This window comes from Pseudoalteromonas sp. 2CM36K, from assembly GCF_023161865.1.
GTDB classification, from domain to species: domain Bacteria; phylum Pseudomonadota; class Gammaproteobacteria; order Enterobacterales; family Alteromonadaceae; genus Pseudoalteromonas; species Pseudoalteromonas tetraodonis.
The window spans coordinates 1-51024 of sequence record NZ_JALNTK010000028.1; the positions used below are offsets into that span (position 1 = coordinate 1).

General features: G+C 39.7%; 50 protein-coding genes, 1 tRNA gene and 2 pseudogenes. 23 read left to right on the plus strand and 30 right to left on the minus strand.

Annotated elements, in window-relative coordinates:
• Window positions 1-172: 172 nt before the first annotated feature.
• The 5 genes and pseudogenes from MTN97_RS15685 to MTN97_RS15705 all read right to left on the minus strand — a co-directional run bounded on the left by MTN97_RS15685 (window position 173) and on the right by MTN97_RS15705 (window position 7413).
• A complete protein-coding gene (locus MTN97_RS15685) occupies window positions 173-1054 on the minus strand; it encodes a GGDEF domain-containing protein (RefSeq protein ID WP_248474838.1) in 882 nt (293 codons plus the stop codon).
• Window positions 1055-1511: 457 nt separating this feature from the next.
• Window positions 1512-3758: a bifunctional diguanylate cyclase/phosphodiesterase gene (locus MTN97_RS15690; RefSeq protein WP_248474839.1), complete on the minus strand. Its 2247-nt coding sequence runs from the start codon at window positions 3756-3758 to the stop codon at window positions 1512-1514.
• A 125-nt stretch (window positions 3759-3883) separates the two neighbouring features.
• Complete coding sequence (locus MTN97_RS15695) at window positions 3884-5086, minus strand: IS256 family transposase (RefSeq protein ID WP_248474840.1); 1203 nt, start codon at window positions 5084-5086, stop codon at window positions 3884-3886.
• A 382-nt stretch (window positions 5087-5468) separates the two neighbouring features.
• Window positions 5469-5763 (minus strand): annotated as a pseudogene (locus MTN97_RS15700) (DDE-type integrase/transposase/recombinase); the annotation flags it as partial.
• A gap of 1392 nt (window positions 5764-7155) precedes the next feature.
• A complete protein-coding gene (locus tag MTN97_RS15705; RefSeq protein ID WP_248474841.1) occupies window positions 7156-7413 on the minus strand; it encodes a helix-turn-helix domain-containing protein in 258 nt (85 codons plus the stop codon).
• Window positions 7414-7569: 156 nt separating this feature from the next.
• Here MTN97_RS15705 and MTN97_RS15710 point away from each other — a divergent pair, with 156 nt between their 5' ends.
• Complete coding sequence (locus MTN97_RS15710; RefSeq protein ID WP_248474842.1) at window positions 7570-8154, plus strand: hypothetical protein; 585 nt, start codon at window positions 7570-7572, stop codon at window positions 8152-8154.
• A complete protein-coding gene (locus tag MTN97_RS15715; RefSeq protein ID WP_248474843.1) occupies window positions 8148-9536 on the plus strand; it encodes a DEAD/DEAH box helicase in 1389 nt (462 codons plus the stop codon). The genes MTN97_RS15710 and MTN97_RS15715 overlap by 7 nt, the downstream gene beginning before the upstream one ends.
• A 241-nt stretch (window positions 9537-9777) precedes the next feature.
• Here MTN97_RS15715 and MTN97_RS15720 read toward each other — a convergent pair.
• The 7 genes and pseudogenes from MTN97_RS15720 to prlC all read right to left on the minus strand — a co-directional run bounded on the left by MTN97_RS15720 (window position 9778) and on the right by prlC (window position 18331).
• Window positions 9778-10157, minus strand: a pseudogene (locus MTN97_RS15720) (VOC family protein).
• Between the two features lie 92 nt (window positions 10158-10249).
• The gene (locus tag MTN97_RS15725; RefSeq protein WP_222713444.1) at window positions 10250-11095 is read right to left on the minus strand and encodes a serine protease; all 846 of its coding nucleotides are present in this window, start codon (window positions 11093-11095) and stop codon (window positions 10250-10252) included.
• 407 nt (window positions 11096-11502) lie between these two features.
• Window positions 11503-12504 (minus strand): TniB family NTP-binding protein, encoded by a 1002-nt coding sequence (locus MTN97_RS15730; RefSeq protein ID WP_222713445.1) that lies wholly within the window; start codon window positions 12502-12504, stop codon window positions 11503-11505.
• On the minus strand, window positions 12501-14342 hold the full coding sequence (locus MTN97_RS15735) for a Mu transposase C-terminal domain-containing protein (RefSeq protein WP_222713446.1): 1842 nt from the start codon (window positions 14340-14342) through the stop codon (window positions 12501-12503). Before MTN97_RS15735 ends, MTN97_RS15730 begins: the two co-directional genes overlap by 4 nt.
• A complete protein-coding gene (locus tag MTN97_RS15740; protein WP_248474844.1) occupies window positions 14335-15006 on the minus strand; it encodes a hypothetical protein in 672 nt (223 codons plus the stop codon). Before MTN97_RS15740 ends, MTN97_RS15735 begins: the two co-directional genes overlap by 8 nt.
• Window positions 15007-15230: 224 nt before the next feature.
• Window positions 15231-15986: a class I SAM-dependent methyltransferase gene (locus MTN97_RS15745; protein WP_248474845.1), complete on the minus strand. Its 756-nt coding sequence runs from the start codon at window positions 15984-15986 to the stop codon at window positions 15231-15233.
• A gap of 293 nt (window positions 15987-16279) precedes the next feature.
• Window positions 16280-18331, minus strand: coding sequence for an oligopeptidase A (gene prlC / locus MTN97_RS15750; RefSeq protein WP_248474846.1), 2052 nt, complete (start codon window positions 18329-18331; stop codon window positions 16280-16282).
• Between the two features lie 248 nt (window positions 18332-18579).
• Here prlC and gorA point away from each other — a divergent pair, with 248 nt between their 5' ends.
• Entirely contained in the window at window positions 18580-19941 is a 1362-nt protein-coding gene (gene gorA, locus MTN97_RS15755) for a glutathione-disulfide reductase (protein WP_036981238.1), read from the plus strand.
• 742 nt (window positions 19942-20683) lie between these two features.
• Here gorA and zapE read toward each other — a convergent pair.
• Complete coding sequence (gene zapE, locus MTN97_RS15760; RefSeq protein ID WP_010390581.1) at window positions 20684-21772, minus strand: cell division protein ZapE; 1089 nt, start codon at window positions 21770-21772, stop codon at window positions 20684-20686.
• 133 nt (window positions 21773-21905) lie between these two features.
• On the opposite strand from zapE, the gene MTN97_RS15765 reads away from it, so the two are divergent.
• The 3 genes from MTN97_RS15765 to MTN97_RS15775 all read left to right on the plus strand — a co-directional run bounded on the left by MTN97_RS15765 (window position 21906) and on the right by MTN97_RS15775 (window position 24994).
• Complete coding sequence (locus tag MTN97_RS15765) at window positions 21906-22340, plus strand: YhcB family protein (RefSeq protein ID WP_248474847.1); 435 nt, start codon at window positions 21906-21908, stop codon at window positions 22338-22340.
• Window positions 22341-22471: 131 nt separating this feature from the next.
• A complete protein-coding gene (locus MTN97_RS15770) occupies window positions 22472-23824 on the plus strand; it encodes a Do family serine endopeptidase (RefSeq protein WP_008465125.1) in 1353 nt (450 codons plus the stop codon).
• An 87-nt stretch (window positions 23825-23911) separates the two neighbouring features.
• A complete protein-coding gene (locus MTN97_RS15775; RefSeq protein ID WP_013463993.1) occupies window positions 23912-24994 on the plus strand; it encodes a trypsin-like peptidase domain-containing protein in 1083 nt (360 codons plus the stop codon).
• A 273-nt stretch (window positions 24995-25267) separates the two neighbouring features.
• Here the strand turns inward: MTN97_RS15775 and murA are convergent, their stop codons facing one another.
• Genes murA through MTN97_RS15810 form a run of 7 tightly spaced genes read right to left on the minus strand, consistent with a single transcriptional unit; the run spans window position 25268 to window position 29934 of the window.
• Entirely contained in the window at window positions 25268-26527 is a 1260-nt protein-coding gene (gene murA, locus MTN97_RS15780) for a UDP-N-acetylglucosamine 1-carboxyvinyltransferase (protein WP_008465122.1), read from the minus strand.
• 14 nt (window positions 26528-26541) lie between these two features.
• The gene (locus MTN97_RS15785; RefSeq protein ID WP_007378312.1) at window positions 26542-26799 is read right to left on the minus strand and encodes a BolA family protein; all 258 of its coding nucleotides are present in this window, start codon (window positions 26797-26799) and stop codon (window positions 26542-26544) included.
• A 5-nt stretch (window positions 26800-26804) separates the two neighbouring features.
• The gene (locus MTN97_RS15790; RefSeq protein ID WP_008465119.1) at window positions 26805-27098 is read right to left on the minus strand and encodes a lipid asymmetry maintenance protein MlaB; all 294 of its coding nucleotides are present in this window, start codon (window positions 27096-27098) and stop codon (window positions 26805-26807) included.
• Window positions 27091-27771 (minus strand): phospholipid-binding protein MlaC, encoded by a 681-nt coding sequence (locus MTN97_RS15795; protein WP_069438866.1) that lies wholly within the window; start codon window positions 27769-27771, stop codon window positions 27091-27093. The genes MTN97_RS15790 and MTN97_RS15795 overlap by 8 nt, the downstream gene beginning before the upstream one ends.
• A gap of 5 nt (window positions 27772-27776) precedes the next feature.
• Entirely contained in the window at window positions 27777-28325 is a 549-nt protein-coding gene (gene mlaD, locus MTN97_RS15800) for an outer membrane lipid asymmetry maintenance protein MlaD (protein WP_013463990.1), read from the minus strand.
• Window positions 28326-28339: 14 nt separating this feature from the next.
• Entirely contained in the window at window positions 28340-29119 is a 780-nt protein-coding gene (gene mlaE, locus MTN97_RS15805; protein WP_013463989.1) for a lipid asymmetry maintenance ABC transporter permease subunit MlaE, read from the minus strand.
• Entirely contained in the window at window positions 29119-29934 is an 816-nt protein-coding gene (locus MTN97_RS15810) for an ATP-binding cassette domain-containing protein (RefSeq protein ID WP_214553190.1), read from the minus strand. Before MTN97_RS15810 ends, mlaE begins: the two co-directional genes overlap by 1 nt.
• 266 nt (window positions 29935-30200) lie before the next feature.
• Here MTN97_RS15810 and MTN97_RS15815 point away from each other — a divergent pair, with 266 nt between their 5' ends.
• From MTN97_RS15815 to mgtE, 12 genes are all read left to right on the plus strand, one after another.
• Complete coding sequence (locus MTN97_RS15815) at window positions 30201-31169, plus strand: calcium/sodium antiporter (protein WP_033104260.1); 969 nt, start codon at window positions 30201-30203, stop codon at window positions 31167-31169.
• 3 nt (window positions 31170-31172) lie between these two features.
• Window positions 31173-32144 (plus strand): KpsF/GutQ family sugar-phosphate isomerase, encoded by a 972-nt coding sequence (locus MTN97_RS15820; RefSeq protein ID WP_036981225.1) that lies wholly within the window; start codon window positions 31173-31175, stop codon window positions 32142-32144.
• Window positions 32145-32696: a 3-deoxy-manno-octulosonate-8-phosphatase KdsC gene (gene kdsC / locus MTN97_RS15825; protein WP_036981223.1), complete on the plus strand. Its 552-nt coding sequence runs from the start codon at window positions 32145-32147 to the stop codon at window positions 32694-32696.
• The gene (gene lptC, locus MTN97_RS15830; RefSeq protein WP_036981221.1) at window positions 32693-33247 is read left to right on the plus strand and encodes an LPS export ABC transporter periplasmic protein LptC; all 555 of its coding nucleotides are present in this window, start codon (window positions 32693-32695) and stop codon (window positions 33245-33247) included. The genes kdsC and lptC overlap by 4 nt, the downstream gene beginning before the upstream one ends.
• Window positions 33237-33776 (plus strand): lipopolysaccharide transport periplasmic protein LptA, encoded by a 540-nt coding sequence (gene lptA, locus MTN97_RS15835; RefSeq protein WP_016900279.1) that lies wholly within the window; start codon window positions 33237-33239, stop codon window positions 33774-33776. Before lptC ends, lptA begins: the two co-directional genes overlap by 11 nt.
• Window positions 33773-34498, plus strand: a complete 726-nt coding sequence (gene lptB, locus MTN97_RS15840) for an LPS export ABC transporter ATP-binding protein (RefSeq protein ID WP_013463982.1) — start codon at window positions 33773-33775, stop codon at window positions 34496-34498. Before lptA ends, lptB begins: the two co-directional genes overlap by 4 nt.
• A gap of 333 nt (window positions 34499-34831) precedes the next feature.
• Window positions 34832-36331, plus strand: coding sequence for an RNA polymerase factor sigma-54 (locus MTN97_RS15845; RefSeq protein ID WP_036981216.1), 1500 nt, complete (start codon window positions 34832-34834; stop codon window positions 36329-36331).
• A gap of 26 nt (window positions 36332-36357) precedes the next feature.
• A complete protein-coding gene (gene hpf / locus MTN97_RS15850; RefSeq protein ID WP_010390562.1) occupies window positions 36358-36645 on the plus strand; it encodes a ribosome hibernation promoting factor in 288 nt (95 codons plus the stop codon).
• A gap of 4 nt (window positions 36646-36649) precedes the next feature.
• Entirely contained in the window at window positions 36650-37102 is a 453-nt protein-coding gene (gene ptsN, locus MTN97_RS15855; RefSeq protein ID WP_248474853.1) for a PTS IIA-like nitrogen regulatory protein PtsN, read from the plus strand.
• 19 nt (window positions 37103-37121) lie between these two features.
• Window positions 37122-37964: an RNase adapter RapZ gene (rapZ, locus tag MTN97_RS15860; protein WP_036981214.1), complete on the plus strand. Its 843-nt coding sequence runs from the start codon at window positions 37122-37124 to the stop codon at window positions 37962-37964.
• A gap of 18 nt (window positions 37965-37982) precedes the next feature.
• Window positions 37983-38255: an HPr family phosphocarrier protein gene (locus tag MTN97_RS15865; RefSeq protein WP_013463979.1), complete on the plus strand. Its 273-nt coding sequence runs from the start codon at window positions 37983-37985 to the stop codon at window positions 38253-38255.
• Between the two features lie 106 nt (window positions 38256-38361).
• Window positions 38362-39720 carry a magnesium transporter gene (gene mgtE, locus MTN97_RS15870; RefSeq protein WP_013463978.1) on the plus strand — a complete coding sequence of 453 codons (1359 nt, stop codon included), beginning with the start codon at window positions 38362-38364 and terminating at the stop codon, window positions 39718-39720.
• Window positions 39721-39797: 77 nt separating this feature from the next.
• Here the strand turns inward: mgtE and MTN97_RS15875 are convergent, their stop codons facing one another.
• Window positions 39798-41981 (minus strand): YgiQ family radical SAM protein, encoded by a 2184-nt coding sequence (locus tag MTN97_RS15875; RefSeq protein WP_248474848.1) that lies wholly within the window; start codon window positions 41979-41981, stop codon window positions 39798-39800.
• Window positions 41982-42270: 289 nt separating this feature from the next.
• Between MTN97_RS15875 and MTN97_RS15880 the strand changes: the two genes are divergently transcribed.
• Together MTN97_RS15880 and MTN97_RS15885 are read left to right on the plus strand one after the other, a co-directional pair.
• The gene (locus tag MTN97_RS15880) at window positions 42271-42819 is read left to right on the plus strand and encodes an SRPBCC family protein (protein WP_069438860.1); all 549 of its coding nucleotides are present in this window, start codon (window positions 42271-42273) and stop codon (window positions 42817-42819) included.
• Window positions 42788-43669: a TIGR03899 family protein gene (locus MTN97_RS15885; RefSeq protein ID WP_214553173.1), complete on the plus strand. Its 882-nt coding sequence runs from the start codon at window positions 42788-42790 to the stop codon at window positions 43667-43669. Before MTN97_RS15880 ends, MTN97_RS15885 begins: the two co-directional genes overlap by 32 nt.
• A gap of 41 nt (window positions 43670-43710) precedes the next feature.
• On the opposite strand, the gene MTN97_RS15890 is transcribed toward MTN97_RS15885, so the two are convergent.
• The 8 genes from MTN97_RS15890 to MTN97_RS15925 form a co-directional block, all read right to left on the minus strand.
• Window positions 43711-44481 carry a TIGR04219 family outer membrane beta-barrel protein gene (locus tag MTN97_RS15890; protein WP_069438858.1) on the minus strand — a complete coding sequence of 257 codons (771 nt, stop codon included), beginning with the start codon at window positions 44479-44481 and terminating at the stop codon, window positions 43711-43713.
• Window positions 44482-44484: 3 nt separating this feature from the next.
• On the minus strand, window positions 44485-45471 hold the full coding sequence (locus MTN97_RS15895) for a DUF2333 family protein (protein WP_248474849.1): 987 nt from the start codon (window positions 45469-45471) through the stop codon (window positions 44485-44487).
• Window positions 45472-45479: 8 nt separating this feature from the next.
• Window positions 45480-45989, minus strand: a complete 510-nt coding sequence (locus tag MTN97_RS15900) for a copper chaperone PCu(A)C (protein ID WP_138627049.1) — start codon at window positions 45987-45989, stop codon at window positions 45480-45482.
• 78 nt (window positions 45990-46067) lie between these two features.
• The gene (locus tag MTN97_RS15905) at window positions 46068-46394 is read right to left on the minus strand and encodes a hypothetical protein (protein ID WP_248474850.1); all 327 of its coding nucleotides are present in this window, start codon (window positions 46392-46394) and stop codon (window positions 46068-46070) included.
• A 10-nt stretch (window positions 46395-46404) separates the two neighbouring features.
• The gene (locus tag MTN97_RS15910; RefSeq protein ID WP_013463970.1) at window positions 46405-46611 is read right to left on the minus strand and encodes a PspC domain-containing protein; all 207 of its coding nucleotides are present in this window, start codon (window positions 46609-46611) and stop codon (window positions 46405-46407) included.
• A 10-nt stretch (window positions 46612-46621) separates the two neighbouring features.
• Window positions 46622-47302: a PspA/IM30 family protein gene (locus MTN97_RS15915; RefSeq protein WP_248474851.1), complete on the minus strand. Its 681-nt coding sequence runs from the start codon at window positions 47300-47302 to the stop codon at window positions 46622-46624.
• A gap of 236 nt (window positions 47303-47538) precedes the next feature.
• Window positions 47539-48471, minus strand: coding sequence for a tRNA dihydrouridine(20/20a) synthase DusA (gene dusA, locus MTN97_RS15920; protein WP_248474854.1), 933 nt, complete (start codon window positions 48469-48471; stop codon window positions 47539-47541).
• A 123-nt stretch (window positions 48472-48594) separates the two neighbouring features.
• Window positions 48595-49215 carry a MarC family protein gene (locus MTN97_RS15925; RefSeq protein ID WP_036981200.1) on the minus strand — a complete coding sequence of 207 codons (621 nt, stop codon included), beginning with the start codon at window positions 49213-49215 and terminating at the stop codon, window positions 48595-48597.
• 92 nt (window positions 49216-49307) lie between these two features.
• On the opposite strand from MTN97_RS15925, the gene MTN97_RS15930 reads away from it, so the two are divergent.
• From MTN97_RS15930 to MTN97_RS15940, 3 genes are all read left to right on the plus strand, one after another.
• Window positions 49308-49742: a transcriptional repressor gene (locus tag MTN97_RS15930; RefSeq protein WP_013463967.1), complete on the plus strand. Its 435-nt coding sequence runs from the start codon at window positions 49308-49310 to the stop codon at window positions 49740-49742.
• 63 nt (window positions 49743-49805) lie between these two features.
• Window positions 49806-50273 carry a chemotaxis protein CheX gene (locus tag MTN97_RS15935; RefSeq protein ID WP_036981196.1) on the plus strand — a complete coding sequence of 156 codons (468 nt, stop codon included), beginning with the start codon at window positions 49806-49808 and terminating at the stop codon, window positions 50271-50273.
• The gene (locus tag MTN97_RS15940) at window positions 50270-50698 is read left to right on the plus strand and encodes a secondary thiamine-phosphate synthase enzyme YjbQ (RefSeq protein WP_248474852.1); all 429 of its coding nucleotides are present in this window, start codon (window positions 50270-50272) and stop codon (window positions 50696-50698) included. Before MTN97_RS15935 ends, MTN97_RS15940 begins: the two co-directional genes overlap by 4 nt.
• Window positions 50699-50838: 140 nt before the next feature.
• Here the strand turns inward: MTN97_RS15940 and MTN97_RS15945 are convergent.
• A tRNA-Gly gene (locus tag MTN97_RS15945) sits at window positions 50839-50914 on the minus strand.
• Window positions 50915-51024: the final 110 nt, after the last annotated feature.

Genomic DNA, 51024 nt, shown 5'->3' on the forward strand with positions numbered 1-51024 from the left:
ACTATGATAATTTAAACGAGTCAGGTAAAGTGGCCTGACTTAAACAAACTGGTCTCCGATGAACTCGGGGCGATTCAAAAATCAGGTTATAGTGCTATTAAATTAAAGGCTAGGTAACTTTAAATCTTTAAACTCTTGGATGGAGAGTATAAAGGTTTAGTCACCGCTTCAGTTATATTTTATAAACAACTTGATTCCGGCCATTATCTTTAGCACTGTATAGGCATTCATCAGCTCTGATAAGTGTATCTCTAGATACTTTATCGCTTGATTTTATAGGTGTCACACCAATAGACACAGTAACGGAAAGTTCAATCTCGTAGGAAATAAATACATAGTCACTTATTTTCTCTCTAAGCCTCTGCATTGCTGCTACCGAATCATCGATTGGTGAGTCTTTTAACACAATTAAAATTTCCTCACCACCATATCTATATGCACTGTCTGTGTCTCGTAGTGATGATTGTATAATATCTGCTATAGATTCAAGAATTTCATCTCCAACAGCATGCCCATACTCATCATTAATTAGTTTAAAATGATCTATATCGATAAGTGATAAGCTAGTAATTATAGGTTGTTCATTATTCAAATCTATGAGCTCGGTTAAATCTTTCTCCATTGCTGAGCGATTTAGCAAACCTGTGAGTTCATCCAAATATGTCAAATTATTAGAAATTTCTTTTCTAAAGGTTTCTATACTCCTATCGAGTCTTTTCATTAATGTGATTAAATGACGATAACTATTTTTTTTGATATCGTTGCACTGTAATTCATCCAAAGTGTACCTTACATAATCCAGTAGATTTGAGAGATTTATCTGAATATTAACTAACCTTTGATGATGAGCGACTTGAGTATTTGAAAGATCTAGTGCGCTACTAAAATCCAGCTTATGTAAAAGAAGGTTATAATCATTTTTTATCCGACAACGTGAGTCGTTATATTGCAACATATAAAATAAATTAAGCCTGCCATCGTGATGTTTAACTAAGGCTTCCCCTAAATTTACATAAAAAAGCTGCACGTCATGTATATTCAATTCATCAAACATTGCTTTCAATTATTATTATCTCAAAAAGGTTATCAATTGTGTTACACTTATTAGTGCTTCACATTAAACTTATAAAAGTGGCTATAAACACCTAATAGCCACTTGTTTATATTATCAACGAAAAAGAGCCGAGTAGGAAACTATTTGTATATTTTTATAATACATATCAAAGTGAAAATAATTAGAGTCTAGCCGGTATTTTATGATCAAAGCGGACATATCCTAGAGTGGTTTAATCGCGGCGAGAGTAAAAGTTGCTCTACTACTAAGAACCCTACGCGCTACAGAGTATACATGCCTGAAGATAGCGTATAGATCTGCAAATTAACCTTGAAAATAAACAAACCAAGCAGCCCCTTCATAATAACTTAAATTCAGAAGCTTTTTGATGGCGCTTAATTAGGAAATTGCAATAAAAACACATTTAAGTCCTGTTCAGTCACTTGAGTAGTCTGTGTTAATCTTTAATTTTGTTATTTTCTATATAGTCTATGAGGCTATGTATAGGTAGTGGCTTGGAGAAAAAATACCCCTGAACCTTAATACCTTCGAATTTAGATAAGTGCTTAATTAACCCTTCACCTTCAACACCCTCAACTATTACGCTTTTATCTAGATCGTAGCAAAACCTAATAATAGTATCTAACAGCTTTTGCTCTTTAGTCTTTAATAAGTGTGCGCCTATTGTAAATTCGCGATCGAGTTTAATTATATTGGCTGGCTGATGTGTCAGATAGGATAGGCTTGAGTAGCCGGTTCCAAAGTCATCTATTGCAACATTGAGCCCATAATTAACCAATTCAATAAGTTTGCTTACAATAACCCCCCTTTCTTGAAAGTACGATTCAGTAACTTCTACCGTAAAATTTTCAAGAATAATGTTATTTTCAGTTAATAATGAAAGCAAATTACTTGCAAAGTCATCTTTAATTATTTGTTTCGTCGAAAAGTTAACTGCAACAGTCATATTTTGTAGTTGGGGATATTTTTTTATATCTTCGATCACTTTTTTAAGGACCTGCTCGCCGACTTGAGTTATTTGACCTGTAGTTTCAGCGATGGGTATAAATTTAGCTGGTGAAACCCACTCATTACCGTTTGACCATCTAACTAGTGCTTCAACTCCGGTGATCGTACTATCATTTAAGCAATGCACTGGTTGGTAAAATACTTCTAATACATCGTTCTTAAGTGCATTTTGTAAGTCATTTCTGATAGTAACGGTTTCATTATACTTATCTTCCATAGACTGTTGGTAGAAATGAAATTGATTACCACCAAGCTCTTTCGCTTTTTCAAGAGCAACATTCGCTTGCTGAAGATTTAACCGAAGATTAAATGAATCAAGGTGTCTGTAGGTTGCAGCTCCAGCGCTGACTGAAAGGTTAATTTCATTATCATCAATAATGTGAGCTTCAGTAAGCTCGACAATTAGAGACTTTATTTTTTGTTCTAATGACTCTGGGGAAATATCAAAAAAATATAAAACGAAGCTATCACTCGCCCCTCTAGCAATCAACGCTATATTATTAGTGCTTTCGCGTATTCTTAAGGATACATTATTTATAAGTTCATCGCAGATTTTATACCCTAAAGAAATGTAAATCGCTTCAAATAAATCTACTTTCAAAATAACGGTTGAAAAATTATTAAAATGCTTTTCAGAAGTGACCTTTATAAACTCGTCTTCTAAAGCTGTTAATTTGAGTAACCCCGTGAGCTCGTCATGCTTTGCTCTAAACTGAATGACCCTAGAGGAGTCTGCTACTTGAACAAAAATAAATATAAAAATAAAAGTGAGCCAAAGTATTGACTGATCAATTATTGTGTCAGTATGTATAGAGTCATAATCATTAATAAAACTATAAACCTCATGCTCAACTAGATCCATGACATTGATTTTTTGTGTGATAAAGTGATTATAACTATTAATTAGTTCGCTTAAGTTTGTTTTATTTTCGTTATTATGATCTACTGAAAAATATATACTTTTTGTTAATTCTAAATAAGTATCGTATTGACTTAAATAGTGTAAATAGTCTTTATCTAGCAATAAATTAATATCCAGCAAATTTAATATGTAGTATTTATTTTTTGTCGCTAATTCAACAGTGGCTAACAGCATAAGAGTGGGGGCTGCTGAGTTTAGGGTGAGTGAATTTGCTGCAAACTGAATGTCATCAAGATCTCGCGTCAACCATGCTTTTATTATTGGTTTTTCTAGCATACCGTTTAAGTAGAAATGTCTTGAAAAAGTATTCCCTGAAACGAAGTTAAGTTCGCTATCAAGAACTAATACCCCCTTAATAATATTGTAACCGTTGGTATAGGTTTTTTGGTCTATATCGAGAAGGCGCTTGAAATCATCAAAACTCTCATTGTTAACTCGTGCTTTGATTCTGGAGAGGGCTTTTATTTGTGCTTCAATAGATTTATTTATCATTGTTTCTATCAAATTAATCTTCGCCCTCGCATTAGCCTCTTCAGCTTTTACCACACTTAATGAAGCTTGATGCCAAACGGCTGTTCCAATAGAGACTGCAATGAATACAACTAACTTTATTCTCTTCATTTCGATAATTTGGACATTTTTGTGAAAAGCTTTCACAATAATTGCAGCAAAAAGCGTAAACAAGAAAACAGCAGATAAAGTAAAAGTAAATGGATTCGAGTCAATCAAGCCAATATGAAAGTTTTGCAGCATATGAAACCAAACGGAAACCTGCATTAAAAGGAAGCACAAGAAGCAAACTGCAACTATTAAAACTTTGTACTTTTTTGTTATTACGTTTAGGGAGGGCGTTCAGAATTCTGTGTCAGCCTAAATTGCTAAATATCTAGCACGCCATCTAACCTACCTTCGAAGTGAATGGCTAATTGCGACAATGTCAGGTTCCAACTGTGGATTGGCATTGTCCATTTCTTCGAGGCGTTCAATATGCCTGCATACAATAATTTCATCAAGCTATTTTCATTCGGGAATGCGCCTTTAGTCTTGGTCAATTTCCTAAACTGGCGGTGAACCGCCTCGATAGCATTGGTGGTGTAAATGGCTTTTCGCACGTAATCTGGGTACTTGAAGTAAACCGACAGGTTCGTCCATTTACGACGCCAAGAGTCGATAACAATGGGATATAGCTTGCCCCATTTATCGTCTAGCTCATCCAGTGCTGCTTCTGCGGCATCTTTAGTTGCTGCACGATAAACGGGTTTTAAGTCAGCCATAAAGGCTTTTTGGTGCTTAGAGGCTACGTACTTCATCGAGTTACGAATTTGATGAATAACGCACTGTTGAACCTCTGTTTCAGGATAGATAGTGCCAATGGCTTCAGGGAAACCTTTTAGTCCATCAACACAGGCGATTAAAATATCGGATACGCCACGATTATGTAAATCGGTCAGCACTGATAACCAGTAGTTAGCACCTTCGCTTTCTGATACGTAGAGGCCAAGCAATTCTTTACGGCCTTCAATATTAATACCCAGCACACTATAAACCGCTTTGCTAACGTAGCGACCATTTTCCTTGATTTTATAGTGAATAGCGTCAAGCCAGATAAATGGATACAACGCATCAAGACTGCGAGATTGCCACGCTTTAAGCTCTGGTATTAGCTGGTCAGTCACAGCGGTTATTGTGGCTTCTGATACTTCAATGCCATACATTTCTTGAATGTGACTGCGAATATCACGATAGCTCATGCCTAACGCAAACATAGATAGGACTTTTTGGTCAATTTCTGGCGTTAACTTAGTTTGGTTTTTCTTAACGAGTTGCGGTTCAAAGGAGCCAGCGCGGTCTCTTGGTGTTTCAAGTTCAAATTGACCTACAGATGATTTAACGGTTTTTTTGCTAGTGCCGTTCTTACGGTTTGGTTGCAGATCAGATTCTAGATGCTGCTCTAGCTCTGCTCTGAGTGCAGCTTCAGTTAATTGTTTAATTAGCGGTGTTAAAACACCATCTTCACCAGTTAACCCTTTACCAGATTGAAGTTCAGCTAATGCTTTGTTGAAGTCGAAAGATTGAGTCATGTGTCACTCCTGTTTTCTTAATATTACTGAAATGACACAGATTTCTAAACACTACCCGTTTAGGCTCACCCTTTTTATCAGTATGAGTACTGCCATAATCAATAGCGAGTTTAGTGCTGTTTTAAGGCCAATAACGTGCATCAGCTCATATTTATAAAATAGGAGCTCGATTATACCTAAAACGAAAATAATGAAATGAAAATAAATTATAGCACTATAGAAAATACTCGCCGCGCTATTTGTTACTTTAAAGTGCATATAATGTGAATCGATTTATCAAGCTACGTTTCTTGCAGTGTAAAAGGGTTAGTAAATTAATACAATGCATAATAATATTTAACTAGTAACTAAATTACATTACCAACAAGATAGTAACAAGATAATAACACCACCGACACCGCGTCATGCTTTGTGTGATTTTATAACGCCATAAACGTTGGCGGTACTTCAAGCTTGTATAGTGACTCCCTAGTCTGAGTGAAACATCCACCAACTTGATCTGCCTCTACTTTCGTAGTTAGCTCAAGCGCTTTTAGCGTTAAGTTAGAATCCGGTGACAATGACATGGCCCAACCCACAACTTTGCGTGCAAATAAATCAATAACAACCGCTAAATAATACCAGCGATTGCCTGTCAAAATATATGCTACATCAGCGCACCATGTCCTATTCAGCTCAACCTATCAAACTACCTATTAAACTACCTATCAAACTACCTATCAAACTACCTATTAAACTACCTATCAAACAAATCTAGGATTTAAAGGTATTCATTATCAGCACGTTTATATTGATATTGTGGTACTTGGCAGCTCCTAACTTTAGTTTAACTATCAGTTTAGCGGCGCAATAACGGCTTAATTCAAAATAGTTATTCGTTGCGATTGTCGTTGCCCTAGCTGAACCGTCTTTCATTCTATGTGTGGCTTTAACTTCAGTTTCTAACCTTACTTGCTCTGGTGTCGGTGCTGTATCCCGTATAGGCCAATATTTTTAGTTGCTACGATACACATTGAATACACGAAACTGTACGCTAATCGGATAATGCTTTCGTTGATTTAATTTCTCAATTAAAGAGAGTTATTCAAGGAGTCGGACATCACGTGAGCGGTAGCCTTTTTTGAAATGTAATTTAAGATATACGTCATTGTAAGACATAAAGTTAAGATGAGTACCCCAAGCACAAGTGAAAGTGTAAGCTCATTCGCATTTAGAAGTGCATTTCTAAATAAATACCACATTACGTATGCTAAAAACCCCACCCCCCCAGCTAAACCTACTATTTTTAAGCGCCATTTTGAGCTAGATTTGACTGAGTTATAGCGTTGCATTTTTTATCTCCCTGCTATTATTGTTAATTATTTCAAAGTAAGGGCTTTACTATAAATGCTAGAATATCAATTTGGCCTTGTAAATGCTTTTGAAGTTATAGAGTGATTGACTTCATATCACGTATTTAAGGAATAGAATCAAGTATAGAGAGCTTTACCCCAACTCTAATCACAAGGCTTCATAATCAATTCTTATAATATAAGGAGAAAACACGGGCTCATAAATACATCTCGTTTCTAAAATCAATTATATATTTAAGTGTAAAACTTTGTTATTTAATAATTTTAAAATTATTTATCAATTACTTCATCATAAAAATTTTCATCATTTCTATACAAATAAATTTCCGTTGTTGAAATGTTCGTCATGTATAGTATAAAGCCTATATCTATGGCCACTGCGATGTATATTAGGTGCGCTAATTTGATAAAGCTCTAGTTAATTTAGTTTCTCGATTAAAAAGAATTGATCAGGGAGTTTTTTTACTAGCGTTGAGATATTTCAATCTTATATTTCGTCTTTAGAGCTTCCCAATTTTAAAGAGCCCTTATTAGTCTTACTGGTTTTATTGATAAACCTAAAACCGACATACTCTTTCCAACCGTTATCAAATGGTTTATTAATACTTTGAGCGCTTCATAAACTATGTTTTGTGTATTAGTTCATTAGTTCATTAGTTCATTAGTTCATTAGTTCATTAGTTCATTAGTTCATTAGTTCATTAGTTCAACAAATTATCAATTCTTTTCTTCCAATAGCTCAATGAGCTTACGCTTTCCTTCGTCATCAAGCTTTTCGATTAAACATGCCAGAGTTGCGCTTTCTTCTGATTCACAAAAAAAGTAATTTACGGGAACGTTTAGCTCGATCGCTAGCTTTTTTAAAGTTGCTAAGTCGGGCATATGGCGACCTGTTTCGTAATGATTCATCCTGCCGCTAGCAGAGCTTGGGTCCATCCCTATTTTAATACCTAACTCTTTTTGGCTTATTTTCATTCGCTTTCGAGCCTCTTTAAGACGCTCTGTAAAAAAGGATTTAACCTGCACCGTTGCTTCATCTTGGTAACTCTCACATTTAAATGATTGTCTAGTTTTTACATGAGCATGTATACTTAGGAATCCTAAGTTTATGGTGAGTGGTAAGGTTTAGCAATGAGTAAAAAAGCGAATATGAATGTATTTTTACATTTTCTTTTGGTAATCAAACAGATGAATAATTTCACTGTGACGCAAGCGAAAGAGGCATTATTGCGTGAACAATCTGAGTTTACTGATCCAGTAGAAACCCGAAAGTTTGTATATCGCCAATTAACTCGCAATGTTGCAAATGGACTCTTAAGACGAACCAATAAATTAAATAAGGGATCTAAAGAGGTTATATATTCAACAACAGAGCTTTTTTCAAGTTTAGAAATCATTCCTACTTCAAGGCGAGGCAAAGTAAAACAAATAGATACTGCAAATATTAGCGTTCCTGATATTTCGACCGAAACAGTTAAAGTTATTGAGTACCAAGAAGAACTTAAAAAAGATTTATTAACATACGAGATTGATTTAAATACTGTACTTGAAGAAGCTAAAGAGTATCAGCGCCTTTCTGCACGCTACCCTAAGCTGCAAGAACAGTTGCAGCTGCATCACACTCAAGCTAAGGAAAAGTCGATTAAATTACTTGGCAAAATAAATGCTTTGCAGACTTTACTGGGTAATAAAACAACAGAAAAACAGCCATGCTAAGGGCTTGGCAAACAGCCTGCTTACTGGCAATTAAAAAGCACTACTCTCAAAGCCATAAGCACTTTTTTTGTTTAGCTACACCTGGGGCCGGTAAAACTGTATTGGCGGCAGAAGTTGCAGCATATTTATTTGAAACTAAGCAAATAGAATTTGTGATTTGTTTTTCACCCTCTAGTGAGGTGGCCAATGGTATTAGAAAGACGTTTGCTAAACGGTTAAATTGTAATTTTGACGGTGTTATTGGCTCAGTTGGTTGCTCGTATACTTATCAAAATATGCGCTTTTTTAATGACGACTACTGGAAGTTATTAAGGAATAACCGCGTGTTAGTGGTGTTTGATGAAATACACCACTGTGCTGGTTCAAGCATTGAGGATGCCAATGTATGGGGGCAAGATATTGTTAAAAACATTCAACAGCACGCTGCTTTTACGTTAGCGTTGACAGGCACACCTTGGCGCTCTGACCTTCTTCCTATCGCGCTGGCAACTTATAGCGACCCTGATAATATAATAATATGTAATTACACTTACTCGCTGCAACAGGCGGTAAATGATGGTGTTTGTCGTAACCCTAAAATTGTTTTAATTGATAATGAAGAAATTTCGGTAACAACCACGAAACAGGAAACTAAAACCTATAACTCATTAAAGTCTTTGCTAAAAGATCCATCGATTTCCTACCAAGATTTGATTAAGCACGAAGCTGTGATTAATTACATTGTTGCTCAAGGGGTAAGTAAACTTGCCACTATTAGGCAGCAGAATAGTAATGCAGCAGGGTTAATTGTTGCCTCTTCTGTTGAACATGCAGAGCAAATAGTGACTGTACTCACCGACCTTTTTCATCAATCAGCAACCATAGTTACTTACAAAGAAAGTGATGCTGGCGAGAGAATCAGTCATTTTCGCTTAAGCAACACACAATGGATTGTAAGCGTTGGCATGGTGTCGGAAGGTACTGACATACCAAGACTACAAGTATGTTGCCATTTAAGCAGAGTTAAAACCGAACTTTATTTTAGGCAGGTGCTTGGCCGTATATTAAGAGTAAATAGCTCGCCCAACCAAGAAGCTTGGTTATTCACCTTAGCCGAAGAAACACTAAGCACTTTTGCAAATAGAATCGACCAAGAGCTACCCGACACTTGCGTATTGATAAGAAATAATGCCATAGTTAATGAGTATCTTGGAACAGAGAACCATAAAAAGACATACTCCACGCGGTCCGGTAGTCAGCCGGTTGCTCAAATTGATGATTTATTTTTTTCATGGGAAGAAAAAGAACCTAGTCAGCTGAAGACTGAACCTAAAGAATCAAGTTATTTACATGCCTTTGGTGGGTTTAGAGAGCGGGTTATTGAGGCTTTTGTAATAGGGTAATTTAGAGTGATTCATATATCACAATAGAGTTTTAATGGTTAGGCTTAGGTTTCATCTGGCAGCCCGCTATGAGCGAGAAGCAGACGGTCGAGTAAACTCGTTTTTGGACATAAATGAGTTAGAGCCGAAGGACGGCTCTGTGCCATAAGTGGACAGTGCTAACGCCCAAATTTAGCGCGGAAAGCCGCGCAGCGGGTTGACGTCGCAGCCAGCGATTTTTGCTGGCAATAATATTTGTTTGTTATACACGCTTTTCTACTTTCCATGGCGGATTTAAACGATTCTCGCCAGCCCAATAAAGTTTAATTTTATTACCCGACGGGTCGTGAAGAATAGCCTCTTTCCACAAGTACCTTTGTTCTGTTGGGGTTGCTCAAAGCTAATGCCTTTATCAATGAGAGTTTGACAAAGTTCATCAAGATTTTCATGCTCAAAGTAAATTACAGAATGGTTTTCGAAATTGTCGCTTTCTAAAGACAAAGAAAACGTCGAATCACCATCTGGACATGAAAACCGCGCATAATGTGGCGTGTCTACTATTTGAGTAAAGCCAAGATTGAGATAAAACTGAACAGCTTTATCCATATCTTTTACCGGCAAAGTAACCTGATTAAGTTCCATCTAACCCCCGAGTGTATAACGCCAGCCAGCATGCGCGGCTACGTAATGGAGGCGAAGCCGCAATGTAGTAGCCGTCGCCGTGACTGGCCTTGTTATGCATTTGCTCCAATTATTCGCTCAACTTCTTTCTCTAGACCCAAGACTTCCTTTGAATTAATTGCAACGCCTATGTTATTTGGTATCTGAGTGATTGGCACCGGCACATTGGAAGTAGGGGCAGTGACGATCTTAATTTCTCCTGATGCCGTGTGCATGGCGCCAGCGTAGTGAACTCCTAAAAGGCGAATTCGATGACTCCCCATGTATGTATTGCCTTTGTTGTCCATGTATCCACCAATATTAGCTAAGAAAACTGGTGAACCACTTGAGCCGGGGAAGCTTGCTATATCTGTTAGAAATTCTGCCTTACCATTCCATGGTACATTTGCGTGTGTTGCCGTGATGCCTTTTCGTATTACGGGGAGGTTATTTTTTGCATCCCAGATACCATTGGGGTATCCGATCATGACAATATCTTCCATTGACGAATAAGTTTCTCGTTCTTCTTCTTTTGGGATAAGGTCAGTTTGCAAGGGCATGTAAAAGAGCTTACCGCCTTGCTGTTGTACCTGATTCAGCAATGGCCCTATAGGAAAGGCGGCAAGGTCGACATTGGGATCTGGGTGCTTGATGCATTGGTTTTCAAAGTTGGAAAACTGGAATTGCTGATGTTTTCCTGTATCGGGCAAGCCATCTTTGGTTGCTAGGGTTACATGAAACCTACCAGTATTTGCGCTAGCGACTACGTGCTTATTCGTTACGATCACAGGAACAGTTGAGTCTTCTTTTTGTAGAAAATTCATATAGAAACCTGTACCTGTCGAAATCCCTCCATCGTGAAGGGTGGTTTCTATTCTCACGGTACTATGAGTGAGCTGTTCCATGATTCCAAGGCTCATTGTTTCTCCTTATGCATAACAATTTAATATCGAGCGATTAGGTAGTTTTTCTACCGTAATCTGTCTCGTTTGTCCTATGGCTATTGATAGCAAAGTTAGGAAGTAATTACCAGCATATTGCTCTAAATGTGGTCACGACGAACATGACCTATTGGCTCGTTTTCCTGGCTGTGGAAGAAATTTAAGGATTATGGAAATATAAATAAGGATGAACGTCAGCTTCACTCAAAGCCTCCCATAGAGCTTTGTCGTTAACTCGCAATGGGGCATAAACAAGTTACGCTTGAATAACCTCTCAAGACACATATGCGACTGTCAGGCTTGTTTTAATCACACGAAGCTAATCTGATGACTTACCGTTTGAATCTACACTTTAATACTCCTAATTGAGCCTAAGCTCGTGCAGCTTACTTTACTATTGCGAATTCAGGACCTATTAGCATATCTTCAGGATCTAATGCATTTGGGTTATAGGATGAGCTTTTAATCACCTCATAAATAACAATATCTTTAGCATCTTGTTCAAAAGGGTTTTTTAACTCCAATGGCTCTTTGTCATTAAAAAAATCAAACTTTTCATAAGCAGTTATAAAATGTTTATTTTCAAGATACTCGTTACAACTCAATGCTAATTTTAAAGCTTCTGATAGTAGGTATTTGAGAGCTCTATTCTGCCCTCGACATGCAGCAAATAACGCCATTGTGGTATGCCTATTTTCAAGCTTGGGAGGCGTATCAAATGGCATTTTCTTAGCTAACCCCATCAAATATTGGCGAAAGTACTTGCTGTCATTTTTTAGGCTAAAGTATTCAAGTTTTCTTTTTCTAACTAAGCGAGAAGCCCATTGTGGTTCTTCAGCTATTTTTGCAGCCCAAGGCATACCAACCAGTACTATTGGCACTTTGGCTTCTTCACTAACAAACTTTAATGCATTCGCAATTTGTTGCCGCTCTTGTATGCTTTTAAACGCTATTAACTCCTGAAACTCATTAATGATGAGTAACTCAACTTGAGCTTTAATTAAGCTTTCTACAAGCTTTTTAGTTAGGTCTGTTTTGTAGCCTCGCTTTTTAATTTGGCTACTTCCAAATAGCTCCAGATCTGCCAGCATTTGGATTAAAGTTGCATCTAAGCCTTTCCCCCTAAATATACGACTTATTAGCACTGGCATAGTGTTCCGACTATAAGTTTGTGTAGCTAGAACTCTTTTTTTGTAGTGATTAATGGTATGGTTTTTTCCAACTCCTGTATCACCAATTAATAGCATACACTGTTGGTCTGTTTGGAATTTACGGTTTAATCTCAGCTCATCAAAGTCATTAAAAATTGTTTTAATTTGCGTGTGCATAACAATGCAATTGCTAAAGTTGTGCGACTGTTCTATCTGTATTTCTGTTAAGGCATTCATTCAAATGCCTCTAAATCATCATCCCAATCGTCGAACATATTATTTGTGTCGTTGCTATTAGGTATTGATGAGGAATCTTGTTTAACTAGTATAGTTCCTGGCCCTGTGTTGCTTATTCCAGCTAGCTGAGCTTGTTTTTTTACGGAAGATATTTTGGCTTTACTTTTGTTAGTAAGAAACAATTCTTGTTCTTTTTTTATACTTTCGTGTCTTGCCATCCTAGCTTTTGCTAGAGCTAATTCATCTTTAGACTCATCTATCATTTGCCTTCTGATTTTACTGATTTTTTTATGTTCAAAAAGACTTAAGTTCTTTGTGTAACCAGTAGTATCTGTGCACGGTACTTCGAGATATATCGACAACTCCTCTAAGTAGACATAAATTTTTGACAGGTCGTCTGGATCTATTTTTATAATTTTTTTGCTATTTTTTTTTGTCTGCAGGTACTGTTTACGGTAATCACTTAAGGCTGTTGAGTCATACATCAAATTTTCAAATTTAATACCATTACGACTCAATGTAGGCCTTTTAACTACATTTAATAATATAGAAAATAGTTTACCTTCTCCGTCACCCATCTCAAGCGGAGGGAAAGCATCAAACCCTTTTTTCCATTGTTGTATTGGAATACGGGTTTTTCTTGAATCACTGTCTTGATGGTATACATCAACAACCCATCTATGAAACTCTTTTACAAACGTTGAAAAACGTATCACAGCATTTTTTTTAGGGTCATACTTCTCTTTAGCTAATATATTCGAAAAAGTCTTGCCTGGAAATTCATCTAAAAAGTACTGATTAACTAATCCAAAAAAACGCTCAATCGTTGGTTTATGCTGTGGTTTACCTACTTTATTATACTGAGTGTTGATCCCCGTTTCTTTACATGCGTGCTCTAAAGCATCAGACCAAAATTCAGCACCATTATCTACAACTAAGTTTTCAATTTTTCCATAACATGGCCAATCATTTTGAAGCGTGATATTAAGAGAGCTTAGTAATTTTGGTTTTACTGCGTGAGAAATAGCTTTAGCTGCAGATACATAAGAAGGTGCGTTATAACTCAAATGAAACCCTAATAAACAACCGCTAAATACATCAATAAGTGCCGTTAAATTAGGTCTTCCAATAGGAATACCTAATTCATCATCAAGTAAAATTATATCAAGTGGCGTATGATCTATCTCAACACGCTCTAATATTCTAGTTGGCAGAATATGTGCCGCACAAGCACCATACAATTCTTCTGCTTTAAATTTGCCATGCCGAGCAACTGCTACATCGTATGGTGGTAGTTTTTTTATTCTATTATTAAACGATGTGTAGGATAGTATAGGTATTTTACCGTCAACAATATTTTCATTTTCAATAATAATAAGATCTTTGTAATATCGGTAAGCGGTTGCTATTGTAGGCCTTTTAGCATCTAAAAAACGCTCTACCGCTTTATCAAAAAAAATTTCATCGCCTTGAATGCGCTTCAACCTGTTTCCCATTTTATGTCGTGCAGGAACAAGTGAAGTTAGCTCGCTATTACTATCAACATATCTTTTACGCCACCGAGCCACTGTGCGCCAATTAGGTCGATTTAACTCACTTTCGGCAAATAGTTTATCAAGAATAGGATCTAGGTTTTTTTGCGTCCAACCACCTAGAATTTCCTTTTCAATAATACTAAGAAGTTTATATTTATCTAAAGCTTTTTCTTTTAAAAAATCAGCAAAGGCACCTAAGTCTCTTTCAATTAACTCAGCATCTTCTAACTTTACATATTGAATAGGTATTTCTGGTTTAACCGGAACATTAAGCTCATCAAACTCATCATTAAAATCAGCCATTACAAATCGCCCATAACAATGGGTTGTCACTCAAGCTCTCACATTCCAGGTCTGCTTTTACAAACCCTTTATGAATTAATGCGTATAAGAATGAGCGAGCTTCACCAACCGGTAAGTTAAACTGATGTCTAATATCATTAAGCTTCACCGCTCCTGATTGCTGGATGGATTTAAGTAACTTTTGTTGAATATCATTAATACCATAAACCCCCGAATAACGATGTAGTAACTTTAAATTATTTAAAATGGGGTTTACACGTATTTGACGATCGGTAACTAAAATTAGCTGTCTACCTAACTCTAATGATGCGGCTCTTTTGGCTATAAATTGCTCCCTAAATAAAGGAGATGAAATTTTGCTATATGGCTTATATTCGTGATATTCCTCAACACCATTTTTATATAAGATCAGTGAATCAGGGGTATAGGGCAACAACTTACCATTAAACTCATATTTAAAGCCTTCAGGCTGACTCCCAAAACTCTCTATAGAGTCGTTATATTCATGATGAAAACATGCATCAAACTCTAATGAGCTCTCACACATAATTACACTACTAACTTTAGTGCTCGCAAATTTGTATACATTTTTATTAGGAGAAGGCTTTCTTAAATTGCGTATATACATGGCTGAAATAGCTGTTTTTGTTTGTATTGTATACATACTATACAAACAAAAAAAGATTATGTCACACTATGGTTTAATAAAAATTTAAACAATTGATTATAAGGCAGTTATTTTTTTAGCTCCATCTTTTAAAGGAGTTTTTATGTCAATGTATGGTTTAATTATGTCACAGTATGGTTGTATTATGTCAAACTATGGTTGCAGCGACAACCTTTAACCTTTAACCTTTAACCTTTAACCTTTAACCTTTAACCTTTAATCTAAACCATCGCGGCTTTTACATATACATCAAAGCGGTTCTTTTTCGTTTTGATTTGCATGCTTGGGGTTTTATCATTTAAAAATGGTGCGTAATCGGGGCGTTTAACCACCACACGTTTACTGGCAAGAGGGTAGGCAAACTCGAGTAAATCATCGGCGTCGGTATCGCCACCCACTAACTCTTGGAATACCCGCATTTCTTTTTTAACCAACGCTGATTTTTCACGGTGCGGAAACATAGGATCTAAATACACGACATCGGGCACGCTGTTACATTGAGCAAGTAAGGTATGGCTTGAGCCAAATATTAAGCTCATATTTTGCTGCATCCATTGGCCAATTTCACTATCGTTATAAGCACGTTGTAAACCGTCATATAACAGCGCGGCAACCACGGGGTGGCGCTCATGCAAAATCACTTTACAGCCTAGCGAGGCTAAAACAAAACCATCACGTCCAAGCCCTGCGGTTGCATCGAGTACCACTGGCGTTGCGCCCTTATTAAGACCAACGGCTTTAGCAATTGATTGCCCTTTCCCACCACCAAATTTACGCCTATGTGCAACGGCACCAGTTACAAAGTCTACGTTAATTGCACCTAGTTTAGGCTCATCAGTTTTATATAGGCTTAGCCCTTTATCATCGTAATGCAAACTAAAGCCACTGCTTTGCTCCGCCCATTGAGCAAGCCCAAAGCGTGTTTCTAACTCATTCAAATATGGCCGACACTCTTTAAACGCACACTGTATAACCACTTCACACTCCGATGATAAATTTCACCGCTATTATACCCAAACAGCAGCAATATACGAAGTTCGCAAGGTGTATAGTTTAAAACAACTCAATATCGTTATTTTCACTCTCAGATTCTGGCTTCGCTTGTTGTTTACTTAGTTGTAAATGTAGTCAGCCCCGCCAACACTAAACCCTTTAATACGTTCAGCCTGCCCCACTTTAGATGATAAAAACATTACCGGAAAATTTCGATAAAAAAGCGCCACTGGGGCGCTTTTGTAATTATATTTTAATCCGCAAAGGTCAACAGACCCTAAGCGGCAATGCCACTGTGGCGTAGTAGTGCGTCTACACTTGGCTCACGACCACGGAAGTTTTTAAACAGTGCCATTGGCTCTTCACTGCCGCCTTTTTCAAGAATGTGCTGCATAAACGCTTGGCCTGTTTGTGGATTAAAAATCCCCTCTTCTTCAAATTTAGAATAGGCGTCTGCCGAAAGTACTTCAGCCCATTTGTACGAGTAATAACCTGCACTATAACCGCCCGCAAAAATATGACTAAAGCCATGCTGAAAACGATTAAACGCTGGCGGCTTAATGACTGAGGTACGACTGCGTACATCATCAAGCACAGCTTGAATGTTACATGGTTTGTCTGCCACGTAATCGTGGTGGATTTTAAAATCAAATAACGAGAACTCAAGTTGTCTTAACATTTGCATACCTGAGTTATAATTTTTAGCCGCAAGTAGTTTATCAAGCAACTCTTTTGGTAGTGGCTCACCGGTTTCGAAGTGACCTGAGATAAAGCTAAGCGCTTCTTCTTCGTAACACCAGTTTTCTAAAAACTGACTTGGCAATTCAACGGCATCCCATGCTACACCATTAATACCGGCAACGGGGGCTGCATCCACTTGGGTAAGCATATGATGAATGCCGTGACCAAACTCATGAAACAGTGTGGTTACTTCATTATGGGTAAACAAAGCAGGCTTATCGCCAATCGCTTTATTAAAATTACACACCAAGTAAGCAACTGGTGTTTGAAGTTCACCATTAGCGCGCACTTTACGACCCATACAGTCATCCATCCACGCACCACCACGCTTGTGATCGCGCGCATATAAATCTAAATAAAAACGACCACGTAAAGTGTTATTGCTATCGTAAATTTCAAAAAAACGTACATCTTTATGGTAGCTATCAAAATCAGCAACTTCATTTACAGTAATACCAAATAGGCGATTAACCGTTTCAAATAAGCCACTTAGTACTTTATTTGCTGGGAAGTATGGGCGAAGAACTTCATCTGAAATCGCGTACTTTTCTTGCTTTAGTTTTTCACTGTAATAACCAAAATCCCACGCCTGTAGCTCACTAATACCGTGCTGTTGCTCTGCATATTGTTGCAACTCTTTAAGCTCTTGCTCTGCTTGTGGCTTAGATTTAGCGGCTAAATCTTCTAAAAATGAAAATACCTGCGCAGGTGATTCTGCCATTTTTGTAGCTAACGATTTTTCGGCGTAATTATTAAAGCCTAGTAATTGTGCTAACTCATGACGCAGTGCCAGTTCTTCACTCATTATCGCTGAGTTATCGAACTCACCCGCATTTGGCCCTTGATCGGATGCACGAGTAGAAAACGCGGTGTATGTTTCTTTGCGAAGTTCACGGTCGTCTGCGTAAGTCATTATAGGTAAGTAAGAAGGGAAATCGAGAGTGAATACCCAGCCTTCTAATTCTTTACTTTTTGCCGTATCGGCCGCTAATGCCAGTGCTGATTCTGGTAAACCCGCTAGTTGGCTTTCATCGGTAATATGCTTATGCCATGCAAGCGTGGCATCCATCACATTATTACCAAATTTTGAAGCAAGCTCTGATAAACGCGCACTAATTTCACCGTAGCGTTTTTGCTGCTCAGGATTTAATGCAATGCCTGAAAGCTTAAAGTCGCGCAATGCGTTGGTAATGGTTTTTTGCTGGGCGGTAGTGAGTGTTTTAAATTCATCACTGTTATAAAGCGCGCTGTAAGCCTCATATAAACCTTGGTGTTGGCCAACAAAAGTAGAATATTCAGAAATAAGCGGCAAACATTGCTCGTAAGCTTCGCGCAGTTCATCGTTGTTCATTACTGAATTTAAATGTGATACCGGTGAAAATAATCGCGATAGTTTATCGTCGGCTTCTTCAAGCGGTAGTACTAAATCATTCCAGGTGAAAGATTGCTTTGCTAGTACGCTTTCAATCTCACTGCGACAGTGCTCAATACCTTTTTTTAATGCCGGTACTACATGTTCAGGCTTTATTTTTGAAAAAGGAGGAAGTCCTTCAAGCCCAATAAGGGGATTTGTTTGTGCATTGCTCATAGTCATTCTCAGTTTATGCAAATATAAAAATGAAGTTGGGGCAAAATACGTAAATACAAGGGCAAACCTGCTTTACTAATTAACGAGTGTGTATCTGTAAATGTTCACCTAGCCGCTTGATCTGAAATAGCATATCTTTCGTTTGATAAAGGATGTTTGATAGATTTTAGCAGCCCCGAACAAGTGACTTGTTCATCGCATATGATATTATCGGTAAAACATTGTTAAACACATTTAGAGGATTAAACATGGCTCAGCATTTTGATTACATTGCAATTGGTGGCGGTAGTGGTGGTATTGCATCAGCTAACCGTGCAGCAATGCGTGGCGCAAAAGTAGCATTAATTGAAGCTAAACACATGGGTGGCACCTGTGTAAACGTAGGGTGTGTTCCTAAAAAAGTAATGTGGCATGGTGCTCAAGTTGCTGAAGCAATTAATCTTTATGCTCCTGATTACGGTTTTGATGTTGAAGTTAAAGGCTTTGACTGGTCAAAGTTAGTAGAGAGCCGTGAAGCCTATATTGGCCGCATTCACAAAGGCTATGATAATGGTTTAGCTAAAAATGGCGTAACTGTGATCAAAGGCTTTGCAAAATTTGTGGATAGTAAAACCGTTGAAGTAAATGGTGAGCATTACACTGCTGATCACATTTTAGTTGCCGTAGGCGGACGCCCTACTATTCCTAACATTCCAGGTGCTGAACACGGTATTGATTCAAACGGCTTTTTTGAGCTGAACGAACAACCTAAACGTGTTGCTGTTGTTGGTGCCGGTTATATTGCCGTAGAAATTGCCGGTGTACTGCACAGCTTAGGTACACAAACTCACTTATTTGTTCGTAAGAGCAAGCCACTGCGTACCTTTGACCCATACATTATCGACACACTGGTTGATATTATGGCAAAAGAAGGCCCAACACTGCACACTGAGTGTTCACCAAAAGAAGTGGTAAAAGAGGCTGATGGCAGCTTAACGATTCATTTTGAGAATGGTTACAGCGAAAATGTTGATCAAGTTATTTGGGCTATAGGCCGCACGCCAACAACCGATAAAATTAACCTTGCTGCAGCAGGCGTAGAAGTAAACGAAAGCGGTTATGTAAAAGTAGATGAATACCAAAACACCACAGCTGAAAATGTATACGCTGTGGGTGATATTATCGAAAATGGTATTGAGCTTACACCGGTTGCTGTTAAAGCGGGTCGTACTCTATCGGAGCGTTTATTTAATAAAGAATTGCCGAACGATTTAAAAATGGATTACAGCCTAGTACCAACCGTAGTATTTAGCCACCCACCTATCGGCACCATTGGTCTAACTGAGCAAGAAGCGATTTCTCAGTACGGCGGCGAAAATGTAAAAGTATATAAATCAAGCTTTGCGGCTATGTACACCGCCGTTACTCAGCACCGCCAAGCCTGTAATATGATGTTAGTGTGTGCAGGCGATGATGAAAAAGTTGTGGGCTTACACGGTATTGGTTTTACCGTTGATGAAATGATTCAGGGTTTTGCAGTCGCTATGAAAATGGGCGCCACTAAAGCTGATTTTGATGCCGTGGTTGCACTACACCCAACGGGGTCGGAAGAGTTTGTTACTATGAGATAAGCTCGAGGTTCGAGGTTCGAGGTTCGAGGTTCGAGGTTCGAGGTTCGAGGTTCGAGGTTCGAAAAATAAAAAAACCTTGTGGTTAACATCGCAAGGTTTTTTTATTTAGAAGTTAGGTGTTTTGCTCGAGACCTGTTGCCCGTCGCTCTTTATCTTTCGCTTTGACCTTTAAAAAAGACGCGGAATAAATCCGCTGCTACATGTGTGCGGCATAAAGCCCCGCCTTTTAAGCCAAACACTGTGCTTGGCTTAATCTCTGCCTAAAACCTTTGCCTTTGATCTCTTCCTCTGTGGACTCTGTCGGAGTTTTTCAAGTTAGCTGTGGCCTCTGTGGACTCTGTGGCGGAGTTTTTCAAGTTAGGTGTTTTGCTCGAGACCCGTTGCCCGTCGATCTTTACCTTTCGCTTCGACCTTTAAAAAAGACGCGGAATAAATCCGCTGCTACATATGCCCGGCGTAAAGCCCCGCCGTTTAAGCCAAACACTGTGCTTGGCTTAATCTCTGCCTAAAACCTTTGCCTTTGATCTCTTCCTCTGTGGACTCTGTGACCTCTGTGGTAAATGATGTTTTAATTTTTTGCACCACAGAGTGCACCGAGGCGCTGCACGCTACACAGAGAAGAAAATCTTGTGCAGGATAAAGCCTCTGGGTTCGAGTTTCGAGAAATGACCAAATTTACGCGAGATAAACTCGCTGCTACGAAATCTCGACTCGTAGCCCGTCGCCCGCTAACCTTCGTACTTTAAGCTAAATGCTCTCGGGCTAAATACTCTAACGATTGCATTTCTTGCAGGCGACTAATACAGCGTTTAAATTCAAAGTTTAAATTGCCTTGTGTATAGAGCTCGGTAATGGGTTTTTCTGCAGAGATAATTAACGTTACATTACGCTCATAAAATTCATCTACCAACGCAATAAAGCGCCTTGCTGCGTCATCATTATTTTGCCCTAACTGTTTTACATTAGATAAAATCACCGTGTTATATAATCGGCTTATTTCCATGTAATCCACTTGGCTACGGGCAGTTTCACACAGTTCGCTAAATTCAAACATAACGATGCAGTCAGACACCTTGCGGGTTTTGATCATCCGCCCTTCTATTTCAATTGGGGTATCTAGTTTACCGACTTCTGGCGAGAGCTTGTCAAAATATTCGAATAGGTTTTTATCGGCTTGTTCATCAAGCGGGCTGTGAAAAATTTCTGCTTGTTCCAGTGTACGTAATCGGTAATCAACGCCTGAATCTACATTAACTATTTCAGTATGCTTATTCACTAAGGCAATAGCCGGTAAAAAACGGGCTCGCTGTAAGCCATTGCGATATAAATCATCAGGTACAATATTAGAGGTTGCAACTAACACAATACCGCGAGCAAATAGCGCTTCCATTAAACCACCGAGCAACATGGCATCGGTAATGTCTTGAACAAAAAATTCATCAAAGCAAATTATGTCTGTTTCTGCTTTGAAAATATCGGCAACTGTTTCTAAAGGGTTGGCAGTGTTATTTAACTTTTTAAGTTCATCGTGTACTCGGTGCATAAAACGGTGAAAATGCACCCGCATTTTTCTATCACCCGGTAACGCTTCGTAAAAAGTATCAACAAGGTAAGTTTTACCACGGCCTACGCCACCCCAAAAGTATAAACCTTTAATAGGAGCTGGCTCTGCTTTATTAAAAAGCTTTGCAAAAAAACCTTTAGATTGTGGTTTTGCTTGTGTTAAATCGTCGTATAAGCGCTGTAAATGACGAACTGCATTTTCTTGTGCTGCGTCATGTACAAAGTCATCGCGTTGAAGGTCTTGCTGGTATGTTTGCCAAGGAGTCATATCTATTTACAGTTAAAACACAGTTTAATTTGTAAAGCATATTAACACGCATCAATACTCAGGGTATATTAGACTTAGTATGAATTATTATTGAACTAAATTTTTTTAGTTATTTTCGCATAGAGGTGAATTTATGGGTACATTTACATGGGTAGGTATAGTGATAGTGGTTGCTATTGCTGCATTTTTCGTTGGTGCCTTTGTCACTAAAAAACAATTTAAACAAGATGAGTTAGAGCAACAAGTAGAGCAAGCTAAGCATTCGCTTGAGCAGTATCGTCAAGATGTTGCCGACCATTTAGCGAACACTGGTAAGTTAGTAAACAAAATGAAAGAAAACTACGACCAGTTATTAAGTCATGTTGAAGAAACTAATCAACTGTTACTTGAGGACAGAAATAAAGCCCCTGCTGAACCGTTTTTCTCAAAAGAAACCACAGAACAGTTACAAGCGTCATTAAAAGAACGTAGTTCTGACCGCTCAAACGCCGATGCCCAACCAGCGGATTATGTGTCGGGTAAGTCAGGTTTATTTGCAGGTGATATGAATACTTCTAAAGCATCTTGATGAACTTTTTTTTGACCCCATAGTCTTTAAGTAATATACCTAACCATGTGTGAGCTAGGTATACAGCTTTGATACTTTTTTGAGGCTGCTTATTGCAGCCTTTTGCTTTTTAAGTGGAGTAAACCCTGACTATGAAAATGAAATTATCACTTATCAGTGCTGCTATTTTATCTACTAGCTTATTACTAAGTCCAACCGCCTCGTTTGCTAAGTTGCCGGTTGCCGTTAATGGTCAACAATTACCAACACTTGCCCCTATGCTTGAGCAAATTACCCCAGGTGTAGTGAGTATTCAGGTTTCAGGCTCTAAAGAGGTTCGCCGACGCGGTGACCCACTCGATTTCTTTTTTGGCAACCCGCAGCCACGTAGCCAAAAGCGCCAGTTTAGTGGTTTAGGCTCTGGAGTTATTATTGATGCTGACAAAGGTTATGTGGTTACTAACAATCATGTCGTGCAAGACGCTGAAAAAATGGTGGTCACTCTTGAGGATGGCCGCGAATATGAAGCAACAAAAATTGGTAGCGATAAAGAGTCTGATATTGCGTTACTACAAATAGACGCAGATGAATTAACCGCAGTAAAGCTAGCTAACTCAGATGACTTACGTGTCGGTGATTTTGCCGTCGCAATTGGTAACCCTTTTGGTTTAAGCCACACGGTTACCTCTGGTATTGTTAGCGCATTAGGCCGCAGTGGCTTAAATATTGAGGGTTACGAAGATTTCATTCAAACCGATGCCGCGATAAACCAAGGTAACTCAGGTGGGGCTTTAGTTAATTTAAACGGTGAGCTGATTGGTATTAATACCGCTATTTTAGGTGCATCAGGCGGAAATGTGGGGATTGGCTTTGCTATTCCGTCAAATATGATGAAAAACCTAGTTGATCAAATTGTAGAGCATGGTGAAGTACGCCGTGGTTCGTTAGGTATTTCAGGCCGTCCTCTTGATGCAGGTCTTGCTAAAGCACAGCAGCTTGATGTTAAACAGGGTGCTTATGTTATGCAGGTAATGGATGACACCGCAGCCAGCAAAGCCGGTATTAAGGCAGGCGATGTGATTATTAGTATTAATGGTAGCGAAATTAGTGGCTTCCATGAACTACGCAGTAAAATTGCCACCTTAGGTGAAGGCCGCGAAGTACAATTGGGGATTTACCGTGACGGTAAAGTTAAAAATGTGGAAGTAACCCTAGATGGTGCATCAGGCATTACCGCTGCGGGCGAAGAGTTACACCCAGCATTCCAAGGTGCAACACTGGAAAACGTGAAGAAGAACAAAATGAAAGGGATTGAGGTGACCTCTGTCGACCCTCGTTCGCCATCAGCACGAGTAGGCCTTGAAGAAGGCGATGTTATTGTGCAAGTAAACCGTCAACGAGTAGAAAGCATTCGCGACATGAACAAAATTATCGAAGATATTCAAGGTAATATTGTGTTAGGTGTGAAACGCGGACGTGAGTCTATTTTTGTATTAATTCAGTAATAATACAATAAAAGTAACAGCGGCACTTGCCGCTGTTATTTTTTTTGTGCCATCATAAAGGGATTGCTCACTAACAATAAGAATACCGTGCTAAAACTTCTAAAATTTGTACTTCCTCCTCTATTTGCCGGTTTAGGCATTGCTTTTTTAGTGGTTTTTTTTAGCCCTAACATGCGCACTGCATTGCTACCTAATGTGCCGCTACCTAGTGCAATGACTGCAAGTCATTTGAGCTTTTCTGATGCAGTTAAGCGCGCAGCGCCATCGGTTGTCACCATTTTTTCAGAAAGCATTTCTAAAGAGCCACGCTATAAACGCCAAAATACGGTGCAAGAGCTTGGCTCTGGGGTGATCATGTCACCTGACGGTTATATTTTGACTAATTACCATGTGATCAATAATGCCGATCAAATACTGGTTATTCTTACTGACGGCAGACGTTTTTTTGATGTGCAACTCATTGGATTTGATACTATTACCGACTTAGCATTATTAAAAATAAATGCCAATCACCTGCCAGTTATCCCTGTTAATGATAACTACAGTTCGAGTGTAGGCGATTTGGTGTTAGCCATCGGAAATCCACTTAACTTAGGGCAAACCATTACTCAGGGGATCATTAGCGCCACCGGTAAACAAAAAATTACCGACAGTCCTTACAATAACTTACTGCAAATGGACGCTGCTATTAACGTAGGTAACTCTGGTGGTGCACTGGTAAATTCTAATGGCGATTTAGTAGGGATCACCTCTGCCCAGTTTAAAACCCGTGAAAACTTAAATATACAAGGGATCTTTTTTGCGGTGCCTTACACCTTGGCAAAAGAGGTAATGGGTAAGCTTATACGCCATGGTCGTGTTGTACGCGGCTATTTGGGCTTTGAAGGCACAGCTGTAGACAGTACAGGCAAAGAGGTCAATGATAGCTTAACGCCTGTTGCAGGCATGCGTATTACCAACCTAGACCCTTTAGGTCCTGCATGGCAGGCGGGTATAGAAGAGCAAGATATTGTGATTAAAATTGCAGGGCTTTCAGTGGCTAATCCACAAAATGTATTGAAAAAAATAGGCAGTACCGAACCGGGGAAAGAAATTGAATTTGAGCTTTACCGTAACGGTGAAATACAAAAAATAATGGTGAAAGTAGCAGAGCTTGAAACCAAGCTATAAAGCGCTTATTTATACTTTGGCATTAGACATAAAAAAACGCGACATATCATCGCGTTTTTATGTCACCTGAACTCTGGTTAAAAGATTTACTAACGTATTGAATCAAAATGATATTTATGTTTATTTTTCTCTAGCCAGAGATTTCCAGTGAAAACAAGGCGAAATTACGCGTCAATAGCTAGCCTATTGCAAGTAAATTCAACGCAGTTAGCGCTGAAAATAGCTGCTTGAGATAGATTTATTATCCAGAGTTCAGGTTACGTATTAGTATAACTAATTGCTTTTGCGTTTGATGTTAGCACCTAGCGCACTAAGCTTATCTTCAATACGCTGATAGCCTCTATCTACATGATAAATACGATCAACAACCGTTTCGCCTTGAGCCACAATCCCCGTTAGAATAAGACTCGCTGATGCACGAAGGTCAGTTGCCATTACTTGCGCACCCGATAAGCTTTTTGTTTCACCACAAAAGGCCGTATTGCCTTCTAAGCGAATATTAGCGCCCATACGTTGTAGCTCAGGCACATGCATAAAACGATTTTCAAAAATAGTTTCGGTAATAGTCGCACTACCATTAGCCACCACATTTAATGCGGTAAACTGCGCTTGCATATCGGTTGGAAAACCAGGATGAGGCATAGTTTTAATATTCACCGCTTTAAGCTCTCGGCCTCGCATGTCTAGATAAATACTGTCATCGTGCACTTCTAATAACGCATTGGTTGCACGTAGTTTTTCTATTACAGGCTCAAGTGAGTGAAAGTCGGTCATTTTACATAGTACTTCTCCGCCAGCCATCGCTGCAGCCACTAAAAAAGTACCTGTTTCAATACGATCCGGTAATATGCGGTGTTCACAACCTGATAAACGCTCAACCCCTTCAATCTCAATACGGCTTGAGCCCGCACCACTGATTTTAGCCCCCATAGCAATTAAGCAATTGGCTAAATCGATAATTTCTGGCTCGCGGGCAGCATTTTCCAGTACTGTTTTACCCTCGGCGAGCGTTGCCGCCATCAGTAAGTTTTCAGTAGCACCTACGCTGATCATTTCCATGAAAACTTCAGCGCCTTTTAAGCGACCATCTACTTTGGCATTAATATAACCGTTTTCAACGGTTATTTGAGCGCCCATACGCTCTAAGCCTTGAATATGAATATCAACCGGGCGCGCACCAATAGCACAGCCACCAGGTAAGGATACTTGTGCCTCACCAAATCGAGCGACTAAAGGGCCAAGTGCAAGCACTGACGCACGCATTTGCTTTACTAGGTCATAAGGCGCTAACGTGCTATTTACCGTTGCACCATCAATAATGAGTGAATCGCCCTGCCACTGAACATCAGCGCCTAACGTTTTCAGTAAGGCTTCGGTCGTGATGATATCGCGAAGATGTGGTACGTTAGTAAAAGTACTTTTACCATCAGCTAATAAAGCTGCAAATAGAATCGGAAGAGCTGCGTTTTTAGCGCCAGAAATAGTTACTTCACCAGCCAGTGAAGTGCCACCTTGAATTACAAATTGATCCATTTAAGGGGCCTTATTTATTGCGGTAAAATAAATTTTTGCTCACGTTTCCACTCTGTCGGAGTAAAAGCGCGGATAGAAACAGCATGAATGGTACCGTCTGAAATAGTGTTCATTAATGGCCCATATACTAGCTGTTGCTTTTTAACACGACTTAATCCGTCAAAGCATTCACCGACAGCGATTACTTCATAATGACTGCCATTGGCTTTTACATGTACTTCAGCTAACTGAAGTTCGTCGCGTAATAATGTTTCGACTTGACTCGTTTCCATAACTCTCACTCAAATAGGGTTGTAACCTGGCCTAACTGCATAAGGTTTTGCAGTTGTTCAGGTGGGTTTTGCAATTCAAGGCGAATGCCTTGCTGCTTAAATTCTGTAAAAGAGTGAATTAACCAAGCTAAGCCGGCTGTGTCAACCCTTGTCACCTCACTTAGGTCAAAATAAAGGGTTTTATGCTCAGTTTGTCGCTTGGTATTCAGAAGCCGTTCATTGCCAATTGAATTATGAGTCAATTCACCACTGACTCGTAGATGCTGTTCATCGACTTGGCTGATTGCCAATTTAGTCATTTGTGTCACTGCCTCTAAACTGAACCGGTAACTTACTTTTTTGCTCTAACAGGTCGCTAACGTGGTCAATACCTTGTTGGCGTAAAATGCCCTGAAACTCACTTTGTTTTGCATCAAGTAAGCTAATGCCTTCAGCAATCATATCGTAAGCGCGCCATTCGCCACTTCTATCTTCACGTACTTTAAAATCAATTTTAATATCAGGCTTACCGGCTTCTACAATTTTGGTTTTTATCACCACCACATCTTTGCCTTTAAAGGGCTGCTCGGCAGCAAATTCAACTTGTTGATTAGTATACTGGGTAAAAACGCCAGCATAAGTGGCAACAAGGTACTCTCTAAACGCGCCAATAAAACGCTGAATATCTTCAATTGCTTTTGCTTTTTCTGCTTTGTCGGTAATGGCGCGTACCTTAGATACTTCGCTACCTAACACTCTCAGTGCAGCATATTTGTAGTCAATGTAAGGCATCAGTTCTTCTTCAACGATGACCCGTAAATGCTCTTTATTAGCGGTTATTAACGGCTGGTCTTTAGTAATACGTTCAAAGGTATTATCAGCAACCTGACGTACCATTTTATTAGGATCAGCCAATTTCACCTCACCGGCATGTACACTTTGTACTAGCGTGACAGTTACTAATGCGATACTTGCTAAAAATGTTTTCAACATAATAATTACTCACTACCTTGGTTGAATAAAAACTGGCCTATTAATTCTTCTAGTACCAATGCTGACTTGGTATCTGTAATAGAATCGCCGTTAGCTAGTGCTTTACTTTGAACACCAAATAAATCGTCAATGGCTTGATCTTGTTCGCTGTTCGCTACATCTTCGCCCAAGCATCGCTGTTTAGCTGAATCTGATGCGATAACGGGGTTAATCCCTAAATATTGTTCACCTAAAATACCCGAGGTTAAGATAGAGATGGAACTAGTGTCTGAAAAACGACACAAATACTGCGCATCAATGCTCATATTTACTACTGGTAAAAACTCTTGAGGATGCACATAAATTGACTCTACACGACCAATAACAACGCCGCCCACCTTAATGGGTGCACGTGTTTTTAATGATCCTATATTTTCAAACTTGGCGTTCAGTGTGTAGGTTTCACCTGAGCCGCTAATACCCGAATTAGCCACTTTGAGCGCCAACATTGAAAATGCTAAAATGCCCAATGCTACAAAAAAACCAACTAAAATTTCTAATTTCCGTGAATTCATTATTTAATACCCTATTAGCTGGTAAACATCACCGCTGTCAAAATAAAGTCAAAACCTAATACCGCTAGTGATGAGTGCACCACTGTCTCTGTTGTTGCCTTGCTGATCCCCTCTGATGTGGGAACACAGTCATACCCTTTGTAAAGCGCAATCCAGGTAACAACAATCGCAAATACGATACTTTTAATTAAACCGTTTAGTATGTCTTTTTCAAACGACACCTGAGATTGCATAATTGACCAGAAACTTCCCGTATCAACGCCTAGCCAATCAACCCCCACTAAATGAGCACCAATAATAGCTACAGCAGAAAAAATAAGTGCCAACATTGGCATACTGATCAAACCAGCCCAAAACCGCGGCGCTATAATTCGTCTAAGCGGGTCAATGGCCATCATCTCAAGCGACGATAACTGTTCGGTGGCTTTCATTAAGCCAATTTCAGCGGTTAACGCACTGCCTGCCCTACCGGCAAATAATAACGCGGTTACTACCGGTCCAAGCTCACGTAATAAACTAAGTGCCACTAGAGGCCCTAGGCTGTCTTCAGCGCCATAATCAACTAAAACAGTATAGCCTTGCAGAGCCAATACCATGCCGATAAACAATCCTGATACAACAATGATCAATAATGACTGTGAGCCAACCATATATAATTGGCGCACGAGTAAGGGCGTGCCTTTTTTAAAATTGGGTACATGCCATAACGCACTTGCCAGCATTTGGGTTGAACGCCCCAGTGCAGCAAAACGGCCCAGCGTTTTATGGCCTATTTTTTGTAGTAAATCCAACATTACTGCTGCTCTCCTAACAGTTCATCTGCATAGGTTTTTGCTGGATAGTGAAATGGCACTGGACCATCTGATAACCCTTTTAAAAACTGTTGAACAAGTGGTGATTCGTGTTCTCGCATCTGCTCTGGTGTACCACTGCCTATAACGCCTTGATCAGCAATAATAATAACGTGGTCGGCAATACTCATTACTTCTGTCACATCGTGCGTGACAATTAAAGAAGATAAGCCAAGTACTTCGTTTAAAGATTTGATCAGCTTAACTAAAACCCCCATTGAAATAGGGTCTTGTCCTGCAAAAGGCTCATCATACATAATAAGTTCAGGATCAAGCGCTATAGAGCGAGCCAAAGCTGCACGACGTGCCATACCGCCAGATAACTCTGAAGGCATTAAATCTTTAGCACCACGTAAGCCAACAGCTTGTAGTTTCATTAATACCACTAAACGGATTAAATCTTCACTGAGCTGCGTGTGCTCTCGAATGGGGAATGCAATGTTATCGAACACCGACATATCAGTAAATAAGGCACCGCTTTGAAATAACATACTCATGCGTTTACGTGCCGCGTAGAGTTCTTTGCGCGACATAGCGACAATGCTGTCGTTTTTAAATAAAATATCACCGGAGTCTGGTTTAAGCTGGCCACCTATTAGGCGTAGCATCGTGGTTTTGCCAATTCCGCTTGGCCCCATAATGGCAGTAATTTTACCCTCAGGTACGTCAAAGCTCATATTTTTATATATGACCCTATCGCCTCTAGAAAAGGTAACATCCTTGACTTCTACTATTGATTGCGACAAGTCGCTCTCCATAACAATACTCTCTCATATTTCTATTTTAAGGGTTTTTTAACCAATATGGAAAAAACAATTCGTAAGATTTTGTAATAGTGTCGCAAAAAGAGTTATAAGGTTGATTCAAGCAGCCTTAACTTTGGCTTAAAATCGCATATAAAAAGCGCCAAAGAATACTTAAAATAACCGCCTAATGTATTACACCTTATTCTTTTATTTATACTTTTATGGTGGCTTTTGTTACTATTCGCGCTATCTGAATTTACATTAATTGGCTTATCATAATGGTTACCTCGTTTGTCATTTTAATTCTTGGTTTTGCGGCTCTCGTATGGAGTGCAGACAGGTTTGTTTATGGTGCAGCAGCACTGGCTAAAAACTTTGGCGTGCCAACGCTAATTGTAGGTTTAACCGTGGTAGCTATGGGCTCTTCAGCGCCTGAAATGATGGTATCGGCTTCAGCAGCTTTGGCAAATAAAACCGATACTGCCGTGGGTAATGCAGTTGGTTCAAACATCACTAACATCTTATTAGTTTTAGGTATTACTGCCCTTTTAAGACCCTTATCAGTATCTTCAAGTACGTTAAAACGTGAAATTCCACTGGTACTGCTGGTCTCCATTGCAACTTGGTATATTTTTTCAGATAACTATTTTTCATTTTTTGAAGGTGCAGCCTTATTATTTGGCTTTGTTGTTTTTATTGGCGGACTTATTTTTGTCTCACTGCGAGCTAAAAACCAAGACGATCCGTTTGTGAGCGAAGCCTGTGACGAAGTACCTGACAACGTACCAACCAAAAAAGCTGTTTTTTGGCTGGTAGTGGGTATGATTTTACTGCCGGTTAGTTCACACTTTTTAGTTGGCTCAGCCGTTGATATCGCAAAATATTTTGGCTTAAGTGACTTAGTTATTGGTTTGACCATTATTGCTATAGGCACCAGCTTACCTGAACTTGCAGCTTCAATTGCAGGTGTACTTAAAAATGAAGATGACTTAGCGCTGGGTAACATAGTTGGTTCGAATATTTTTAATATTTTAGCGGTATTACCGCTGGCAGGATTAATTAATCCATCGGTTATCGATGCTTCGGTAGCTAACCGTGATGTTATTATTATGATTGGCGCAACCTTGGCGCTAATTGCTATGTCATTGAACTTTAGAGGTCAAAGACGTATCAATAGAATAGAAGGTGGCTTGCTCATCGTCGCATTTATGATTTACCAAGGTTATATTTTTAGTCAAGTAGGATAGCCCATGGCAACGCTAAACTTTATTCAACAAGGGTTACGTGTTCTAGAGATTGAACGCCAAGCACTCAGCGATATTACACAATACGTCAATGAAAGCTTTAACCAAGCCTGTCAATTAATGTATGACTGCCCAGGTCGTATTATTGTTATTGGCATGGGTAAATCAGGTCATATTGGTAACAAAATAGCCGCCACTCTTGCCAGTACCGGCAGCCCCGCATTTTTTGTTCACCCGGGTGAAGCAAGCCATGGTGATTTAGGAATGATCACAGCAAATGATGTGGTTATCCTCATTTCAAACTCTGGTGAAACCAGCGAAGTACTTAATATTATTCCGGTATTAAAGCGCATTGGTGCCAAAATGATTGCCATGACAGGCAACCAAGGCTCAACCATGGCAACATTGGCAAATGTGCATGTGTGTATTAAAGTTGAACAAGAAGCCTGCTCATTGGGCTTAGCACCTACTGCAAGTACCACTGCCACACTCGCTATGGGTGATGCCATGGCGGTGGCATTATTAGAAGCACGTGGCTTTACTGCTGATGATTTTGCACTATCGCACCCTGGTGGTAGCTTAGGCAAGCGATTACTCTTAACTCTTAAAGATGTTATGCACAGTGGTGCTGATACGCCTATCATTAACGAGACGCAAACGATTAAAGATGCCTTAATTGAAATGTCGGCCAAAGGACTCGGCATGACCGCTATTGTTGATAGTGACCAGCAATTATCAGGCCTGTTTACCGATGGCGATTTACGCCGTATTTTAGAGCAACGTATTGACATTCATAGCACTGAAATTAATGTTGTGATGACCAAGTCGTGTACTACAGCCACCCAAGAGATGCTCGCGGCTGAAGCGTTAAATATTATGGAACAAAAACGTATTAATGGCTTAATTGTAATTAATGAGCATAATCAACCGATTGGCGCACTAAATATGCAAGACTTACTTAAAGCGGGAGTGCTATAAATGCAATTTGAAGATCTCTATCAACCGCTAAGTGATGATGCAAAGGCGCGCGCAAAAAAAGTAAAGCTATTAATTTGTGATATTGATGGTGTATTTTCTGATGGGCGTATTTACCTTGGAAACCAAGGTGAAGAACTCAAAGCATTTAACACCAAAGACGGATTTGGTATTAAAGCCCTGATTAACAGCGGTTTTGAAGTCGCTGTGATCACCGGGCGCCATTCTCATATAGTGCAGCAACGTATGAGCAGTTTAACCGTACAACATATATATCAAGGCCAAGAAGACAAACTTATAGCCTATCAAGAATTAAAACAAAAATTAGCGCTTAGCGATGATCAAATTGCTTATATAGGTGATGATGGCCCAGACATGCCAGTAATGGAACAAGTCGGTTTTGCGGTTGCCGTAAACGATGCTCATCCACTTATTAAACGTTTATCACATTATGTAACCCAACTACCCGGCGGTTTTGGTGCGGTAAGAGAGCTGACAGACTTACTTATGCTCGAAAATAGCAAGCCACTAACTAGCCAAGGAACGAGTTCATGAATGTAGCGCGCATTATACTGAGCGTTTTATTCATAAGCTGTATGGTTTGGCTCTGGTACCCTTATTTTACTAAGGTTGATATTACTGCAAGCGAAGAAACACAAGTTATTGCTAAGCCTGATTATACCGCTATTGAGCTAAAACAAACGGCTTATGATGAACAAGGTAAAGTGAGCCATAAGGTAACTGCGGTAAAAATGGAGTTGTATCAACAACTCGGTTTTACCTTTTTTGAAAAGCCTATATTCACTTTATACAACGAGCAGCAAACATGGCGTATTAACGCCGATGAAGCAACCCTCTACGACGACCGTCAACTGGTGTTAGAGGGTAATGTAACCGCTCAAAACTTAGTAGATAACGCCATGATCGATACGATCACCGCCCAGACCATCAATGTTGATATAAAACTATTAACCATGCAATCACAGCAGCCTGTCGTTATTACAGGACCTAATTTAAAAATCACAGGTAAAGGCCTTGAGGCCGATTTAAAAACCGAGGTGATTAAACTTATTAACCATACGCGAACCCTATATTATGACCAATAACCTATTTAAAATTTTAATTGTTCCCTCACTATTAATTGCTTTTAACAGTAATGGCGCTGAACCTGCTGAAGCCCCCGCTGCGAATCAAATTTCAATTAGTGCAGATAAACAAGAAGGCCAATTAAAAGAAAACGTAGGCATTTTTGAGAAAAATGTTGAAATTATTCATGGTAATCGCCGTATCACAGCTGACCGTTTAGAAGTGCATAAACGCGATGACCTAGGCGATAACAAACAGTTATTAATTGCCACAGGCAGCCCTGCATATTTTGAAGAAACACAAGCTGATGGCACCATAATGAGCGCCAGTGCTAATGAAGTGCGTTACGATGTGTCGCTGCGTTTTTTAACCTTAATCGGCGATGCAAGCATTGCTCAAGCAGGTCAAAAAATAACAGCTAAAAGTATCACTTACGATATCGAGCAGCAGTTAATTAGCGCAGAAAAAGACGAAAACTCAACAGACCGTGTACACACTATTTTAGTGCCTGTTGAAAATAAAAAAGAAGATGATAAAGGCCAACCATGAGCACATTAAAAGCAGAGCTATTAGCTAAAAGCTACAAAGGTCGTGAAGTGGTGAAAAACGTTGGCCTAGAGGTTGAAGCTGGCAGTATTGTGGGGTTACTTGGCCCTAATGGTGCAGGTAAAACCACCACCTTTTATATGATTGTAGGCCTTGTACCTAGCGATAAAGGCAAAATATCAATTGATGATAAAGATATTACTTTATTACCGATGCACAGCCGAGCGCGTTTAGGGATTGGTTATTTACCGCAAGAGTCGTCTATTTTTAGAAAGCTGACTGTTTATCAAAACTTAATGGCTATCTTAGAAACACGTAAAGAATTAAATAAACAACAACGCGAAGATACTTTAAATAATTTACTTGATGAATTTAGCATTCAGCATATCCGCGATAGTCAAGGTATGGCTTTATCAGGTGGTGAACGTCGCCGCGTTGAAATTGCTCGCGCGCTTGCAGCAAACCCTAAATTTATCCTTTTAGACGAACCCTTTGCGGGGGTTGATCCTATCTCAGTATTAGATATTAAAAAGATTATAGAGCATCTTAAAAACCGTGGCATTGGCGTCCTTATTACAGATCATAATGTGCGCGAAACACTTGATGTTTGTGAAAAAGCCTACATAGTTTCTCATGGGGAGTTAATTGCATCAGGCACTCCTGAATACGTATTAAACGATAAAACAGTACGCGATGTTTATTTGGGCGAGCAGTTCAAGCTCTAATATGTGTGTTATTCCACTAAGCATCTGCTAAGATTAATCATACTTAGGTCTGTTGACCTATCAAGGTTGAATTTGCAGCAGTCTGTTTGATATTTAGGCAAGGCAGAGCCTATGTGGTGTGGTATTCCCCATAAATAGGCGATAACGCAGCATCAATGCCAAACAGGCGCTGCCCTTCGGGTTCTGCCTAGGGACGATTTACTCTTTGTTGCTCGGTTTTGACTTAGTCCACTAGGTTACAAACCTCGCGCCGCAATTAAACCGCCCCTAGTTTGAACAAATTTTAATCGCAAAGGTCAACAGACCGTAATTTAAAAGGATTGTTAGAGATACATGAGGCAATCATTACAGCTGCGCATGGGCCAGCAACTTACAATGACTCCACAGTTGCAACAAGCAATTCGCTTATTGCAACTCAGTACATTGGATCTCCAGCAAGAAATTCAAGAAGCGCTCGATAGCAACCCCTTGCTTGAAGTTGAAGAACACGATTACAGCGAAGACACAGCAGGTAAAAACGAACAAAAAGCCGATAACGATGACTTAACGCTAAGTGCCTCAGCTGACGATAAACCTAGCGAGTATGAGCAAGATAGCGGCGAAGCAATGACCAAAGACACCATTAGCGATGATATGGCTATGGATGTTACTTGGGATGAATATATGAGTGCTGCGCCTGCCTCTTCATCGGGCCCAATGCCAGAAGATGAATCTATTTATCAAGGCTCTTCGACTGAAACGCTGCATGAGTATTTAATGTGGCAACTTCAACTGACGCCGTTTAGCCCTACCGATGAAGCGATAGCTATTGCAATTGTAGAAGCTGTGGACGACTCAGGGATTCTAACCCTTAGCTGTGAAGAAATATTAGAAAGCTTTAACCAAGAAAACGACGCCGAAGATGAAGTTGAACTTGACGAAATAGAAGCGGTACTAAAGCGTATTCAACTATTTGATCCAGTGGGAATAGCCGCGCGTAGTTTACAAGAGTGCTTGTGTATTCAGCTAAATCAATTTGATAAAGACACACCTTTTTTAAACGAAACAAAAATGATCTTAACCGATCATATTGATTTACTGGCTGCGCGTGACTATCGCACGTTGATGAAAAAAACAAAGCTTAAAGAAGATGAGCTTAAAGAAATCATGACGTTGATTCATACGCTCAGCCCAAAACCGGCAGACACTATTGTCAGAGAAGAGTCTGAGTACGTTATTCCTGACGTGTCGGTTAAAAAAGTAAAAGGCCGTTGGGTGGTTGAACTAAACCCAGATAGCATGCCTAAGATCAGAGTAAATAGCCAATATGCAGCTATGTCGCGTACGGTTAAATCAAGTGGTGATAGCCAGTTTATTCGCTCGCACTTACAAGAGGCTAAATGGTTTATAAAAAGCTTAGAAAGTAGAAACGACACACTGCTTAAAGTAACTAACTGTATTGTGCAGCAACAACAGGCCTTTTTTGAACATGGTCCTGAGGCGATGAAGCCTATGGTACTTAACGATGTGGCTGAAATGGTGGAAATGCACGAGTCGACTATTTCACGTGTTACTACGCAAAAATATATGCACACACCACGTGGCATTTTTGAGCTTAAATATTTCTTTTCAAGCCATGTAAGTACTGAAAATGGTGGCGAATGCTCATCAACAGCAATACGAGCATTAATTAAAAAATTAATCGCTGCAGAAAACTCAGCTAAACCATTGAGTGATAGTAAAATTGCAGATATATTGGCAGAGCAAGGAATTAAAGTAGCGAGGAGAACTATAGCAAAATATCGCGAATCTCTAGCTATTCCCCCGTCTAATCAACGTAAAAGTTTGATTTAAGGCGTACAACAAAGAGGAAAATGTTTATGCAACTGAATTTAACTGGTCGTCATGTAGATATTACCGACTCGCTTAGAGACTACGTAAATAGCAAATTTTCGAAGTTACAGAGGCACACTGATCACATAACGAATGTGCACGTTATTCTCGATGTAGAAAAACTAAACCAAAAAGCTGAAGCAACCGTTCATGTTAGTGGCGCTGAGATTTTTGCTTCTACTGAGCATCAAGATATGTATGCCGCTATAGACTCGCTCATTGACAAGCTAGATCGTCAAGTAATTAAACACAAAGAGAAACTTGCTCGACACTAACACTATGAAACTAAGCTCACTTATCTGTCAGGACTGCAGTAAAGCTGCGGTCCTTTTTAATAGTAAAAAAAGAATTTTAGAATTTATCAGTGAATTGGCTCACAATAAACTGCCCTATTTAACACAACAAGATATTCTTAACGCATTAACTGCAAGAGAAAAGCTTGGAAGTACAGGTATAGGTCGAGGAATTGCAATTCCACATGGTCGTATGAGTGGTGTACAAGAGCCTCTTGCACTTATATTAGTGAGCGAAACGGCTATTAATTTTGATGCGATAGATAACAGACCGGTCGACATTTTTGTTGCCTTAATTGTACCTGATGGTGACAATAAGCAGCATTTAAAAACCTTAGCCACGATAGCAGAAAAGCTCAATGATAAAGAATTTTGTAAACAGTTACGCGCCGCCAAATCGGATAGCGAACTGTATCAGGTTATCGTCAGTCAATCGTAGTAATAAAGAAAGGTGGTAAATGGAATTAATAATTATAAGCGGTCGCTCAGGGTCAGGTAAATCTGTGGCGTTACGCGTTGTGGAAGACTTAGGTTATTATTGTGTAGACAATATTCCTCTTAATTTATTACCATCATTAGTGCGCAGTGTTTCCGACAGTTATAATAAAATTGCTGTGAGTGTTGATGTACGTAACCTACCTAAAGAGCAACAGCAGTTTAATGAAATCATTGAATATTTACCTGGTTTTACTAAACCAACGGTATTTTATTTAGACAGTGACGATCAAACATTAATAAAACGCTTTTCAGAAACGCGTCGTCTTCACCCTTTATCTATTGATTCTTTGCCGCTTGATTTAGCCATAAAAAAAGAAAAACAACTACTTGATGTATTGATTAATCGTGCTGATTATATGATTGATACCACAGATTTAAGTGTGCATCAGCTTGCTGAATCTATTCGTGAAAAAATACTCGGAAAAAAAGATAAACAACTGATCATTACCTTTGAATCATTTGGTTTTAAACACGGCCTCCCTAAAGAAGCAGATTACGTATTCGATGCCCGTTTTTTACCAAACCCGCATTGGGAGCCTGAACTAAAGCTACTTACAGGGCTGGATCAACCAGTAAAAGACTACCTAGCAAGTCACAGTATAGTGCAAAAATTTACATGGCAAATTCAAACATTTGTGCAAACATGGCTGCCGCATTTAGAACGAAATAACCGCAGCTACTTAACTATTGCAATTGGCTGCACCGGTGGGCAACACCGCTCTGTTTATTTAGCGCAAACCATTGGCGAAAGCTTTGCAATGAGCCATCCTAATGTAAAAATTCGCCACCGAGAACAAGAATAAAGCTTGCGAGAACATGTCATGCGCTTAGAAAATACATTTTTAATAAAAAACAAATTAGGATTACACGCTAGAGCGGCGACAGTATTAGCTCAGCTTTCTGTGCAATTTGATGCCACAATCACTTTATTTCAAGATGACAAACAAGCCGCTGGCGATAGCGTGCTGGCACTTATGTTACTCGAAAGCAGCCAAGGCAAAGAAGTTAAGGTGGTATGCGAAGGCCCCGACGCTGAGCCTGCACTTAGCGCAATAGGTGAACTCATTGACCAACGATTTAATGAGCAAGAATGATCCTGCTTATAAGCTAAGGTTAATAGTGGTTGAGGTAGTTTACTGATATAAAGTAAGATAAAGCAATACCCCATCATCGTGTAATAAAATTTAATTAAGGACGCCAATGCCTGAAGCTTTAGAACAAGATATTCCACTACAACAACTAAAACAGGTGACTAAGTCACTAAATAGTGGTCAATTTGTTCAAGTTAGGCGCATGCTAGCAAAAACGGCACCTTGTGATACCGCACTTCTTTTAGAATCATCTCCCCATAAAATTCGTCGTATGCTCTGGCAACTGGTTGATCCTGATGTACAAGGTGATGTGCTTGAAGAGCTGTCTGAAGATGTACGTTTGGGCATTATTGCGCAAATGGCACCCGAGCACATTGCTGCTGCAACCGAAGACATGGGCCATGATGATTTAGGGGAAGTACTACGTAGCCTACCTGACACTGTTTATAAAGATGTTGTTAGCGCTATGGATATTCAAGATAGAGAACGTGCAACGCAGGCTTTATCGTATCAAGAGCGCTCTGCTGGCGCATTGATGAATATAGATACCGTTACTATTCGCCCCGATGTGACTCTAGATGTGGTACTACGTTATATTCGCTTACGCGGCGAATTACCTGAGGGTACAGATGACTTATATGTGGTTGATGAAAATAACTGCTTTTTAGGCGCCCTATCGCTGAGTACTTTATTAACTAATCCCCCTGAAAAAATTGTTCATGAGTTAATGGATGAAGACTGTGAGTCTATTCCTATTTCAATGGATGAGAGCGAAGTTGCACAATTGTTTGAGCGTCATAACTGGATATCGGCACCGGTTGTTGATGACAACGCACACTTGCTTGGGCGGATCACCATTGATGATATCGTTGATGTTATTCGTGAAGACGCTGAGCACAGTTTACTGGGTTTAGCGGGTTTAGATGATGAAGAAGATACCTTTGCACCTGTGTTAAAAAGCTCTAAAAAGCGCTCAATTTGGCTGGGTGTAAACTTACTAACTGCATTGCTGGCTGCAATTGTGGCGAGCTTTTTTGAAAACACCTTAGCTATATTACCAATTCTTGCTGTGCTCAATGGTATTGTCCCGTCAATGGGTGGGGTTGCAGGCAGCCAAACCTTAACTTTGGTTATTCGCGGTATCGCGGTGGGCCATATCAACCAAACTAACCAACGTTTTTTATTATTAAAAGAACTCGCTATCGGCGCGATTAACGGTATGGTTTGGTCTATCCTAATTGCCGGTGTCGTTGCGCTTTGGCAATGGGATTTCAAACTCGGTGGTGTTTTAGCGTTTGCTATGTTTATGAATTTAGTTGCAGCAGGTATTGCGGGTGCTAGTATCCCACTATTGCTTAAAAAAATGAAAATAGATCCAGCACTTGCAGGCAGTGTGGTACTAACCACAGTAACTGATATTGTTGGTATATTTGCCTTCTTAGGTACTGCGACTTGGTTATTGATTTAATCTTTTTATAAACAAAAACACCGCATCAATACGCGGTGTTTTTGTTTAAGCCGATAGTTACTTTACATAAGTTAAGGCTACTTAGCGCGCTGGCGATTACCACCTACCTTAGGTTTAGTGTTGGCTTTTTTAAACTGGCTAAAGCCAGTATGACGAGTAAGCGCAGGGCGACCGCCCTTGTTACCTTTACCGCCTTTGGCTTGCCTTTCATCTCGCCCTTCTTCTGGCACTAAACAGTTAGGTCCTTTACCAATGAGTTTAGCTTTGCCCATGTTACGAAGGGCTTCACGGATCATCGGCCAACCGGCAGGATCATGGTAACGTAAAATTGCTTTATGCAAACGACGCTGACGCGCGCCCTTTGGCACCGCAACTTGCTCAGTATTATTTTTAATATTGCGTAGCGAGTTCATTTCAGTATGATAAATAGTGGTCGCATTAGCCATCGGTGATGGGTAAAAATTTTGTACCTGATCAAGCTTAAAGTCATTCGATTTCAGCCACAAAGCCATATTAACCATGTCTTCGTCTTTAGTCCCTGGGTGAGCAGAAATAAAGTATGGAATTAAATACTGCTTTTTACCCGCTTCTTTTGAGTACTTATCAAATAACGCTTTAAATTCATCATAGGCGCCCATACCCGGCTTCATCATTTTAGATAATGGACCATCTTCAGTGTGCTCAGGTGCTATTTTTAAATATCCACCAACATGATGAGTTACTAGCTCTTTAACGTAACGAGGATCACGTACAGCAAGGTCATAACGCACGCCTGAAGCAATTAAGATCTTTTTGATCCCTTTAACCTCACGCGCCTTTTTATATAAATCGATAGTCGGGGTATGGTCAGTATCCATATGCTTACAAATATCAGGATACACACACGACAAGCGGCGACAGGTACTCTCTGCTTTTTTACTGGTACAACGCAGTTTGTACATATTTGCGGTTGGTCCGCCTAAATCAGAAATAACCCCAGTAAAGCCTGGCACTTTATCTCTAATTTGCTCAATCTCTTCAATAATTGATTCTTGAGAACGGCTTTGTATTATGCGCCCCTCATGCTCGGTAATAGAACAAAACGAACAGCCGCCAAAACAGCCGCGCATAATATTTACCGACGTTTTAATCATATCGTAAGCAGGGATTTTATTATCGCCATAACTTGGGTGCGGAATGCGCTGATACGGTAAACCAAACACATCATCCATTTCTTGGGTTTCAAGTGGATAAGCTGGCGGGTTCACCCAAATAGAGCGATCGCCATGACGCTGAAACAACGCTCTTGCACAACCAGGGTTGGTTTCTTGGTGCAAAATACGCGATGCATGAGCATATAATGGTTTATTAACACTAACCTGCTCAAAAGCAGGTAACTTAACGTAAGTTTTTTCCCATGGCTTAGGGCGCGCAGGTTGGATGATAATTGGTTTTGCAGCTTCGGCTTTTAAATCAATACCCGCTTGCTTAAATTCTGATTTAGCACAACCCACATCATCCGCACCATAAGGATTAGGAATAGGGTCTATTTTACCAATTTTATCAATGGCTGTTGAGTCACTGCCACGCCAACCGGGTAAAGGCTCTTTACGAATAACTGCCGTGCCTCTCACATCTTGTATGGTATCTATGGTTTCACCCGCAGCGATACGGTGCGCTACTTCAACTAACGGGCGTTCGGCATTACCATAGATTAAAATATCGCCTTTAGCGTCAAATAATACGCTACGACGTACTTTTTCTTGCCAATAGTCATAATGAGCAATACGACGCAAGCTGGCTTCAATGCCCCCTAACACGAGCGGCACATCTTTATAGGCTTCACGACAACGTTGTGAGTATATGATCACGGCGCGATCGGGGCGTTTACCGCCGACATTTCCTGGTGTGTATGCATCATCATGGCGCATTCGTTTTTCAGCGGTGTAACGATTGATCATCGAGTCCATATTACCGGCTGTAATACCAAAAAATAAGTTAGGCTTACCCAATGCCATAAAGGCATCTTTAGAGTTCCAATCAGGCTGAGCAATAATGCCCACTCTGAACCCCTGCGCTTCAAGCACACGGCCAATTACGGCCATCCCAAAACTAGGATGGTCTACATAAGCATCACCGCTAATAATAATAATATCGCAGCTATCCCAGCCAAGCGCGTCCATTTCTTCGCGTGTTGTTGGTAAAAATGGAGCTGTGCCATAACACTCAGCCCAATACTTGGGATATGAGAATAAGGCGCGATCAGCTTTTAATGTGCTCATAAAATTGGCCGTTCAATAACAAAAGGCGCGAATTATACCCTATCGACATCCCCGTTGATATAGCACAAAATGAAAGCGCTGATTAAAAATTGTTTACCTTTATTGCATTACTAAAACTAATAAATCATCTAAACTTATTACGGCTAATGTCTGCTTTTGAAATAATACAAGGTAGATAAAATAGATCAAAAGCAACCGCGACTTCGTTAAACTATTAAATAATTAATAATTGATAGACGCTGTAAATTAAAATAGATGAGGAATACCTATTAAACTACTTAAAAAAATAATGCAGTTTTCAATCATTTTACTCTTGGTTTTTGTTATCGTTGGATTATTGTTACCACAAAATTATCATGTGCAAAAAAGTATAAAGATTAACGCACGCGCTCCCGCAATAAAGTCATTAGTGGAGGACTTTACCCAGTGGTATAAATGGTCGCCGTGGCAACAAATAGACCCTAACATTAAGTTTAATATTGGAGAACCGAGCTCTGGCGCAGGAGCCTACCAATCTTGGGAAGGTAAATGGGGCAAAGGCGAAATGACAATATCGGCATTAAGCGATAATGAAGTTGTATTTAGTGTGTTATTTAATCAAGAGCATATTATCACTAGCAAATTGCTATTTAGCCCGCACACAAAAACCGTCACGTGGCAAATAGAAGGACAAGCAACGATGCCGCTTATTTCTGGGTACGTTGCTATATTTGCTGAAAATATATTAGGTAATATAGTGACCCTAGGGCTAAATAACTTAAAAACGGTCGCTCAACTCAGTGATGCACAAGCAATAATGGAAAGCCATGACAGTCAAAACCGCACAAGCCAGGATTAAACTTGCCAATATTATTGAGTCACTGCTAGGTTACTCGGTCACAAAAGTGAGTAATACGCCTGCCATTGATGAAAAAACCTATAATCCTCAAAGTAAAGCCAAATCGCTTTATAGTATTAATAGCGAGCATTCAATTTTAGCGCGTGCTCAAAAAAGACAAGACTTACTACTGATTAAACAGCAACAAAATATTGAGACTATTTTAGCCTTAGCAATGGAGTTTTGTCCTGATGTTGCTTGCGCCAAACAGCCCGATGCTGATTGGGTAGAGCACTTTATAGCCTTATGTGAAGATACCTCAAATCAATCTATGCAAGTGTTGTGGGCAAAAATTTTTACTGGCGAAACCATTAGCCCAGGTACTTTTTCTATTAAAAGTTTACAAACACTCAAGCACATGACCCAGCGCGAAGCCGATTCATTAAGAAAGTGCGTGTCTATTTCTGGGTATAACGAAAAGGATAGTAGCCACCTAATATTCTTGGGGTATTACAAAAAACCCTCATTATTTGATTTACTAGGTAAAGGTAATAAAGTGTCATTAAGCATAGGTAAAAGCGGTGTGAGCTTTCCTGATGTATTAACCTTAATGGATTTAAATTTGTTATACCGTAAAGAGATTGAATCCGCTGCATTAAAAGCAGGACAAGAGTTCACCCTATCCTTTTTATCACAAAAACTAACTTTAAAAGCAAAAAGTAACGATTTAGTACTGAGCTATTATAAGTTTACCCAAACCGGTGATGAATTGTTTAGACTAATGAATTACCCAATTAATAAAGTGTACAAACAGTTAATTGGTGCAGCATTTGAAGGGGAATTTGAATTAGTGTGGCATGCTTCAAAGTAACTAAAAAAGCCACACGAGGTGGCTTTTCGAAAAGTCGGTGCTTAAAAGTGAACCTGAATACCGGCAAACGGCCCCGATGCATCAATATCAGTATTAATATCATCGACATCATCAAGTTCTAAAACCATAGAGCGGTAGCCCGCTTTAACCGCAACATCAACGGCTAGGTTATCAATAAACTCCCAAGCAATACCCATTTGGTAATCTTGTACTTTACTGTCATCTATGGCTAAAAAGCTGCCTTCAGCAAAAACACTTAAACCAGTAAATGGTAAACCCGCTTCAAAACGTCCATATACTAACGGCACAACACCAGAGAACTCTTCAATTTCAGTAAAGTTAGCGCCACCTTGTTGTGATGTACCTGTTACAACAAGCTCACCATCAAACTGCTTAGCATTAAGACCTAAATCAATTGAGATTAAATCGTTATCAAAAATCTCGTAGTAAAGAATATAATCAATATGCGATAAGTCAGTCACTGAATTAACACCTGTGCCTACAACATAATCAGTGCCGTTAAAGCTAAATGTGTCTTCAAGCACTGTTGAACCGGTTAATTCAAGCTCAGTGTATTTTAACTTTAAGTTTGGCACTAATGGCACTGGGTGCTCAAGCGCAGCGTAATAACTGACAAAAGTTTCATCTTTAAAGTTGAAGTTTTGCAGGGCGTTATTGTTATCAGAAAAGCTACCGTCATTATCTGCTTTCCAACCATCAACCCCTACATATAAGCCTAATACAGTGTCGGCTTGTGCTACAGGAGCTAAACATGCCATTGATAAGGCTGCTGCTATACAATACTTTTTCATTTTTTATCCTTGCGCTAATAATTCACTAAGTTCAATCAGTGCCGCATTGGCTCTAGAAATATAATTTGCCATAACAAGTGAATGGTTGGCGACATAACCAAATCCATTACCGTTTAAAGTCATTGGGCTCCATACTGTTTCTTGGGTTGCTTCAAGCTCGCGTATAATTTGTTGCAAGCTGACACGGGCGTTCTTTTTATCAAGCACATCGGCAAAATCATATTCAACCGCCTGTAAAAAGTGCAGTAAAGCCCAAGTAGCACCACGTGACTCATAAAATACATCATCAATTTCCCACCATGATGTTTTTATTTGTTGTTGCAAAGGCGTATAGGTGGCCTGTGTATTTGAAGAGTTACCGGCGAGGTCAGTGTTAACTTTATCTTGACCCACGCTTGCACTTAAACGCTGACTTAAGCTGCCTAAACGCTTTTCAGCTTCTTTTAACCAACTGCGTAGGTTATCTGCACGAGAGTAAAATTGGCTATCGCGCTCATGCTGATTGGCTATTTGAGAACGATATACCATTAAATAATCAATTCCTTTTTGGTATTCACCCTCAGCACTTGGCCATGCCCATGCTTCAGAGCTGATGTTAAATTGTGGCTGAGCTTTTTTGAGCGCTTCGTGTTCAGTTGATTGCGATTGTGAGCGGCTAAAATCTTTTCGCATAGACAACGCTAAATCACGCACCATTTCCAGCGCACCATACTCCCAGGCCGGCATATTGTCCATTATTACGCTCGGTGGTAGCACATCATTTGATAAGTAACCGCCTGATTTAGTTAAAAGCGTATCAGCTACAGTGATGAGTGTTGAAGTTGTTACATAACCTGTGACTAGTTTTTCACTGCGTTGCTGCGCTTGTTGCTTAGCATTTTGCACAACATCAAAACGTGAAGGCTCTATACTCCAGTATACTGCAATGGCGTAAAACACGACAAATAACAGTACCAGTGCCGTTATTATTTTTCCTTTATGCTGTGACATTTATCCTCCTAATGATGACTATGATCTTTCGATGCTTTTACCGACTCTGCTTGTGAGGCTAACGAAACGACTTTTGCATTGGTAAATACTCGGTTCCCGTCTTCAAAATATAGCGTGAGTTTACGTTCTTGACCTACTTTTAACGGTTCTTGTGGTTCAAACACCATTAAATGATAGCTGCCTGGCTTAAAATCGAGTTGTTGGTGAGCTTTAATAAGCAATGATTCGACTTTTTGCATTTTCATCATACCGTCAGCGTGAACGTGCTCATGAATTTCAACACGCCCTAGACCATCAATTGTCGCTTTAGTCAACGTTGCTGGTACATTGCTGTGGTTTTTAATACTAAAGTAAGCCACACTGGCTTTGGTTGCCGGCAAAAACTCTCTTACTTGCGCATGTGTTACTTGTAGCTGCGCAACAACACTATCGTGTTCATGTCCTTCGTGCGCCATTAACGAAGACGAAAAAACCCCCACCATTAATGCACTTGCTATCAAAATACATTGTTTAATCATCGGTAAAATCCTTGTTAAAACAAAAAAATATAGTTTAAATTTATCATAATTCCCCTATGTTAGGCAGCTAATTTAAGCTCAAGAGACGACTTTTTTGTTATCTGCGATTAACCAACACAGCCCTGCTACAAACAATAACGGCCAAGCAATCATCAATGATCCGAATAAAAAAGCTAAAATAGTACCAGCCAATACCACCATCGCCGCGCCAACTAACCCCATCGTCACTAAAGCAACAATCGCAATTACAACGATAATAGCAACTAACGCACCAATGAGCTCTATACCTGTCCAGCTAATATCTGAGATCCATAGCGGAAACTGCCACACATCAAAGTGAATAATTGAACCGCTATTAATTAAAAACAACGCAACAATAACTAGGCACACGGCGAATGTTTTCATGCTGCTCTCCTTACACTGCTTTTTCTTCAAGGCAACAGTGAGCAATTAAATAACCTAGCGCCACTGCAAACGGAAAGCTTAAAAATAATAAAACGGTCACTAAGCGAGTAGACCATACCGGAAAGTCTAGTCGGTAAGCTAACCCACTACAGACGCCTGATATTTTTTTGTTAAGCGTGTTTTTGTACCAACGACGGTGTGTATTAAAACTATTCATAACAATCTCCTTAAGCTGTTTGTTTATTAGCAGTATTTAAACTTGCTTTTAAACTAGCCAGTTCTACATCAATTTTTTCATTTTTAACCAGTGACTCAATTTGCATAGCTGTATTGCTCGCAGTATCTGTGAGCTCATACGCTTCAACTTGCGACTCCACACTTTCAACGCGGCGCTCTATTTGCTCAAATCGTGATAAGGCAAAAGCCACTTTATCGCTTTGTAGTTGCGTATTTATTTTTGCCCTTGCTTCAACTAGGTTTTCACGCTTTGTAAGTTGTGCTTGTTTTGCTTTTGCCTGCATCATTTTGTGTTGTAAGCGCTCGCAGTCTTCTGTGATTTTTACAATTGATTGCTGCAATGTTTCAAGCTGCGTTTGCAAGCACCCTATGCTTTGTTCAACTGTGTGTTTTTCGGCTAATGCTGATTTAGCTAAATCGTCACGATTTTTTGCCACAGCATGCTCAGCTTTTAATTGCCAATTTGCGAGCGCTTGCTGTTTGTTACTTATTTGTCGTTTAATGCACTTTTCTTCACATAAAAGTGCAGCTGCCGTACTACGACACTCATTAAGCGCTTCTTGCATTTCACTAAGCATTAAATTGAGTAATTTCTCTGAGTCTTCTGCTTTATCAAGCATAGCTACGATATTTGCTTGAATGACGTCGTTTACGCGGTTAAATATACCCATGTTATTCTCCTGATGATTTTTATTTATACATCAACAGGATTCCAAGAGTTATGCCAACAACTTAAAATAGTTTTATTTTAATTAAATATCATGTAGTTAAGTTATTTCAAGTAGGTAAATTAATGACTCGTCACTGAATGGAGTTAAGTCGAATTGGCTAATAAATTAAACTTTTGACCAAAATTTGGGTTCAAAAAAAGCCACCTGAGGTGGCTTTTTTCTATACAGAGGATCTGTTATTCGGGTACGTAACTTAGTGCTTTATCCATAACACCTAGATCAGCTTGCTTGCCATGGCCATTTTCGGATAAATGGCGTCTAAAACCACGCGCACCGGGCTGTCCCTGAAAAATACCTAACATATGGCGAGCAACATGCCAAAAGTTAGCGCCTAAACGCATCTCTTCTTCAATGTAATCATACATAGAGCGCACAACATCATGACGTGACTGAGTATTAGCAGCGTCACCATATATTTTTTCATCCACTTCATTTAGCATAAATGGATTACTGTAAGCCTCTCGCCCAACCATCACCCCATCTATGTACTGTAAATGCTCAAGACTTTGCTCAATGGTTTTAACACCGCCATTAATACTTAAATCAAGTTGTGGATAATCTTTTTTAAGCTGGTAAACACGGGGGTAGTTAAGCTCAGGAACTTCGCGGTTTTCTTTTGGGCTCAACCCTTTTAGCCATGCTTTACGGGCATGAATAATAAAATCATCACAGCCTACTTTATGCGATGCTTCAATAAGCGCACATAAAAATTCATAGGAGTCTTGCTCATCAATACCAATGCGCGTTTTTACCGTAACAGGAATACTGACTTCACTTTTCATTGCAGCAACACACTCTGCCACAAGCTCGGGCTCTGCCATTAAACAGGCACCAAAACGCCCATTTTGCACACGATCAGACGGACAGCCTACGTTAAGGTTTATTTCATCATAACCGCGCTCACCTGCAAGCTTGGCACACTGTGCTAGCGCTTGCGGATCTGAGCCCCCCAGCTGCAGCGCTACTGGGCCTTCGTGTTGATTAAAATGCAAATAGTCACCACGACCAAATAAAATCGCCCCTGTGGTGATCATTTCAGTGTAGAGCACGGTGTGCTTTGTCATTTTACGATGAAACGTACGACAATGGCGATCAGTCCAATCCAGCATTGGGGCAACAGAAAAGCGTCGATTTAAAGTACGTTTATCCAAAATGTAGTCCTCAAAAATTTATAATTTAAGCACAGCTTAAAAGGCGCTGCATTTTACACAAAAGCCCCATGCGCAGCAATGTTAAGCAAACACCTGCAAGCCAAAGTATTGTGCGATACCATTTAAAATATTCGTTACTGCGACTGAGCTTAAAATTAACCCCATAATTCGGCTAATAATACTTGCCCCGCTATCACCTATTATTTTATGTACCTGCGTAGCAAGTAATAACAAAATAAGTACCACCACTAAAACGGCCAGCATCATTGATGAGGTAATCATTTGTTCAACCCAAGTATATTCTTCATTACGCGTCATTAATACCGCACCTAACATAGCGCCAGGGCTTGCAATTGAGGGTATAGCCAGCGGAAAAATAGCGGTTTCAGTGCTATCGCGAACACTTTTAATTTCAGCTTCGGGTTTACTTTCACCAAACGTCATGGAGAGTGCAAAAATTAATAAGATCAAGCCACCGGCTATTTGAAATGCCGATAGTGGAATCTCAATCACATTGAGTAATTGCTCACCGGCAACCACAAAAAATAACAGTACTAAAGCAGATACACCCACTGCCTTAAAAATCACTTTACGCTTAAACTTGTCGTCATCACCCCGAGTTACGGCGATAAAAACCGGAATTGTGCCGATTGGATCGATAACTGCAAAAAAGAAAATAAATGTGGCTAATAGTTCATGCATTAATGAATACCTTTTCACAAAAGCGGTTAATAAATCGCTGCAACTACAATACAGTATGTTAGTATATCACGGCAAAGTAAGGATGAGAGAAGATGAATATAGAATCACTCGTAAGTAAAGCAAAACAAGTATGCGACAACCGTGGTGCGCGATTCACACCTATTCGCGAAAAGGTATTTCGTTTATTAGCAAGCGCTCAAGGTGGTGTGGGTGCATACGATTTGCTAGAGCAATTAAAAGTCACTGAAACAGGCGCAAAACCTGCGACAATTTATCGTGCTTTAGACTTTTTAGCAGAACTCGGTTTTATTCATAAAATTGAAAGCACTAACGCATTCATGTTGTGTCATCACTTTGATCATATTCATCCTGTTCAATTACTAATTTGCGATACATGTGGGTTTGTTAAAGAGCTGCATTCAACAGTAATTTCACATGAGCTCAATAACTTAGCAGCGGAAAGTGGCTTTGTAGTTTCTGGGCAAACCATAGAAGCACACGGTAAATGTGACGCTTGTCGAGCATAGCTGAGCGACTATAGCTATACTTTACGTATCCCCCCTATCAGTACCAATTTAAGGATATATAATATGAATGTAGAGTTCATTAATCCCTTTTTATCTTCTTTGATGAATGTATTGAGCACCATGGCTAAAACTCAGTTAAAACCAGGTAAACCTCGCATTAAAACCGATGAAGTAGCCTGTGGTGATGTATCGGGATTAATTGGTATGGTTGGCCCCCAAACTCGTGGTTCATTTTCAATAACCTTCGACGAAAGTTTAGCGCTGACTATAATGGAACGTATGTTAGGTGAGAGACCTAACAGCGTAAATGAAGAAGTCACAGACATGGTCGGCGAAATAACCAATATGGTCACCGGTGGTGCTAAAAACCTATTAGGTGAAAAAGGCTATGACTTTGCCATGGCAACCCCCATTGTTGTGTCTGGTAAAAACCATACCATTACGCATAAAAGTGACGGCAAAAAAATTATTATGCCATTTACCAGTGATGCAGGTAATGCAAACATTGAAGTGAGCTTCGATAAGCTATGAGCTGGTCGCAAACCACGATTACATTAAAGCCTCGCTCGCGGGGCTTTCACTTAATTGATAACGACATACTGACTAAACTCCCACAGCTGAGCCAACTAAAAATAGGTTTATTACACTTATTTATTCAACACACCTCTGCCAGCTTAACCATTAATGAAAATGCCGATCCGACCGTGCGTATGGATATGGAAAGTCACTTCAATCAGTGTGTACCTGAGCGCCAGCCTTATTATCGTCATGACTATGAGGGCGATGATGATATGCCTGCTCATATTAAAACCAGCACTTTAGGTTGCGAGTTAATGATACCTATTAATAATGGTCAATTAGCGCTGGGGACTTGGCAAGGAATATACTTAGGCGAACATCGCGACCATGGCGGGGCTAGGCGTATTATTGCCACTTTGCAAGGCGAAACGTTTTAGAGCTAGGTTGTATAACACAGATCGTTCGCATCCATTGAGCACTTCAAATCGATAAAAATTATATAAATTAAATTTATAATGATTCACGTGTGGATTATTGTTTGCTATTTGAAAATGAATATCTGGAAAGTAAATAAGATTGGAGCGGTACACGAGGCTCGAACTCGTGACCTCGACCTTGGCAAGGTCGCGCTCTACCAACTGAGCTAGTACCGCATTATATGAAGATTCTAGGTTCTAGGTTCTAGGTTCTAGGTTCTAGGTTCTAGGTTCTAGGTTCTATCAATATTAAACCTTGTTCCTTTAACCTTTCATCTTGAATCTTT

What these genes read in the sequence shown, in the direction of transcription:
- MTN97_RS15685 (WP_248474838.1), bottom strand. Translation starts at nt 1,054, where the DNA reads ATGTTTGATGAATTGAATATACATGACGTGCAGCTTTTTTATGTAAAT.
- MTN97_RS15690 (WP_248474839.1), bottom strand. Translation starts at nt 3,758, where the DNA reads ATGCTGCAAAACTTTCATATTGGCTTGATTGACTCGAATCCATTTACT.
- MTN97_RS15695 (WP_248474840.1), bottom strand. Translation starts at nt 5,086, where the DNA reads ATGACTCAATCTTTCGACTTCAACAAAGCATTAGCTGAACTTCAATCT.
- MTN97_RS15705 (WP_248474841.1), bottom strand. Translation starts at nt 7,413, where the DNA reads ATGAAAATAAGCCAAAAAGAGTTAGGTATTAAAATAGGGATGGACCCA.
- MTN97_RS15710 (WP_248474842.1), top strand. Translation starts at nt 7,570, where the DNA reads ATGAGTAAAAAAGCGAATATGAATGTATTTTTACATTTTCTTTTGGTA.
- MTN97_RS15715 (WP_248474843.1), top strand. Translation starts at nt 8,148, where the DNA reads ATGCTAAGGGCTTGGCAAACAGCCTGCTTACTGGCAATTAAAAAGCAC.
- MTN97_RS15725 (WP_222713444.1), bottom strand. Translation starts at nt 11,095, where the DNA reads ATGAGCCTTGGAATCATGGAACAGCTCACTCATAGTACCGTGAGAATA.
- MTN97_RS15730 (WP_222713445.1), bottom strand. Translation starts at nt 12,504, where the DNA reads ATGAATGCCTTAACAGAAATACAGATAGAACAGTCGCACAACTTTAGC.
- MTN97_RS15735 (WP_222713446.1), bottom strand. Translation starts at nt 14,342, where the DNA reads ATGGCTGATTTTAATGATGAGTTTGATGAGCTTAATGTTCCGGTTAAA.
- MTN97_RS15740 (WP_248474844.1), bottom strand. Translation starts at nt 15,006, where the DNA reads ATGTATACAATACAAACAAAAACAGCTATTTCAGCCATGTATATACGC.
- prlC (WP_248474846.1), bottom strand. Translation starts at nt 18,331, where the DNA reads ATGAGCAATGCACAAACAAATCCCCTTATTGGGCTTGAAGGACTTCCT.
- gorA (WP_036981238.1), top strand. Translation starts at nt 18,580, where the DNA reads ATGGCTCAGCATTTTGATTACATTGCAATTGGTGGCGGTAGTGGTGGT.
- zapE (WP_010390581.1), bottom strand. Translation starts at nt 21,772, where the DNA reads ATGACTCCTTGGCAAACATACCAGCAAGACCTTCAACGCGATGACTTT.
- MTN97_RS15765 (WP_248474847.1), top strand. Translation starts at nt 21,906, where the DNA reads ATGGGTACATTTACATGGGTAGGTATAGTGATAGTGGTTGCTATTGCT.
- MTN97_RS15770 (WP_008465125.1), top strand. Translation starts at nt 22,472, where the DNA reads ATGAAAATGAAATTATCACTTATCAGTGCTGCTATTTTATCTACTAGC.
- murA (WP_008465122.1), bottom strand. Translation starts at nt 26,527, where the DNA reads ATGGATCAATTTGTAATTCAAGGTGGCACTTCACTGGCTGGTGAAGTA.
- MTN97_RS15785 (WP_007378312.1), bottom strand. Translation starts at nt 26,799, where the DNA reads ATGGAAACGAGTCAAGTCGAAACATTATTACGCGACGAACTTCAGTTA.
- MTN97_RS15790 (WP_008465119.1), bottom strand. Translation starts at nt 27,098, where the DNA reads ATGACTAAATTGGCAATCAGCCAAGTCGATGAACAGCATCTACGAGTC.
- MTN97_RS15795 (WP_069438866.1), bottom strand. Translation starts at nt 27,771, where the DNA reads ATGTTGAAAACATTTTTAGCAAGTATCGCATTAGTAACTGTCACGCTA.
- mlaD (WP_013463990.1), bottom strand. Translation starts at nt 28,325, where the DNA reads ATGAATTCACGGAAATTAGAAATTTTAGTTGGTTTTTTTGTAGCATTG.
- mlaE (WP_013463989.1), bottom strand. Translation starts at nt 29,119, where the DNA reads ATGTTGGATTTACTACAAAAAATAGGCCATAAAACGCTGGGCCGTTTT.
- MTN97_RS15810 (WP_214553190.1), bottom strand. Translation starts at nt 29,934, where the DNA reads ATGGAGAGCGACTTGTCGCAATCAATAGTAGAAGTCAAGGATGTTACC.
- MTN97_RS15815 (WP_033104260.1), top strand. Translation starts at nt 30,201, where the DNA reads ATGGTTACCTCGTTTGTCATTTTAATTCTTGGTTTTGCGGCTCTCGTA.
- MTN97_RS15820 (WP_036981225.1), top strand. Translation starts at nt 31,173, where the DNA reads ATGGCAACGCTAAACTTTATTCAACAAGGGTTACGTGTTCTAGAGATT.
- kdsC (WP_036981223.1), top strand. Translation starts at nt 32,145, where the DNA reads ATGCAATTTGAAGATCTCTATCAACCGCTAAGTGATGATGCAAAGGCG.
- lptC (WP_036981221.1), top strand. Translation starts at nt 32,693, where the DNA reads ATGAATGTAGCGCGCATTATACTGAGCGTTTTATTCATAAGCTGTATG.
- lptA (WP_016900279.1), top strand. Translation starts at nt 33,237, where the DNA reads ATGACCAATAACCTATTTAAAATTTTAATTGTTCCCTCACTATTAATT.
- lptB (WP_013463982.1), top strand. Translation starts at nt 33,773, where the DNA reads ATGAGCACATTAAAAGCAGAGCTATTAGCTAAAAGCTACAAAGGTCGT.
- MTN97_RS15845 (WP_036981216.1), top strand. Translation starts at nt 34,832, where the DNA reads ATGAGGCAATCATTACAGCTGCGCATGGGCCAGCAACTTACAATGACT.
- hpf (WP_010390562.1), top strand. Translation starts at nt 36,358, where the DNA reads ATGCAACTGAATTTAACTGGTCGTCATGTAGATATTACCGACTCGCTT.
- ptsN (WP_248474853.1), top strand. Translation starts at nt 36,650, where the DNA reads ATGAAACTAAGCTCACTTATCTGTCAGGACTGCAGTAAAGCTGCGGTC.
- rapZ (WP_036981214.1), top strand. Translation starts at nt 37,122, where the DNA reads ATGGAATTAATAATTATAAGCGGTCGCTCAGGGTCAGGTAAATCTGTG.
- MTN97_RS15865 (WP_013463979.1), top strand. Translation starts at nt 37,983, where the DNA reads ATGCGCTTAGAAAATACATTTTTAATAAAAAACAAATTAGGATTACAC.
- mgtE (WP_013463978.1), top strand. Translation starts at nt 38,362, where the DNA reads ATGCCTGAAGCTTTAGAACAAGATATTCCACTACAACAACTAAAACAG.
- MTN97_RS15875 (WP_248474848.1), bottom strand. Translation starts at nt 41,981, where the DNA reads ATGAGCACATTAAAAGCTGATCGCGCCTTATTCTCATATCCCAAGTAT.
- MTN97_RS15880 (WP_069438860.1), top strand. Translation starts at nt 42,271, where the DNA reads ATGCAGTTTTCAATCATTTTACTCTTGGTTTTTGTTATCGTTGGATTA.
- MTN97_RS15885 (WP_214553173.1), top strand. Translation starts at nt 42,788, where the DNA reads ATGACAGTCAAAACCGCACAAGCCAGGATTAAACTTGCCAATATTATT.
- MTN97_RS15890 (WP_069438858.1), bottom strand. Translation starts at nt 44,481, where the DNA reads ATGAAAAAGTATTGTATAGCAGCAGCCTTATCAATGGCATGTTTAGCT.
- MTN97_RS15895 (WP_248474849.1), bottom strand. Translation starts at nt 45,471, where the DNA reads ATGTCACAGCATAAAGGAAAAATAATAACGGCACTGGTACTGTTATTT.
- MTN97_RS15900 (WP_138627049.1), bottom strand. Translation starts at nt 45,989, where the DNA reads ATGATTAAACAATGTATTTTGATAGCAAGTGCATTAATGGTGGGGGTT.
- MTN97_RS15905 (WP_248474850.1), bottom strand. Translation starts at nt 46,394, where the DNA reads ATGAAAACATTCGCCGTGTGCCTAGTTATTGTTGCGTTGTTTTTAATT.
- MTN97_RS15910 (WP_013463970.1), bottom strand. Translation starts at nt 46,611, where the DNA reads ATGAATAGTTTTAATACACACCGTCGTTGGTACAAAAACACGCTTAAC.
- MTN97_RS15915 (WP_248474851.1), bottom strand. Translation starts at nt 47,302, where the DNA reads ATGGGTATATTTAACCGCGTAAACGACGTCATTCAAGCAAATATCGTA.
- dusA (WP_248474854.1), bottom strand. Translation starts at nt 48,471, where the DNA reads ATGCTGGATTGGACTGATCGCCATTGTCGTACGTTTCATCGTAAAATG.
- MTN97_RS15925 (WP_036981200.1), bottom strand. Translation starts at nt 49,215, where the DNA reads ATGCATGAACTATTAGCCACATTTATTTTCTTTTTTGCAGTTATCGAT.
- MTN97_RS15930 (WP_013463967.1), top strand. Translation starts at nt 49,308, where the DNA reads ATGAATATAGAATCACTCGTAAGTAAAGCAAAACAAGTATGCGACAAC.
- MTN97_RS15935 (WP_036981196.1), top strand. Translation starts at nt 49,806, where the DNA reads ATGAATGTAGAGTTCATTAATCCCTTTTTATCTTCTTTGATGAATGTA.
- MTN97_RS15940 (WP_248474852.1), top strand. Translation starts at nt 50,270, where the DNA reads ATGAGCTGGTCGCAAACCACGATTACATTAAAGCCTCGCTCGCGGGGC.